This is a genomic window from Corynebacterium halotolerans YIM 70093 = DSM 44683 (assembly GCF_000341345.1).
GTDB classification, from domain to species: Bacteria; Actinomycetota; Actinomycetes; order Mycobacteriales; family Mycobacteriaceae; genus Corynebacterium; species Corynebacterium halotolerans.
Genome location: NC_020302.1, coordinates 624804 through 681289, shown reverse-complemented (window position 1 = coordinate 681289; position 56486 = coordinate 624804). Strand labels below are relative to the sequence as shown.

The window sequence follows — 56486 nt, the reverse complement described above, 5'->3', positions numbered from 1 at the left end:
GCAGTGCCGAGAACTGTTCCGTCCTGATGGCCACTTCCCCCGAGATCAATGTGTGGTCTCTCGCGTTGTCCCAGGCCTCCTGGGAGTTCCTCTTCCTGATTTCCACGAGCCCGAAGTGCTTTCCCCAGTTCTTCATGGCGACAGTGTCGCCCGATCGCCTCTGGTGTGCCAGGCGGCCCGTGGCGAGAACGGTTGAATCTGTGGATGACCCGACTTATCCACAGACGACGAAGGCGTGCAGTTGCGCTCGGGACCGGGACGTGGTGTTGGTCGGTGTCGGACCGCTTCACCGAGATCACCTCGCCGAGACCGCTTCACCGAGAGGCGTAGGTGATCTCGGTCGGGAGGCCCTCGCCTCACCGAGATCACCACCTGATCTCGGTGAAGTCCTTTCGGGCAGGTGGTCTCGGCGAGGTGATCGTGGCCAGGACGAGAAACCAGGCAGTTCAATCGCGCCCCAACCCGCGCCCCAACCCGCGCCCCAACCCGTTCCCCAACCCGCGCCCCTACTCCGCGCCCTCCCCCGGTTCCGTGAGCTCGTCGTCCGCCAGTTCCTCGTAGGCGGGCAGGATCTGCGTCTCCAGGATGCGCTGGCGGGTCTCCTCGTCACAGAAGGAGTTCTGGATCGCCTTGAGGGTGATGTCGAACAGTTCCTCGAGCCCGTAGTCGAAGGTGTCCACCAGGTCCATGAACTCGTCCGTCAGCGTGCGTTCCGAGCGGTCGCCCGTGTTGACGGTGCACGTGAAACCGAGCTGCTGCAGCAGGACCAGCGGGTGGTCGGCCAGCTGCTCGGACACGCCCATCCTCACCTCCATGGACGGGCACAGCTCGAGGGCGATGTGCCGGTCCCGGATCCAGGAGGAGACCTGTCCCGGCCGGATGCCCTCGAGGTCGACGCCGAAGTCGTCGAAGACGCGCACCCCGTGCCCCAGCCGCACGGCCCCGAGCTGCACCGCCTCGGCGATCGACTCCACCCCGGCCTGCGAGCCGGCGTGCAGGGTGGTCGGGATCCAGTTCTCGCGCAGCAGCCGCAGCGCCTCCGCGTGTTCCGACAGCGCATTCCCCTCCTCGGGGCCGGCGAGATCGAAGCCGACGATCGGGCCGTCCGCGCCGCCGTAGGTGTCCACGGTCAGCTGCGCGACCTCGGCCACCGCGTCGAGGTGGCGCATGGCGGTGAGGATGAGGCGGGCGTCGATACCGGGGACGTCGAGCCCGGCCACCGCGGCGTCGACGGCCCGGCGCATCGTCATCCCCTGTTCGGTGTAGAGCTCCGGGGAGATGCGCAGCTCCGCGTAGACGACGCCGTCGGCGAGCAGGTCCTCGCAGGCCTCACGCACGGCCTGTTCGACGGCCTCGGGCGACTGCAGCGCGGCGATGGCCGCGGCGGGATCCCCCTTGAGGCCGCGCAGGCCGCTCTCGAGGTGGTCGTGGAGAAGGACCTTGGGCAGCTGGGCGACGACGTCACGGGTGACGTGCTTGTGCTCGGGACTGATCTGGGGTGCGTCATGCATGGGCCCCATGGTAGCCGCAGGTCCGGGCGGCTGATCCCGCCGCAGTCACCGCCGCTTCCGGACGACCTCGGCGCCGACCCAGCGGTCGTGGACGCCGATGTTCCCGTTCGAGGGGTTGATCGAGCCGCCGATGACGATCATGCCGATGAAGGCGACGATCGAGCCGATGAACGGGATGAGGTTGACGATTCGCCACCAGTTGCGCTTCGCCGACTGCGTCAGCTCCAGCTTGCCGCCGGTGGTGGCGTCCCGGACCTCGTAGCCGAAGAGGTGCTTGACCGGGGTCGCTCCCGTGTAGGATTCCAGGCCGATGAAGTAGGCCAGCCCGATGAGCGGAATCGCGATCGCGGCCAGGGCATCGTTGAAGAAGAACAGCGAACCGCCGGCGGCGATGGTGCCGGCGGCGAGCGAGTCGAGCAGCATCATCCCCAGCCGCAGGCCGGCCGTCGGGCGGTCCTCCGCACCGGCCGTCCCGCCGTAGGCCCCCGATGGGTGGGAACCGCCGTAGGCTGGGTACGGGGCGGGCGTGTGGAAGGGGACGCCGGCCCCGTACCCCGGCACGGCCTGCTGATACGGGGACTGCTGCCGGGTGTCGACCGGCGGGGCGAAGGGGTTCGGCTGCGGGAACTGTGTGGGGCCCGGGCCCGGCTGAGCGGTGGGCGCGGGCAGTGAACCGAAGTTGCCGAGGTACTCCAGTTCGTGCCACGCCAGGGGCCGACCGGAGGCCAGGGCCTCGTCGTAGATGGCACGGGGCCCCTCGGACTTCAGGACCGCGTAGGCCACCTGCACCTGCTGTCGTTGCGGGGCGTCGGCGGGCACGCCCTGGTTCTCCAGGGTGGCGTCCCTACCGGAGAGCAGGATGGCGATGCCCTCGCTGGACTGCGACCGGTCGAGCCCGTAGAGCTGATAGAGATCGGGGGTGGGGGTCATCTTCAGTTGCCTTCCTGTGGTGTTCGTTCCCCTTCAGGATAGGTTCCCGCAGTGACCGCGGGTATCGGGGAAGGCCCCGATTTTTCCCTGACCACCACCCGCTTCCCGACGCCCGCCCGGGTCGGCGGCGTACGTTCGGCCGCGGCTACTTCCTGCGGCTCAACAGGGCGAGCGCACCCGCGCCGAGGGCGCCGAGGGCGGCTCCCGCGCCCAGGGTGAGGCCGGCGCCGGGGCCCTGGTTGACCTCGGTGCGCACGCGGATGACGGCCGGATCCGGCACGGCGACGTCGGCTTCCTGCATGGACTCCTCGGTGGTGGCGGCCCAGGCGGAGATGTAGAGCACCAGGCGCCAGACGAGGTACAGCACGACCAGCAGACCGATGATGGGGCCGAAGGTCGCACCCGCCGGGTTGGACAGCGCATTGGAGGCGAACAGGGAGCCGAGCTGCTTGATCACCTCGAAGGCGATCGCACCGATCAGCGCCGCGATCAGGCCGGAGCGCCGCGGCACCTTGGTGCGCGGCAGGTAGAACACCAGCCAGGCCATGACCAGGAAGTTGGCGAGCACGCCGACGAGCAGGGCCACGCCGTAGGTGATCCACTGGATGCCCGGGATGTCGCCGAGGCCGACCAGCTGGAGCAGGTTCTCCGTCAGCCCGGAGGCGCCGATCGCCGTGATGCCGAAGGCGACGACGAGGGCGAGGATGAGACCGATCAGCCCGAGGAGGTCGGCGAGCTTCTTGGTGAAGAAGTTGCCCACGTCGGTCGGGTCGACCTTCCACATCTTGGATACCCCGTAGCGCAGGTTGTTCATCCAGCCGAGCCCGGACCACAGGGCGGTGATGGCACCGATGCCGGCCACCGCACCGCGCTGCTCGATGGCCGTGACCAGGATGTCGTTGATGATGGTGCCCAGCTCACCGTCAACGCTCTCCGTGATCTGGGTCTGGACCTGGTCGAGGACGTCCGGGCTGTTGGCCAGCACGGCGGACACCGCCGCGACGACGAGCATGAGGATCGGGAAGATCGCCAGCACCGAGAAGTAGGTGATGCCCGCGGAGTACTGGTTGCCTCCCATCGAGGAGTACCGCTCCTGCATCCGCATCAGGTGGTCGATCCACTCGGACCGCTCGCGGATCCTGTCTACTGCGCCCGGGTCATCGGGATGGGCTCGCTCGATACCGAACTCATCGGTATGGCGCCGGTCGGGCTGGGTTCTGGTGGCCACGGCGGTTCCTTCCGGTTGCGTGCGTCTGCTGCTACTCAACCGTAAGGATAACCCGGCACAGGCGCATCCTGTGGGACTCGTCACAGGCTGGACGCCGGAGCGCCCCGGTCAGCGGCGCGGAGGCAGGAAGCCGACCTTGTCGTAGACCTCCTGCAGCAGCGGCTCGGAGAGCTCGCGGGCCCGCTCTGCGCCGACGGCCAGCAGGCGCTCCAGCTCGCCGCGGTCGGCCATGAGCTCGTCGTAGCGGGCCTTGAGCGGGGTGGTGAACGCCTCGAGGGCGTCGGCGGTGTCGGTCTTGAGCGCGCCGTAGCCCTTTCCCTCGTAACCTGCGACGAGCTCGTCGACGGACGCACCGGTCAGTGCGGACTGGATGACCAGGAGGTTGGACACGCCGGGCTTGTTCTCCCGGTCGAAGGCGACGACGCCGTCGTTGTCCGTCACGGCCGACTTGATGCGCTTGGCGGAGGTCTTCGGCGGGTCGAGCAGGTTGATCAGGCCCTTGGGGTTGTCCCCCGACTTCGACATCTTGGCCGTGGGGTTCTGCAGGTCGTAGATCTTCGCCGCGCCCTCGGGGATGAAGCCCTCCGGCACGACGAAGGTCTCCCCGTAGCGGCTGTTGAAGCGCTCGGCCAGGTTGCGGGTCAGCTCGAGGTGCTGGCGCTGATCCTCGCCGACCGGCACCAACTGCGGCCGGTACAGCAGGATGTCGGCCGCCATGAGCATGGGGTAGGTGAACAGACCGGCGGAGGTGCGCTCGGCGCCCTGCTTGGCGGACTTGTCCTTGAACTGGGTCATGCGGCCGGCCTCACCGAAGCCGGTGAGGCAGGTCAGCACCCACGTCAGCTCCGCGTGCTGCGGGACATGGGACTGAACGAACAGGGTGGACTTGTCCGGGTCAATGCCCAGGGCGATGAGCTGGGCGGCGCCGGCGACGGTGCGCTGGCGCAGCTCCGCCGGGTCCTGGTCGACGGTGATCGCGTGCAGGTCCGGGATGAAGTAGAACGCGTCGTAGTTGTCCTGGAGGTCAATCCACTGCTTGAGGGCGCCGAGGTAGTTGCCCAGGTGGTAGGAGTCCGCCGTCGGCTGAATACCGGAGAGGACGCGCTGCTGCTTCGTCTGTGTCTCAGTCTGCTCGCTCATGATCTCCAGAGTCTATCCCCGCGACCGGGCTCCCGTACCGGAGGGCACGCGCTCCCTCCGGCAGGGGAGGAATTCGGGGTCACACCGGCCGGGAACGGTCAGGTGTCGCCGGCGGGCCGGGTGTTCCGGGGGTCGTCTCCCCCCTCGCCGCGCGGGGGTGTGCCCGGGACACGGAAGCCGACGCCCGCGTCGGGCGGGGTCCTCAGCTTTCCGAGTGCCGCGGCGATGGCCACGTGCCCGAACAGCAGCGCGGCGATCACGATGAGGATCCACCCCACATAGGCGGGGACGGTGTCACTGAAGGGCGCGGTGTCGCGGTAGCCGACGTACCAGATTCCGAACAGCAGGAACACGCCGCCGAGCACACCTTCGGCGGTCAGGCGGAAGATCAGCCGGGACATGGTCACCTCCTGGAGGTTGTCCTGCCTCCACCATACGAGCCGTGCCCCGATCCCGCGAGGTCTCCGGTGGGAAAATCGGCGGGAAACCTGCCGGCTGGTGGACGCGGACGACCACCCCCGGTCCGCTGGTGAGGTCCATCGTCTCGAAGTGCAGGTTGAGCCAGCCCACCTCCGGGCTCCGGAAGCGTTTGATGCCGTTGCGCGCCGGGACGACGTCCGCTGCCGCCCACCGGCCGGTGGCCCGGCTTCGAGCAGGAGGAAGACGGCGGACAGCACATTTTCCATGACCAACCGGGGGAACGGACAGCCCCCGGGACGACGGAACCCGCATCCGGACCTGCCGGATGCGGGTGGGAAAACCGTGCCTGTCGGTGGCCCGAGGGCCCCGGTGACCTACTTGCCGAGCTTCTTGGAGGTCGGCGAGTGGATGTCGAGCATGACCGCCCAGCCGGAGAAGAACAGGGCGGTGCCGATGGCCAGCACGATGGCGGCGGGGAGCGCCATGACAGAGTGGCCCGCCTCGGCGGCCCAGAAGAAGCCGCCGGCGAAGACGAGTGCTCCGAGGATAAACAGGATGAGTGCGCGCATGTTCATTCCACTTCTACGAAGGTTCAGGGACGGTCAGTGACACCGAGGGCACGGGGACACCGACGACACCGACAAGTATCGGTCATCGAGCCTAGCAGGTGGGTGATTCACCGGGGAGCCGTCGGCCCATCCGGCCCCGGCGGCCACCGCTGCTCCCGGCCCGGCTCGTCACGCCGCCTGTCCTCCGCCGACGGTCGACGTTCCCCGCTCCTGTCCGGGCGCCCCCGCCGCCCCCGTCGATCGTGGCGCCGGTTGAGCAGGGCGTAGCGTGCGGCGTCGAACCCCGTGCGACGGCGCGCCTTGCGCAGACCCCGGCGCATCAGCTGCACTGACAGGCGCAGACGCGGATCCATCGGCTGATCCGCGCCCCGGTACTCGAAGACGGGCAGGCCCATCCTGAAGTAGATCGCGATGAGTCGGGTGGTGAAGGCGGCCAGCAGCGTGACGACGATCGTGATGTTCTCGTCGACACCGAGCCACAGCAGCCCCATGTACACGGTGGTGGCCAGCACCGCGATGGAGGCGTAGAGCTCCCTGGAGAAGACCAGGGGCACACGGTCGGACATGAGGTCGCGCAACACGCCGCCGGAGACACCGTTGATCACGGCCGCGACGCAGGCGATGACGTAGCCGTTCCCGAGTTCGAGGGCGACCCGGGTGCCGATCACCGCGAACACCGACAGGCCGATCGCGTCCAGCACGAGGAACAGGGTCCGGAAGTAGTGCATGAGGAAGGACAGCGACACCGTGATGAGCGCCGCCCCGAGGACGATCAGCAGGTAGATCGGCTGCTCCACCCAGGTCAGGGGGTAGGAGTCGAGGATGATGTCGCGGATGGTGCCGCCGCCGAGGCCGGTGAGCGCGGCCAGGGCCATGACGCCGAACAGGTCCATCTTCTGCCGGCCCGCGGACAGGGCCGCGGTCATGGCCTCACACGTGATCCCGATGACGAACAGGATCGCCATCAACTGTGCGGTGTCCATCAGTGGCCCGTCAGCGGTAGGTGACGTTCAGCGGCGAGTGGTCGGACCAGCGCGTCTCGACGGTCGGTGCCCGGTCGACCCAGCTGCGCTCGGCGCGGTCGAGCATGGCCTTCGTCGCGGCCTGGTAGTCGATGCGCCACCCGGCGTTGTTGTTGAAGGCCTGGCCGCGGTAGGTCCACCAGGTGTAGGGGCCCTCACCCTCCGGCTGGAGGCGGCGGGCCACGTCGAACCACTGCGGGTCACCGGTGGCCTCCCGCAGGGGGCGGTCCGGGTAGTCGACGACGCCGAAGAACTCGCCGAGGCCGGGTTTGTCCTGCGGTTCCGCATCGGGGAAGGTGCCGAAGACGGAGTCCATGAACGCCCGCTCGTCGGCCAGGAAACCGGAGCTCTTGAAGTTGCCCTTCCAGTTCTTCAGGTCCTCCCGGCGGTGGCAGATATTCCAGTCGCCGCCGATGACCATCTCCTCGTACGCTGCGGAACGCGCGGCCAGCACGTCGGTGAACTCGTCGAGGAAGCGGTACTTCTCGTCCTGCTTCTCGGTGCCGGCGGACCCCGAGGGCAGGTAGAGGGAGGCGACCCGCACGCCCTCGTAGGTGCCCTCGATCCAGCGGCCGGACCCGGGGAAGGAGCCGAAGCCGATCTGGACGTCCTTCAGTGGGCTCCGGCTCAGGATGCCCACCCCGGCGCGGCCCTTCGCGGCGGCCGGGGCGCCGACGTAGTGCCAGCCGGCCTTGATCGCGGGGGCGAGCGCCTTCTCGGTCTCGGCGGCGTTGGCGCGCACCTCCTGGAGGAGAACGACGTCGGAGCTGCCCTCCCGCAGCCAGGCGAGCATGCCCGGGTTGTCCTCGTTGCGCTGCTTGACGGCCGCGCGGATGCCGTTGACGTTGACGGATGTGATGGTCAGGCTCATGCGGGCTACCTTATCGCCGCGCGCCGACGCAGCCACACTGTGGGGAACCAGACGAGAATCGCCGCCACGGCCAGGCCCGCACCGGCGAGCGCGGGGGCGGAGTAACCGAGACCGGCCGCGATGACGGCCCCGCCCAGGGCGGCGCCGGAGGCGTTGGCCAGATTCAGCGCTGAGTGGTTGAGTGCCGCGGCCAGGGTCTGGGCGTCACCGGCGACGTCCATCAGCCGGATCTGCAGGGACGGGATCAGCGAGGAGCCGAAGAAACCGACCAGGGCGAAGTTGATTGTGCCGAGCACCGGGTTGACGGAGGTGAAGTAGAAGGAGGTGAGCACGCCGGCGATCATGACCAGTGCGAAGAGGATGCCGTACTCGAGGTTGCGGTCGGCCAGGCGCCCGCCGAACCAGTTGCCGGCCACGGAGCCGACGCCGTAGGCCATGAGCACCAGCCACATCCACCCGATGTCCAGCCCGGCACGCTCGGTCATGGTCCAGGAGATGTAGGTGTAGACGGCGAACATACCGCCGAAGCCGACGGTGCCGATGGCCAGCGTCAGCCACACCTGGGAGCGCGTGAGCGCGCCGAGTTCGGTGAGCACGGAAGTGGGCTTCATCTTCGTCATGTGCGGCATGAGGAACCACAGGGCGAGGACCGTTACCAGACCGAGGACGGCGACGAGCATGTACGACGCCGCCCAGCCGAAGGCCTGGCCGAGGGCCTGCGCGGCGGGCACGCCCGCGACCGTCGCCACGGACAGTCCCATGCCGACGAACGCGATGGCCCGGCCGCGTTGCCCGGCCGGCGCCATCGACGCCGCGGACAGGCCGGCGACCGAGAAGTAGGCGCCGTGCGGCAGGCCGGCGAGGAAGCGGGAGATCAGAAGCACGGGGTAGTTGTCGGCCACGATGGACAGGACGTGCCCGACGGTGAAGGCGGCCATGAGGATCAGCAGCAGCCGGCGCCGCGGGATCAGGCCGGTCAGTGCGGTGATCAGGGGCGCGCCGACGACCACGCCGAGGGCGTAGGCGGAGATGATGTGCCCGGCCTGGTCCTCGCTGATGGCGAAGTCCTCGGCGATCAGGGGCAGCAGGCCCATGGACACGAATTCGGTGGTGCCGATGGCGAAACCGCCGAGGGCCAGCGCCACCATGACGATGATGCGGCGGTGCTCGGTGATCTCGGTCTGCCGGGGCCGGGGTCGGCGGGTCGGGATGACGGTCCTGATGGAGCGGAGAGGGTCATGCACGCAGTGAGACACTACGCCACCCTCGCGCGCCCCACCTGCCGGGTGCGCGTACTCCCCCGGCCGGAGCGCGGAAGCGTTTCCCCAAGTTGTGATGGGCGCCTCACCATTGCCAGAAAATTGACAGGCTCCACTTCCCCAATCCAATGCCGGGACGTGATAAATTATCTCAGCCTTGCCTAACTAAGCTCTGCCTCAACAACAGAAAGGGATCCGCGCGTGCGCACCTCCCGTGTCCTGTCCATCCTCACGGCGGCCGCCCTGGCAACCGGCCTGACCGCCTGCTCGTCGGACGCCACCGGCTCCTCCTCCGCGACCACCGACCCCGCCGGTGCGGAGGCCGCGGCGGAGACCTCCGGCGCCTTCCCGGTGACCGTGCCCCACGCCTTCGGCGAGACGACCATCGAGGAAAAGCCCGAGCGCGTGGCCACCGTCGCGTGGGCCAACCACGAGGTCCCTCTCGCGCTCGGTATCGTGCCCGTCGGCATGTCCAAGGTGACCTGGGGTGACGACGACAACGACGGCGTCCTGCCCTGGGCGGAGGAGGAGCTGGCCGAACTCGGTGCGGAGACCCCCGTGCTCTTCGACGAGACCGACTCCATCCCCTTCGAGCAGGTCGCCGACACCCGCCCCGACGTCATCCTGGCCGCCTACTCCGGGCTGACCCAGGAGGACTACGAGCAGCTGTCCAAGATCGCCCCGGTCATCGCCTACCCGGACATCCCGTGGGGCACCTCGCTGGACGAGATGGTCGAGAAGGACGCCGCCGCACTCGGCCTGGCGGACGAGGGCGAGCAGCTGAACGAGGAGCTCGACGCCGAGGTCGACGCCGCCCTCGACGAGTTCCCGGCACTGCGGGACAAGAAGGTGCTGTTCACCTCCTTCGGCGGTGAGTCCAACCAGTCCAGCATCGGCTTCTACACCACCAAGGATCCGCGCGCGGAGTTCCTGGCCGACGCGGGCCTCGGGGTGCCGTCCGTCGTGGAGGAGACCAGCCGGGACACCTCCGAATTCTGGGTCGAGCGCTCCGCCGAGGAACCGGAGGCCTTCGAGGACGTCGATCTGATCGTCTCCTACGGTTCCGACGACCCGGCCGAGAACGAGGCCACGCTGCGCTCCATGCAGGAGGATCCGCTGCTCGGCCGCATCCCGGCCATCCGCGACGGCAACGTCGCCTTCCTGGGCAGCGGCCCGCTGGCCGCGGCGGCCAACCCCTCGCCGCTGTCCATCCCGTGGGGCATCCGCGACTACTTCGAGATCCTGAACGGCGCCCTCGAGGACACCGAGTAGGACGCAGCGCATGCTCTCCACCACGACCCAAACACCGGCCGCCCCCGTGAACGCCACCCGCACCGCCACCGCCACCACCACCGCCGATTCCGCCACGCACCGTTCCGCCACCCGGCAGGTCGTCCGGCTGCTCCTGCTCGCGGCGGTGCTGGGTGTGGTCTGCGTGCTCTCCGTCGCCCACGGAGTGCGCGACATCGCGTTCACCGACGCCGTCGCCGCCCTGCTCGGGCACACGGAGACCACGGAACAGGCCGCGGCCTGGCTGCGGATCCCGCGCACCGTGCTCGCGGTCGCCGTGGGTGCCGCCCTGGCGGTGTCCGGGGCGACCATGCAGGCCGTCACGCGCAATCCCCTGGCGGACCCGGGCATCTTCGGGGTGCTCTCCGGCGCCTCCCTGGCCGTGGTCACCGGCATCGCCTTCTTCGGCCTGTCCAACCCGGTGGCCACCATGCTCGTCGCGGTCGTCGGCTCCGCCGTGGCGGCGGTCTTCGTCTACACCGTGGGCTCGCTCGGGCGCGGCGGCGCGACCCCGTTGAAACTCGCGCTCGCCGGCGCCGCCACCTCGGCGGCGGCCACCTCGCTGGTCAGCGCCGTACTCCTGCCGCGGGCGGACGTCATGGACTCCTTCCGGTTCTGGCAGATCGGCGGCGTCGGGGGCGCGGAGTGGTCCCACCTCGGGCTCGCCGCTCCCCTGCTCATCCTGGGTGCGGTGATCTGCCTCGCGAGCGCGGGCGGGCTGAACTCCCTGGCGCTCGGCGACGACGTGGCGACCGGGCTGGGCCGCAACGTGCTGCGCACCCGGCTGGTCTCCTCCCTGGGCGCAGTGATCCTCTGCGGCGTGGCCACCGCGCTCGCCGGCCCCATCGCCTTCGTCGGACTGATCGTGCCGCACGTGTGCCGGTTGCTCATCGGCACCGACCACCGCTGGCTGCTGCCCGTCTCCGCCCTGTCGGGGGCGGCGCTGCTGGTCGCCGCCGACACCCTGGGGCGGGTGATCACCCCGCACAGCGAGATCGCCGTGGGCGTGATCACCCCGCTGATCGGGGCCCCCTTCTTCATCTGGATCGTCCGTCGCAGGAAGGTGCGTGAACTGTGACCGCCACGATGCCCACCACCAACACCGCAACAGCCGCCCCCGGCACCACCGACGCCGTCACCGCGCTCCGGACCGCCCGCGCCACCCGCGCCCGGCGGCGGTGGCTGATCATCGGCATCCTCGCCGCAGCGGTGGCCGTGCTGTTCGCCGTGTCCCTGATGATCGGCGAGACCTTCTACCCGCCGGCGGACATCATCGCCGTCATTGCCGGCCAGCAGGTGCCCGGCGCGTCCTACACCGTCGGTGAGCTGCGGCTGCCGCGCGCCTGCCTGGCCGTGCTCGCCGGCCTGTCCTTCGGGGTGGCGGGCGTGACCTTCCAGACGATGCTGCGCAATCAGCTGGCCTCCCCCGACATCATCGGCATCTCCTCGGGGGCGAGTGCCGCCGGGGTCATCGGGATCGTCATGTTCAACCTGTCCCAGACCGCGGTCTCCCTGCTGGCGCTGGTCGCCGCGCTCGCGGTGGCCGCGGCCATCTACCTGCTGTCGCTGCGCGGCGGTTTCGCCGGCACCCGGCTCATCCTCATCGGCATCGGCATGGCCGCGATGCTGCAGTCCGTGGTCACCTACACCCTGTCGAAGGCCTCCTCCTGGGATCTGCCGACGGCCACCCGCTGGCTCAGCGGCTCGCTCAACGGCGCCACGTGGGACCGGGTGGCACCGGTCGCCGTCACGGTGGCGGTGGTCCTGCCCGTCATGCTCCTGCTGGCCCACCAGCTGTCGGTGCTGCGGCTGGGGGAGGACTCGGCGACGGGGCTGGGCGTACGCGTCGGACTGACCCGCCCGGCCGCTGTCGTCGGCGCGGTCACCCTGATCGCGGTGGCCACCGCCGCCTGCGGCCCGATCGCGTTCGTCGCGCTCATGGCCGGTCCCGTCGCCGCCCGCCTGGTGGGCCCGGGCGGATCGCTGACCCTGCCGGCCGGACTCGTCGGCGCCGTGCTGGTGCTGGGCGCCGATCTGATCGGCCAGTTCCTGCTGGGCACGCGCTACCCCGTCGGGGTGGTCACCGGCGTGCTCGGCGCGCCCTACCTCATCTATCTGCTCATCCGCTCCAACCGCTGAAGGACTCCCCTGTGACCTCCTCCCACACGTTGACGGCCCGGGACATCCACCTGGCCTACGGTGACCGCCGCGTCATCGAGGACCTGAGCGTCGAGCTGGTCCCCGGCGCCGTCACCTCCATCGTCGGCCCCAACGGCTGCGGCAAATCCACGTTGCTGCGTGCCCTGTCGCGCCTGCTCAAACCCTCCGGCGGGCAGGTGCTTCTCGACGGCCGCGCACTGGCGGAGTATCCGACGAAGAAACTGGCCCGCACCCTCGGGCTGCTGCCCCAGACACCGGTCGCCCCGGACGGCATCGTCGTCGCGGATCTGGTCGGCCGCGGGCGCACCCCGCACCAGGGGCTGCTGGGCCGCTGGTCCACCCGGGACCACGAGATCGTCGCCGAGGCGCTGGCCGCCACCGGCACCACGGAGCTGGCCGAGCGCAGCGTCGACGAGTTGTCCGGCGGGCAGCGCCAGCGCGTGTGGATCGCGATGGCACTGGCCCAGGACACCGACATCCTGCTGCTGGACGAGCCGACGACCTACCTGGACGTGGCCCACCAGCTCGAGGTCCTCGACCTGCTCACCGACCTCAACGCCTCCCGCGGCACCACCGTCGTGATGGTGCTGCACGACCTCAACCTGGCCGCCCGCTACTCGGACCAGCTGGTGGCCATGCACGCCGGGACGGTCCACACCGTGGGCACCCCGGAGCAGGTGGTCACCGAGGCGACGATGAAGGAGGTCTTCGACATCGACTCCCGGGTACTGCCCGACCCGGTCTCCGGCCGGCCGATGGTCATGCCGATCGGCCGCCACCACGCCCCCGCCCACCGGAACACGAGGTAACCGCCATGCCCTACCGCCCCTTCCGCGCCGTCGTCGACGACGTCGCGCGCCTGTCCCCCAGCTTCATCCGGGTCACCTTCGGTGGTGCGGAACTCGCCGGGTTCGGCCCCGCCGGGCTGGCCTTCGACCAGCGCATCAAGCTGATCTTCCCCACCTCCGCCGGCGAGCTGCCCGACCTGCCCGCAGACGGAAACTGGTACGAACACTGGCGCACGCTCCCCGAGCACGACCGGGGGGTGATGCGCACCTATTCCATCCGTGACGTCGAGCGGGACGCGCGCGGCACCCGGCTGAGCGTCGACTTCGTCCTCCACCTCGGGACCGACGGGGCGGACTCCTCCGGCCCCGCGGCCACCTGGGCGCACGGCGCGCGGTCGGGTGATGAACTGGTCGTCATCGGCCCCGACCGCGACGAGGACAGCGGCTCGGGCATCGAGTTCTCCCCCGGCGCCACCCGCGAGTTCCGCCTGTTCGGCGACGAGACGGCGGCGCCGGCGATCGCCCGCATCCTCGGCGACCTGCCCGCCGGTTCCGTCGGGGAGGCCGCCATCGAGGTCCCGACCGCGGAGGACGTCCTGCCCCTGACCGCCCCGGCCGGGGTACGGGTGCGCTGGCTGCCGCGCGACGGCGCCGCCCACGGCAGTCTGCTGGCCACCGCCGCGGGCGTCGTCACGCAGACGCCGGCGGAACCGGACGACGCGCCGCTGCTGTGGGAGACCCCGCTCTACTCCTCCTCAGGTGAGCGTCTCGACGCCGCGCCGGGGCGGGACGGGGACGTCTACTACTGGATCGCCGGGGAGTCGGGGATGGTCACCGGGATGCGCCGGGGTCTGGTGAAGACCCACGGCATCCCGCGGTCCCGGGTGTCCTTCATGGGTTACTGGAAACGCGGCGTGGCCATGCGAGGCTGATCACCCGTCGCCCCCGTCACCCGCCGGAGGGAATGGGAGAGGGTAACCTGGGAAGCTGAATATCGAGCCGATAACCACGAGGGAGACTCATGGCAAAGATCATCTGGACCCGCACCGACGAGGCGCCGCTGCTCGCGACGTACTCGTTCAAGCCCGTCGTCGAGGCCTTCGCCGGCACGGCAGGCATCGACGTGGAGACCCGCGACATCTCCCTGGCCGGCCGCATCCTCGCGCAGTTCCCGGACAAGCTGACCGACGAGCAGCGCGTCGACGACGCCCTCGCCGAGCTCGGTGAGCTGGCCAAGACCCCGGAAGCCAACATCATCAAGCTGCCGAATATCTCGGCCTCCGTGCCGCAGTTGCAGGCCGCCATCAAGGAGCTGCAGGAGCAGGGCTACGACCTCCCGGACTACCCGGCCAACCCGGAGACCGACGAGGAGAAGGACGTACGCGCGCGTTACGACGCCGTGAAGGGCTCCGCCGTGAACCCGGTCCTGCGTGAGGGCAACTCCGACCGCCGCGCCCCGGTCGCCGTGAAGAACTTCGTCAAGAAGAACCCGCACCGCATGGGCGAGTGGAGCTCCGACTCCAAGACCAACGTCGCCACCATGGACGCCGACGACTTCCGCCACAACGAGAAGTCCGTCATCCTCCCGTCCGATGACACCCTGACCATCAAGCACGTCGCCGCCGACGGCACCGAGACCGTGCTGAAGTCCGACCTCAAGGTGCTGCAGGGTGAGGTCATCGACGGCACCGTCCTGCGCGCCGCCGCCCTGGAGCAGTTCCTGGCCGAGCAGGTCGCCCGCGCCAAGGAGGAGGGCGTCCTCTTCTCCGTGCACCTCAAGGCCACCATGATGAAGGTCTCCGACCCGATCATCTTCGGCTACGTCGTGCGCGCCTTCTTCTCCGACGTCTTCGCCAAGTACGGCGAGCAGCTGGAGGCCGCCGGCCTCAACGGCGAGAACGGTCTGGCGGCCATCTACTCCGGCCTGGAGAACCTCGAGAACGGCGAGGAGATCCGCGCCGCCTTCGATGCCGCCCTCGAGAACGGCCCGGACCTGGCCATGGTCAACTCCGACAAGGGCATCACCAACCTGCACGTGCCGTCCGACGTCATCGTCGACGCCTCCATGCCGGCCATGATCCGTACCTCCGGCCAGATGTGGAACAAGAACGACAAGACCCAGGACACCCTGGCCGTCATCCCGGACTCCTCCTACGCCGGCATCTACCAGGTCGTCATCGACGACTGCAAGGCCAACGGCGCCTACGATCCGACCACCATGGGCACCGTCCCGAACGTCGGCCTGATGGCGCAGAAGGCCGAGGAGTACGGCTCCCACGACAAGACCTTCAAGATCGAGTCCGACGGCAAGGTCCAGGTCACCAACTCCGCCGGCGAGGTCCTCATCGAGCACGAGGTCTCCACCGGTGACATCTGGCGTGCCTGCCAGACCAAGGACGCCCCGATCCAGGACTGGGTCAAGCTGGCCGTCACCCGCTCCCGCCTGTCCGGCATGCCCGCCATCTTCTGGCTGGACTCCGAGCGCGCCCACGACCGCAACCTGATCGAGCTCGTCGAGAAGTACCTGAAGGACCACGACACCGAGGGCCTGGACATCCGGATCCTCTCCCCCGTCGAGGCCACCAAGGTCACCGTCGAGCGCATGCGCCGCGGCGAGGACACCATCTCCGTGACCGGTAACGTCCTGCGTGACTACAACACCGACCTGTTCCCGATCCTCGAGCTGGGCACCTCCGCCAAGATGCTCTCCGTCGTGCCGCTGATGGCCGGCGGCGGCCTGTTCGAGACCGGTGCCGGCGGCTCCGCCCCGAAGCACGTCCAGCAGCTGCAGGAGGAGAACCACCTGCGCTGGGACTCCCTGGGTGAGTTCCTCGCCCTGGCCGAGTCGCTGCGCCACTTCGCCAACACCGGCGACGCCCCGAAGGCCGGCGTGCTGGCCGACGCCCTCGACGCCGCCACCGAGAAGCTGCTGAACGAGGGCAAGTCCCCCTCCCGCAAGGTCGGCGAGAACGACAACCGCGGCAGCCACTTCTACCTGGCCTCCTACTGGGCCGAGGCCCTGGCCTCGCAGTCCGACGACACCGACCTGGCCGAGACCTTCGCGCCCATCGCCCAGTCGCTGTCCGAGAACGCCGAGACCATCGACGCCAGGCTGATCGACGTCCAGGGCTCCTCCGTGGACCTGGGCGGCTACTACCAGCCGAACGACGCCAAGACCACCGAGGTCATGCGTCCGGCCGAGAAGTTCAACGAGATCATCGACGGCCTGAAGAAGTAGCCTTCGGCCTTCCCGCCCGAGCCCTCCGGAGAGCAATCTCCGGAGGGCTCCTGGCGTTGGGGCGTCGACGCGGGCGGCGCACGGCGCACCCCGCCCCACCACCCCGCCCAAGACCGCTCAGTCTATTTTCTTTTCACCCCCTGACCGGCGGAAAGAGCACAACAACAGACAGAGCTGTTTGCGGGGCACCGCCGGGGGTTCTACGCTTGATGGCGAACCGAGGACCGGTGCCCGCAGAACCGGGCGCGCCGGGGACCGTAACAGGAGGAAGTTCATGCCGAAGTACGACAACAGCAACGCCGATCAGTGGGGTTTCGAGACCCGCTCCATCCATGCCGGCCAGCCGGTGGACGGGCAGACCAGCGCCCGCAACCTCCCGATCTACCAGTCGACGGCCTTCGTCTTCGACTCCGCCGAGCACGCCAAGCAGCGCTTCGCCCTGGAGGACCTCGGCCCGGTCTACTCGCGCCTGACCAACCCGACCGTCGAGGCCCTGGAGAACCGCATCACCTCCCTCGAGGGCGGCGTCCACACCGTGGCCTTCGCCTCCGGCCAGGCCGCCACCACCGCCTCCATCCTCAACCTGGCGGACGCGGGCGACCACATCGTCACCTCCCCGCGCCTCTACGGCGGCACCGAGACCCTCTTCCAGACCACCCTGGGCCGCCTGGGCATCGAGTTCACCTTCGTGGAGAACCCGGACGACCCGGAGTCCTGGCAGTCGGCCGTGCGGCCGAACACCAAGGCCTTCTTCGGCGAGACCTTCGCCAACCCGCAGGCCGACGTCCTGGACATCCCCGCCATCGCCGAAGTCGCCCACCGCAACAGCGTCCCGCTGATCGTGGACAACACCATCGCCACCGCCGCCCTGGTGCGTCCGCTCGAGCTGGGCGCGGACATCGTCGTGGCGTCGCTGACGAAGTTCTACACCGGCAACGGCTCCGGCCTGGGCGGCGTGCTCGTCGACGGCGGCACGTTCGACTGGACCACCGAGCGCGACGGCGAGCCGGTCTTCCCGAACTTCGTCACCCCGGATCCGGCCTACCACGGCCTGAAGTACGCCGACCTGGGCGCGCCGGCCTTCGGCCTCAAGGCCCGCGTCGGCCTGCTGCGTGACACCGGCGCCACCCTCTCCGCGTTCAACGCCTGGGCCTGCGTGCAGGGCCTGGACACGCTCTCCCTGCGTCTGGAGCGCCACAACGAGAACGCCGTGCAGGTCGCCGAGTTCCTGGACCAGCACCCGAAGGTGAAGTCCGTGGCCTTCGCCGGCCTGCCGGACTCGCCCTGGTACGCCGTCAAGGAGAAGCTGGGCCTGAGGTACACCGGCTCCGTGCTGACCTTCGAGATCGACGGCGGCAAGGACGAGGCCTGGGCCTTCATCGACGCCCTGAAGCTGCACTCCAACCTGGCCAATATCGGCGATGTGCGCTCCCTGGTCGTCCACCCGGCGACCACCACCCACTCCCAGTCCGACGAGCACGGCCTGGCACGTGCGGGCGTCACCCAGTCCACGGTGCGTCTGTCGGTGGGCATCGAGAACGTCGACGACATCATCGCCGACCTCGAGAACGGTTTCGCGGCGGTGTAACTCGCCACCCCGCGGTTCCCGGCAGGGCCCGGCGTCACCGGCAGCGGGGACAACAGGGCGGGCGCGGGTTCCGCGGGCATCCAATCCCGCTCCCCCGCGCCGATATCTTGGTTAACTGGCACCCATGTGGTGTGCGGTGCCGGGATGGTCCCCGGCTCAGCACCACCTCAGGCCGGAGAGGAACCGAAAGCGGGAGGACGGGACGATTCGCATGCGCATCAGTGTCGGTGCACCACGCCGGGCAGGTCTCGGGGCGTTATTCGCCGGAATGCTGGTTCTCTCGGGCTGCACCGGGCCGGGGGCCGACGATGAGCCCGCGAACACTCCCGAGACGGCGGCCACCACGGCGTCGGAAAGCACCCGGCCGGAGCAGACCACCGAGGAAACCCAGGAATCGGGGGCGGTTCTCAACCAGCAGGGCGTGAACGCCGGGCACCCGCTCGCGGCCGAGGCGGGGATGGAGATGCTCGACGCCGGGGGCACCGCGGTGGATGCCGCCATTGCCGCCGCATTCGCGGTCTCGGTGGTGGAGCCCTATGCCTCAGGCGTGGGCGGCGGAGGATCGGCGCTGATCGCGACACAGGACGGCGAACCGGAGGCGTTCGACTACCGCGAGGTCGTGGCCGCCGACGGCGTGATCCCCCCGTCGAACACCGGCATTCCGGGATTCGTCGCGGGCATGGCGGAACTCCACGCCCGCCACGGCACGCTCGAGTGGGCCCAACTGCTGGAACCCGCCATCCGCATGGCCGAGGGCGGCGTTCCGGCCACCGAGCAGTTGATCCTCAGGATCGCCGCCGGCGGTGCCCAGGCGGTTGCCGGTCAGGAACAGTTCGCGCCGGGCGGGACACCGCTGCAGGTCGGACAACCCCTGGTGCAGGCCGAACTCGCCCAGACCTTCCGGATGCTGCAGGCCGAGGGCCCGGAGAGTTTCTACACCGGCACGATCGCCGACCAGCTCACCCAGGTCAACGGAATCGATCCGGCCTCGCTGGAGCGGTACGAGATCCAGCACAGCGAACCGCCGCAGGGCCCGGTGGGTGATTACCAGGTGGTTGGTTCGGCGCCGGCGCTTCCGGGGGTGGCTCTCATCCAGATGCTCCAGGTGCTCGAGAGCCAGGGCATCGCCGAGCTGGATCCGGAATCGGCGGAGTACGTGCAGCAGATCTCCGAGGCCTGGGTCCTCGCCGAGGAGACCGTCCGCACGCACCTGGGGGATCCCGCGTTCACCGACATCCCCGTCGGCGAGCTCGTCGATCCGGTCAGAAACGCCGCACTCGTCGGGGGCACCCCACCGGCGGCTCCGGGCGGAGCCGTCGGGCCGACCGACGGGAGCACGGGGATCTCCCCGAGCACCACCCACCTCACCGTGGTGGACAGCGACGGCACGGTGGTGTCGATGACGAATACCCTCACCGAGTTCTGGGGTTCGGGAACCGAGGTCGGCGGATTCTTCCTCAACGATCAGCTCAGCCGGTTCACCACCTTCAACACCCCGCAGAACCAGCCGGAGCCGGGTCGGCGTTCGGTCACGTGGTCGAACCCGGCCATGGTGCTGGACAACGAGGGCCGGCCCGTCCTGGGGATCGGTACGCCGGGCGGGTCCAATATCCTCAGTATCCTCGGCAACTCGCTCACCCGATGGGCACTCATGGACCAGCCCCTGGAGGAGGCGGTGGCGGCGCCGCGGTTCCGGTTCAACGCCGGCACCCAGACGTTCATTGCGGAGTCCGCATTCGTGGGCACCCCGGCGGCCCAGGAACTGCGGGCGCAGGGATGGCCGGTCACCGCCTCCGCCGAGGGGTTGTTCGGATCGCTCCAGACCCTGGAGATCGACTACGACACCGGGACGCTCTCCGGGCCCACGGACACCCGGCTCGAAGCCGGCACGGTGATCACCGATGTGAAGTGAGCTGGCGGTGACAGTGGCGGAGAACGGCCATGAGCACGAAGGGGCGCCCCGACTCCGGTCGACTCCGCGAACGTCGGCGGACAAGGAACGGAAATTCGACTAGACCGAGCGGTCCAGTTACACTGGCCTGCAATCACACCCGATTTTCAGGAGGTCCCCCGGAATGGCGAATCTGGTCCCGCAGGGCGAGCTCGGCATCCAGTCCATCGGCGACTTCCGCACCGAGGCCGGCGGCACGATCGAGGACGCCTTCATCGCGTACCAGCGCTGGGGCGAGCTCAAGGTCACGGACGACGGAACCAGCAATGTCCTCCTCATCGAACACGCCCTGACCGGCGATTCCGACGTCGCCGAATGGTGGAAGGGCCTGGTCGGCCCGGGCATGGCGCTGGACACCGACCGCTTCTGCGTGCTGTGCACCAATGTCCTCGGCGGCTGCAGCGGATCCGTCGGCCCCGCCTCGCGCCACCCGGACGGCGACCACTGGGGCTCCCGCTTCCCGGCGATCTCCATCCGGGATCAGGTCAAGGCCGAGAAGACGTTTCTCGACGCCGTCGGCGTCGAGCGTGTCAGCGCCGTCATCGGCGGCAGCATGGGCGGCGCCCGCACCCTGGAGTGGACGCTGATGTACCCGGGGCTGGTCGACGCCGCCCTGGTCATCGCCGTGTCCGCCCGCGCCAGCGCCTGGCAGATCGGCATCCAGTCCTCTCAGATCAACATGATCGAGAACGACCTGTTCTGGCACGGCGGCGACTACCACGACACCGGCTACTTCCCCACCGCCGGGCTCGGCAGCGCCCGCAAACTCGCGCACCTGACCTACCGTGGCGAGCTCGAGATCGACGAGCGGTTCGGCTCGGATCCGCAGGCCGGCGAGGACCCCTTCGGCACCTTCCGCAGTCCGAAGCAGCGCTTCAGCGTCCAGAGTTACCTCGACCACCAGGCCCGCAAGCTCGTCGAGCGCTTCGACGCCGGCTCCTACGTCATCCTCACCGACTCCCTCAACCGCCACGACATCGGCCGGGGACGCGGAGGGCTGAACAAGGCGCTGGCCTCCTCCACCGTGCCGACCATGGTCGTCGGCGTGGACACGGACATCCTCTACCCCTACCACCAGCAGGAGCACCTCTCCCGCAATCTGGGTAACCTGCTGGCGATGGGCAAGATCTCCTCACCCGTCGGGCACGACGCCTTCCTCACCGAGTTCCGGCAGATGGACAACATCCTGCGCCGCTTCATCATGCTGGCGGGGCCGACGTTGAAGACCCCGACCCCGGAGCAGGCCGGCGAGATCGAGTTCTACATCTGAGCCGGGACAGCCGGCCGGCCCCGGGCGTCAGCTTCCCAGCGCGTCGACCGAGGCCGAGAGGAAGACCATCACCCCGCCCAGGACGGTGCAGAAGAGGGCGTCGAAGCGGCGCGAGCGCACGGCGAAGACCCCCAGGATCCGCGAGTCGCAGGTCAGGCGCAGCAGCGCCAGCCAGATCATCGCCGCTCCCAGGGTGAATGTGGCGCGGCGCCAGTGTTCGGTGACCGCGAAACCGCTGGCGACGACGAGTGCGACGAGGAATGCCGCCAGCCCCGCCCACTGCAGCGCACGCGGTAGCGGGGAGGGCTTCGTCCCCAGGTCGTGGGGGTTGTCCAGGCTCAGGGACGGGTCGTCGGACATGCTACCGCGAGGCCAGCAGTTCGGCCCGCTCGACGACGTTGCGCACCAGGAAGGCACGCGTCAGCGGGCCGACGCCGCCCGGGTTGGGGGAGACCGCGCCGGCCACCTCCCACACGTCGGGGTGGACGTCACCGGCGAGTTTGCCGTCGACGCGGGAGACGCCGACGTCGAGAATGGCCGCGCCCGGCTTGACCATGTCGGCGGTGAGCATGTGCGGCCGGCCGGCGGCGGCGACGATGACGTCCGCCGCGCGGGTTTCGGCGGCCAGGTCCCTGGTACCGGTGTGGCACAGGGTCACGGTGGAGTTCTCGGAGCGGCGGGTGAGCAGCAGCCCGATCGGGCGGCCGACGGTCACGCCGCGGCCGATGACGACGACCTTCGCGCCGTCCAGCTCGACGCCGAAGCGGCGCAGCAGGTGGATGGCGCCGTTCGGGGTGCACGGCAGCGGGGCCGGTTCGTTGAGCACGAGCTTGCCCAGGTTGACCGGGTGCAGGCCGTCGGCGTCCTTGGCCGGGTCGATGCGCGCGAGCACGGCGTTCTCGTCGAGGTGCTTCGGCAGCGGCAGCTGCACGATGTAACCGGTGCAGGCGTCGTCGGCGTTGAGCTCGTCGATGACCGCGTTGAGCTCCTCCTGGGAGACATCGGCCGGCAGATCCTTGCGGATCGAGTTGATGCCGATCTTCTCGCAGTCCCGGTGCTTCATCTTCACGTAGGAGTGGGAGGCCGGGTCGTCGCCGACCAGCACGGTGGCCAGGCCGGGCACGATCCCCTTCTCCCGGAGGGCGGCCACGCGGGTGGTCAGGTCCTCGAAGATCTCGTTCTGGTAGAGCTTTCCGTCAAGTTTGATCGCAGTCACGAATGCCATTATTCCATCTACCCCCACCTAAACTGCAGCCCATGACCGAGCTGCATGTCATCTTCGACAATCCGGTGATCCCGCCCAACACCGGCAACGCCATCCGCATGTGCGCGGGAACGGGCGCCCACCTGCACCTGGTCGAGCCGCTCGGCTTCGATCTGACCGAGAAGCACCTGCGCCGTGCGGGGCTGGACTACCACGATCTCGCCGACGTCACCGTCCACCCGGATCTCGACGCCTGCCTCGCCGCGCTACCGGATTCGCGCGTCTTCGCCTTCACCACCCGGTCGACCACCTGGCACACCGACGTGTCCTGGCGTGAGGGCGACGCGCTGCTCTTCGGCACCGAGCCCACCGGTCTGCCGGAGGAGCACCTCGCGCACCCGCGGCTCACCGGCGAGGTGCGCATCCCGATGATCCCGGGGCGGCGGTCGATGAATCTGTCGAATTCGGCCGCCGTGGCCACCTACGAGGCGTGGCGGCAGCTGGGGTTCCCCGGCGGGGTGTGAGCGGGCAGCTCAGTCCCGGCCGGGTTGCGGCCCTTCGGCGCCCGGCACCATATCCGGCAGCCGGCGGTGCCGCAGGATCTCGAGCAGAGCCTGGCCGTCGTCGCCACTGAGGTCCTCGCCGGACATGCCGACGGGCCCGGGCACCAGGTCGAGGCGGACGGTGCACAGGTCGGCCACCCGCTGCAGCGGCCCGCGGCGCAGGGTGACCTCCTGGATGTGCGACGGACCGATGACCGAGACGCTGCGGCGGATGCGCCCGCGGTGGATGACCACGGCGTCGTCACGCAGCGTGACCGCCTGCTGCTGCCGGTCGACGGGTGAGACCCAGCGCGCCACCCGCGGCGAGGTGAAGGTGGGCCGGGTGTGTCCCTCGGGGCGGGCGATCTCCTCCACCGCGTCCGCGTCGAGCGGGGAGACCAGCGCCAGCAGCTGCGCCGCCCGGTCGCGGGAACCGACGGGCAGGATGTTGGAGGTGCCCGTCGACTTGTCGGTCTCGGCACCGTAGCCGACGACCGAGACGGAGACCATCCACCAGCCCAGCGGGCGCCACAGGGTCGGTTGGTGGACGCTCACGCCGTGGATGCGCCGCAGCGGGATGGACTGGCGTCGGCGGTCGGCCAGGCCGTAGGAGAGGTTGAGCACCGTCTGTTCCCCGGTGCCGTCGAGTCGGGCGGTGAACTTCCAGCTGCGGTCGATCTGATTCCAGATGGCGGGGAAGAAACCGACGAGGATCGGGATGACGGTGGCGAGGGGCACCGGCAGCACGAAGAGCAGGACCGTGGTGAGCACACCGACGATGGTGGCTCCCCGCAGCCCTGCGCCCGTCAGGGAGCGGGCGATCGGGATGACGGGGACGAGCTCCTCGCCGGTCTCGTTCCCCCGCCACCCCGCAGGAGGCGGGGTCGCCGCGGAGCCCGGGACTGCGCTGGAATCCGTCGTATCCGCCGGATCCCGTGGGTGGGCGGCCGACGGGCCGTGGACCCGGGCAAGCAGCTCGGCGCGCAGGGACTCGGCGTCGGCGCGGGCCAGGTAGGCGATCTCGATGACGGAGCTGCCGCCGCCGGCGGTCTCCACGCGCACCGACGCCAACCGGAAGATGCGCGCGATGACGGACTCGACGACGTCGACGGCCTGGATGCGGTCGTAACGGGCGGTGCGCAGCTGCCGGGAGAGCACACCGCGTTTCAGCGAGACCTCCTCGTCGGTCAGACGGTAGCCGGTGGCCTTCCACCAGATCTGGGAGGCCAGCCAGAGGATCCCGCAGATGGCGACGAAGACGCCGACGCCGGCGAGGATGGGCAGGATGTTCCCGCCGGTGAGGTAGGCCCACATCGTGGAGACGACGGTGAGGTTGATGTTGACCACCGCCACGGCCAGCAGCGCGAGAATCACCGTCCAGAAGCGCAGCAACGGGGTCAGCCGGTGCACCCGGCGGTAGGGGTACTCCTCCGCGGCCGCGGTGGCACCGGTGGGTTCCTGGAGGGATTCATTGTCCGGCCCGGTCACAGCCCGCTCATCCTCTCCCTGGCCTTGACGGCCAGCCGGTCGCGCAGGGCGTCGGCCTCGCCCTCGGGCAGCCCCTCGACGGTGGAGTCGGACGTCGATGAGGCGGTGTGGAGCTTGAGGGTCTTCATGCCCAGCGAGCGTTCGACGGGGCCGGCGGTGACGTCGACGAACTGGATGCGGCCGTAGGGCACGACCGTGAAAGTGTGCCACAACCTGCCCTTCGTGATGAGCAGCTCGTCGCCCGTCTCCTTCCACCCGAGCAGCTTCACCTGGGCGGGGATGAGCCACACCTGCCAGACCAGCAGGGCGACGGCCACTCCGGCACCGAGCCAGAACCAGGGGCTGACCAGCACGGCGAGCACGGCGAAGGCGATGGCCGGCAGGATGAACCAGGGCAGACGCCCGATATAGCGGGCCACGGTGAGTTTGGGGGAGACGGGGTTCACTCCCCCACATCTACCAGACCGTTCCGCCGCTGGGACGGCTGTTTTTGTCATTCCACGTGGTGGTGGGCGGGTGTGGCGGGTACGGGACGGTTTCCGGGCATCCGTCGCCGAAACGGCGCGGAGCGTCCGTGGTTCGTCACGGGTGATCCGGCGCTCCCCGGCCCCCGGGCTACCCTTGGAACATGACCGCCCTCGACTACTTCATCGTCAAGGTGCCGACCGCCGCGACCATCGCGGTGGTCATCGCCCTGCTCTCGACCGTGCTGACCAGGGACACCCCGTTCGCCCTCGGCGATGTCCTCTTCTTCCTCGGCGTGTGGCTGGCGGGCACGGTCATCGCCGCCGTCGTCCTGATGATCATCGAGCTGATCCGCGACCGGCTCTGACGGCCCGCCTGGCCGGTGGGTGCGCTCAGGATCAACTCGGCACCGAAGGCGGTGGAACAGACCCCCGTTCGGCGGTGGACTCGGTGAATTTCACCGCGTCGCGGCCCCTGCGGGGTCGAGCCGGTGCCAGCTTCAAGGGTGCCCCGCCGGTGACCCTCATGCCCCGTTCCTAACGGCATTCGAACATCCCTGCCCGGGGAAACAGGGGCACCAGACCAGGAACTAGACAGAGCGGTACAGCCAGTGCTAGATTTCTCAACTATCGGACGCATCCCCCAACCTGAAGGACACGATCCCATGAAGCTCCGTCGCATCCTGGCCAGCTCCGCTGCCGCGGCCCTCGCCGCCACCGGCCTGGTCGCCTGCTCCGACTCCGGGTCCGAGGGCGGCGACGCCGCCGCCGACGGCCCGATCCGCATCGGCACCACCGACGCCTCCCAGCAGGCCTGGGCCGTCTTCGAGGAGGTCGCCGCCGAGGATGGCATCGAGCTGCAGATCGAGAACTTCTCCGACTACAACACCCCGAACCAGGCGCTGTCCCAGGACCAGATCGACGTCAACAAGTTCCAGCACCTGAAGTTCCTCGCCGAGTACAACGTCGGCGCGGGTGACGATCTCGTGGCCATCGGCGCCACCGAGATCTATCCGCTGGATCTGTTCTGGCAGGGCCACGACTCCCTCGACGGCATCGAGGGCGAGTCCGTCGCCATCCCGAACGACCCGTCCAACCAGGGCCGCGCCATCAACGTGCTGGTCCAGGCCGGTCTGGTCACCCTGCGTGAGGAGGGCCTGGTCACCCCGACCCCGGCCGACATCGACGAGGAGGCCTCGCAGGTCTCCGTCACCCCGGTTGACGCCGCCCAGACCCCGGCCGCCTACGGCGAGGGCCGCCCGGCGATCATCAACAACTCCTGGCTGGACCGCGCCGGCATCGACCCCGAGTCCGCCGTCTTCCATGACGACCCGAACTCCGAGCAGGCCGAGCCGTACATCAACGTCTTCGTCACCCGCGCCGAGGACGCCGATGACCCGCGCCTGAACAGGCTGGTCGAGCTCTGGCACTCCGACGAGGTCATGGCCGCCGTCGCCGAGGACTCCCAGAACACCGCCATCGAGGTCGAGCGCACCAGGGAAGAGCTCGCCGAGATCCTCGAGCGCCTCGAGGAAGCCGAGCGCAACCAGGGTTAGTTCCCGCCACGCAGGTGCCACCCCGTCGCTTTCCCGCGGCGGGGTTTAGCATTGTCTGCGTTGTAATCGCGCAGCCGCCGTCGCACCAGCCGCACGCCGCGCGCCGCCGCCCCCGCCCGCCCACATGAATCGAGTGGTCCCCCAAGTGACAGCATCACCGCACCACGGAACCAGCGGAACCCGAGTCGAGTTCCGTGACCTCACCAAGGTCTTCGCCACCGGCAAGACCGAGACGACAGCACTCGACGGCGTCACCCTGACCGTCGAGCCCGGCGAGATCCTCGGCGTCATCGGATACTCCGGCGCCGGCAAGTCCACCCTGGTCCGCATGGTCAACGGCCTGGACGTGCCCACGTCGGGCCAGCTGCTGCTCGACGGCACCGACGTCGTCGGCATGTCCGAGGGGAAGCTGCGCCGCATCCGCTCGGGGATCGGCATGATCTTCCAGCAGTTCAACCTGTTCACCTCCCGCACCGCCGCGGGCAACATCGAGTACCCGCTCAAACTGGCGGGCATGCCGAAGGCGGAGCGTAAGGCGCGGGTCACCGAGCTCCTCGAGTTCGTCGGCCTGGGAGACCGCGGCCGCAGCTACCCCGAGCAGCTCTCCGGCGGGCAGAAGCAGCGCGTGGGCATCGCCCGCGCGCTGGCGACGAACCCCTCGCTGCTGCTGGCCGACGAGGCCACCTCGGCGCTCGACCCGGAGACCACCCAGGAGGTCCTGGAGCTGCTGCGCAGGGTGAACCGGGAGTTCGGCATCACCATCATCGTGATCACCCACGAGATGGAGGTCGTGCGCTCCATCGCGGACAAGGTCGCCGTGATGGAGGCCGGGAAGGTCGTCGAGTACGGCAGCATCTACGATGTCTTCTCCCATCCGCAGACCCCGGTGGCGCAGCGCTTCGTAGCCACCGCCCTGCGCAACACCCCCGACCAGGTCGAGGCCGAGGATCTGCTCGTCCACGAGGGCCGCCTGTTCACCATCAATCTGACCGAGGACTCGGGTTTCTTCGCCGCCGCCGCGGCGCTGCGGGAGACGGGGGCGTCGATAAGCATCGTGCACGGTGGCGTGACCACCCTGCAGCAGCAGTCCTTCGGCAAGATGACCGTGCGCCTCAACGGACCGCAACAGGCCATCGAGGACTTCCGCTCGACCCTCTCCCAGACCACCGACATCCAGGAGATCACCCGATGACCGTCACCACTCTCGCCGCCGACTGGGACCGGCTCGGCCCCACCTTCGTCCAGTCGATCATCGACACGCTCGTGATGGTGTCGGTGACCATGGTCGTCGGCGGCATCCTCGGCCTGCTGCTGGGCATCCTGCTCTACACCTCCCGCGACGCCGGCATCCTGCGCAACAAACCCCTGTACTGGGTGGTCAATGTCCTGGTCAACTTCATCCGTCCCATCCCGTTCATCATCCTGATCGCGATGTTCACCCCGTTGACGCTCGCGGTGGTGGGCACCACGATCGGCCGGGAGGCGGCGACCTTCATCATGTGCATCGCCGCCACCTTCACCGTCGCCCGCATCGTCGAGCAGAACCTCGTGGCCATCAACCCGGGCGTGATCGAGGCGGCCCGCGCCATGGGCGCCGGGCCCCTGCGGATCATCACCACCGTGATCATCCCCGAGGCGCTCGGCCCGCTGATCCTGGGCTACACCTTCATCTTCATCGCCGTGATCGACATGTCCGCCATGGCCGGTTACATCGGCGGCGGCGGTATCGGTGACTTCGCCATCGTCTACGGCTACCGCGCCTTCGACTACGAGGTCACCTACGTCGCCGTCATCGCGATCGTCATCATCGTCCAGTTCGCCCAGCTGCTGGGCAACTGGCTGTCGAGGAAGATCATGCGGCGTTAGCTGTGTGATTCCCCCTGTGCCCGGCCCGGTCCACCACCATCGGTGGATCGGGCCGGATTTTCGTTGTTTGCGGGGATGTTCCGCCCCTGCCGACCTCGAACTACCCTGGACAGCATGAAACTCGCCGCCTTTGACCTCGACGGGACCCTCCTCTTCCCCGACGGCGTGGCCGAGGAGACGGTCGCCGCTATCCGTGCCTGGCGCGAGGCCGGCCATCTGGCGGTCGCCGCGACCGGCAAGTCAATGTGGGCGATGCGCTACGCGCTCGACGAACCGACCTCAACTTCGACTACTCCGTGGTCTTCACCGGAGCCGCCGTCGCGGACCGGGATCGGCGGGTCCTGCACTCCTCGACGCTCGAGGCCGGGACCGTGCGACGGATCGTCGAGTCGCTTGCCGACGTCGACGGCATCGCCGTCTACGGCACCGCGCTCGACGAGCGCGACGTGCGCTTCAGCTCCCGCGTCCCGCTGTCGGCGACCAACACCGTCCTGCACGACTTCCGGGAGATGACGCCCGAGGAGATCGAGGGCCGCGAGTTCGTCGGTGTGCCGATCTGGGTGCCGGACAACCCGGGACTGAAGAAGAAGCTGCAGTCCTGGCTGGCCGACACCTTCGACGTCGGCTGCGTGATCAACCAGAACTTTCTCGACGTCGTCCCCGTGGGCACCACCAAGGCGGCCGGCCTGTACTGGCTGGCCGGACACCTCGGCGTCGAACGTTCCGCGGTCGACCTCTACACCTTCGGCGACTCCTGGAACGACCTGCCGATGCACGCGATCGCCGACCGGTCCTTCTCCTTCCCCTGGTCGCCGGAGGAGGTGCACTCCGCCACCGACGAGGTCATCGACTCGGCGGCCGAGGCACTGCCACGGCTGCTGAACACGGCTTAGCCGGGCTCGACGGGAAACCGGTCACGGAGATCTGTGGTGGTCACCTCCTGTAGTCGGATGTAGCACGCGGTGTGATCAGAACGGTGGTGGGCTGTCCTCCTCGGGTGTGTCGTTGGCCTGGTCTTTCATCCGTTTGCGGTGTTGGGCCCTGGACCGGGCGTCGTGGTGGCGTTCTTCTCGTCGTTGATGCAGGGTCTGTCCCCACAGCCTCGATGTGCGTGACAGTGGTCCCTCGGCTTCGTCGTAGACCCAGGTACCGTCGGCGAACAGCCAGATGATGTCGCCGGTGGTGGGGTTGAGGTGGTAGAAGGCGTGCCGGGCGGTCTTCAGGTTGTGGTGGCGCTGGCACAGGCTGACCAGATTGGAGGCTGTGGTGGGGCCGCCGTCGGCGTGGTTGATGCGGTGGTCCATCTGGCAGACGGTGGCCGGCCGGGTGCAGCCGGGCCACCGGCAGGTCCCGTCGCGGCCCTCGATATGTATCCGCAGGACATCCGGTGTGGTGTAGGAATCCGTGGTGATCCCGGCGGCGGCGTCCATGTCCCGGGTGTGGCAGGCCCGTTCCACCAGAGTGTCGGTGGTGGCCTTGTCCACCCAGCCGACCCGGTGGATGAATGCCGGGGCATCCTCCACGTCCGAGGCACGGTAGGCGTTGAGGTGGACGCGCACCCCGTCGGCACCCCGCACCAGGGCGGCGTGGGCCTGGGCCAGGGTGAGTCCCTCGGCCTCGGCGAGGGCGCGGACACGGAGGTCGATCTCGACGGCATCGACGGCGTTGAACCGGGCGGTGAGATCAGCGGTGCCGTCCGCGTTGAAGGTCATCGCATAGGACTCACCGGGCAGCTGGGAAGGCTCGTCGTCGGTGTCGATGGTGTCGTCGAGTTCGGCGAGGATGGCCCTGATCTTGTTCTGGATGGCCCGGGCTCCGGGGACCAGCTGGTTGGGGCGGGTGGCGGTGAGGTAGTCGGTGAGTTGTTCATCGACTTCCGGCAGGTGGTCGCGGTCGGCGGGTGCCAGGGCGGAGTCGATGGCCCGGAGGCGGTGCAGGTCGAGGTGCCAGAGCTCCTCCTGCAGGGCGCGGAGGCGGGGTAGTTCGTCGAGGGTGAGGATGGCCATGAGGTTGTTCTGGATGAAGTTTTTGGCCATTCCGGTGCTGCGGGTCAGCGAGGCGGCGAGGACGTCGCTGTCCTGCTCGGGATCGAGGTGGTGGGTCAGGGTGGACCAGAGTTCGTAGTCCTTGCGGATGACGTCGCGGGAGGCCACGGCGACGGGGTCGTCGGGGTTGGTGACCGAGTAGTAGGCGGGTGGGGCGGACAGGGCGGTGGACACGGCGGCAGGACACCTCCTGGAAGGTGGCTAGTCGTGGGTCGGACCAGAACACCATTAGTTCAGGCGTTCGATAGTGACTCTAGAACCCGCCCCGGACACAGAGCCCCCGAACAGGGGTGGAGCCGGAGCGACCAGGGAAAACAGACCCCAGAATCACCGAAGACCCGGGAAGACGCCTCGTCTTCCCGGGTCCCCGACCACCTACTCAGAAAACGCCGGTCATCCCAGCTTCCCGGAGAGCCGGTCGAGCCGTTCCTGGCTGGCCCCGTCGAGGCCGGTGATGGAGACGGTCTTACCCTTCTCGTGGTACTTCTGCGTGATCGCGTCCAGCGTGGCCACGGTGGAGGCGTCCCACACCTCGGCGGCAGTCAGGTCGATGACAATGTGCTCCGCCGTGTCGTTGTAGTCGAAGCGGTAGACCAGGTCGTTGGAGGAGGCCCAGAACAGCTGGCCGTGGACGCGGTAGGTGCGGGTGTCGACCTGCCCGTCGTCGGTGACCAGCTCGTCGACCTTCTCGATGGAGACGATGTGCGCGACCCGGCGGGCGAACATGACCATGGCCGTCAGCACACCCAGCGCGACGCCGATGGCCAGGTTCTCGGTGGCCAGGGTGGCGACAACAGTGACCAGCATGACGATGGTCTCGGACAGCGGCATCAGCTTCAGGGTGCGCGGGCGGACCGAGTGCCAGTCGATGGTGCCCACGGAGACCATGATCATGATGGCCACGAGCGCGGCCATCGGGATCAGGCCGACGATGTCGCCCAGGGCGATCATGAGGATGAGCAGGAACACACCGGCGAGCAGGGTGGACAGGCGGGTGCGCGCCCCGGACTGGCGGACGTTGATCATGGTCTGGCCGATCATGGCGCAGCCGCCCATGCCCCCGAAGAAGCCGGAGGCGATGTTGGCGATACCCTGGCCCCAGCTCTCGCGGGTCTTGTCCGAGTGGACGTCGGTGATGTCGTCGACCAACTTGGCGGTCATCAGCGACTCCATCAGGCCGACGACGGCCACGCCCAGGGCGTAGGGGGCGATGATCTGCAGCGTCTCCAGCGTCAGCGGAACATCCGGGATAAACAGCTCCGGCAGGGATTCCGGCAGCTCGCCCATGTCGGCGACGTTGGGCACATTCCAGGCGGCCAGCACCACGACCGGGGTGAGCACCAGGATGGTCACCAGCGGCGCCGGGATGACGGAGGTCAACTTCGGCCAGAAGATCATGATCAGCAGGCCGACGGCGACCAGTGGGTACACCAGCCACGGCACGTCGATCAGGTGCGGGATCTGCGCCAGGAAGATCATGATGCCCAGGGCGTTGACGAAGCCGACCATCACCGAGCGCGGGACGAAGCGCTGCAGCCTGGCCGCGCCGAGCAGTCCCAGCACGACCTGGAACACGCCACCCAGGATGACGGCGGCGATGAGGTAGTCGAGACCGTACTCGAGGGCCAGCGGTGCGACAACGAGGGCGATCGCACCGGTGGCGGCGGTGATCATGGCGGGACGCCCGCCGGTGAAGGCGATGGCGATCGCCATGACGACCGAGGAGTACAGGCCGACGCGCGGGTCCACGCCGGCGAGGATGGAAAACGAGATCGCCTCCGGAATCAGGGCGAGCGCGACGGCGAGGCCGGCGAGCACCTCCTTGCGGAAGCGGGTGGGGGACGAGAAGGCGTAGCGGAAGGAGGCGATGACGCCGGTGGGGGCGTCGGTGCCGTCCTCCCGTGACTTCATCGCCGCAGTATCTGCGGTGGACTGGCTCACAGGCACTCCTGGGGATGTTCGGGCGGGCGCGTACCCGCGCGGTTCAAAAAGGTAAATGGGAATTAGGATCAACCGTCGTCGGTGGACCGGAAACGAAAACCTACCGTAACGGTAGGGTTGTGATTGTTCAACTTGACGGGCAGAGTCAGGCGCCCGTCGGAAGGAGTGCCCGTGACAGATCCGGAGGGTATGAAGATCGGCGACGTCGCCGAACGGACGGGGTTGTCGATCCGCACGCTGCGGCACTACGACGAACTCGGCCTGGTGGCGCCCTCCGGTCACACCCCGGGCGGGTTCCGCCTCTACAGCGAGGCGGACGTCGAGCGGATCCTGCTCATCCGCCGCATGAAACCGCTCGGATTCACCCTCGAGGAGATGGGGACGTTCCTGGCCGCCGCCGACGCGTTGCCGGGGGCCGGAAACCCATCCCCGCAGGCCACCGAGGCAGCGGAAACCGTCACCCACTTCCGGGAGGAGACCCGCGAACGGCTGGCGAAGCTGCGTCGGCAGGTCTCCTACGCCGAGGAGTTCCTCACCCTGCTCGACCGGCTCGACGGCGCCTGAGCGCGCCCGGCCGACTCAGGCCTGAATCTCCGCGACGGCCCGCGCCACCCAGACGCTGCCCCCCTTGGGCCTGTCACCGCAGGAGGAGACGATACCCGTGACCTCCTGCTGCTCCAGCTCCACCGCCCACGAGCGGCCGTCGACATGCGTGACGACGGGCGCCTCGCCGTCGACGTCGGAGACGTCCAGCTCCCCGAAGCGCAGCCCCTCCCCCGCCCCCAGCAGCTCCCGGGCCACGGCGAGCTCAGCGACCTGACCGCGCGGGCCGTAGAGCCCACGGCCGCGGTTGCCGGGATAGAAGTACTCTCCCTGCAGGGCGGACTCCACGAGGGCGGCCGCCACCTCCCCGTTCAGCCGTCCGAAGCTGTAACCCCAGGGCATGAGCAACAGTGAGGGTGCGAAGCGGTGCCCCTTGGTGTGCGAGGTCTCCCACACGGTGGTGCCGGGGAACCGATCCGCCAGATCGGTGGCCAGGGGGCGGCCCTTGAGCGCGCAGCACACGTCCCGCTTGCCGTGGGTGCACACCAGCACGAGAGGGCCGACATATTCCTCCGCCCCGTTGCGGCCTGGTCCGGACAGATCCAGATCCAGAATGTCCTCGGGTCCGTCGACGGTGAGCATCTCGGCACGCGCCTGGTCGGCGAAGACCAGGAAGAGGTGGTGACGGTCGATCCGCCGGCCCTCCCGGCCGGGCTGTCGGATGAGCTGCAGACCCGCTGCCTTCTTGAGCTTCTTCCGCAACCGGTCGGTCAGCTCCTCACCGAAGGTGTCGCCGTCGAGGACGTCGCGGCTCCAGCCGTGCGGCCACTCGAAGATGACGTACACCCGCTCGGTCTTCGCCGAGCCCGGCAGCGGCTCAACCTGGACATCGGAGCAGCGCACCGGATCGGGCGCGGCAGGCGGTCCAGTGACCTGGTCAGTAGCTGAATCGGTGGCCGGGTCGAAGGTAGACATGACCCCAGCCTAATGTCCCGTGCGCCCGCCGGGGCCCAGACCCCGAGGAGCGGGTCCGGCGCGCACCACTACGATTCGGCATCAGCTTTCCGCGGCCCATATGCTGAGGTGGAACGCGGTTATAGAGTGAATTTATGACACAGATCACTTGCCTTCCATCCCGTCCCTTTTCCGCAGCGGCCCTGGTGTTCGCCGGCGCCCTCACCCTGGCCGCCTGCGGTACCGGCGCCTCTCCCCAGGATCCCGCGGGAGATGGCCTCGATCCGCCCCCGCAGGAGACCACCACCACCGCAGTCGACGACGCGGTCGCGAACGTCGGAACCGGGATTCCCCCACTCGGGACGCCGGACACCGCCCTGAAGACCCGCGACCCCTCGGTCCCGGCGCGCCTGGCGGTCACGGACGTCCGCCTGGGCAGTCACCACGGCTTCGACCGTCTCGTCTTCGACCTGGCCGGGGAGGGATCCCCCGGCTGGCGCATCGATTACACCGAACACCCCATCCAGCAGGGCTCCGGCCACCCCATCCCCTATGAGGGCGTGACCGCCCTCGAGGTCAACCTCACCGGAATGGCCTACCCCTCCGAGCTGGGAATCGAGGTCCCGGAGATCGGTACCGTGCCCGGCACGGGCAACATCACCGAGGTCATCAGCGCCAGTCTCTTCGAGGGGCGCTCCCAGTTCGTCGTGGGACTCAGCGACCGTCTGCCCTATTCCGTCCAGATACTCGAGGATCCGCAACGGGTGGTCATCGACGTCCTCCACGGCTCCGGTGTGACCCCGCTCGGCGAACCGGATACCGCCCCGAAGTCCTTTCATCCCGCGACCCTGTCCGAGCTGATGGTCACCGATGTGAGGATGGCCAGCCACGGTCGGTTCGACCGGCTGGTCCTCGACCTGACGGGCGAGGGCACGCCCGGCTGGGACATCTACTACACCACCCACCCCACCCACCAGGTTTCCGGCCTGCCCGTCGACTACCGGGGAGCGGTCGCCCTCGACGTCACTCTGGCGGGCGTGACCTATCCTCCCGAGCTGGGACTTGAGGATCCGCGGACCGGTACCATCCCCGGCACCGGCAACATCACCGAGATCATCAGCACCACCCACTACGAGAGCCGTTCCCAGCTCATCATCGGCCTGAGCGACCGCCTGCCCTACTCCGTCCAGGTGCTCGAGGAACCACGGCGCCTGGTCATCGACATCCTCCACGGTTGACTGAGTCCGGGGCCACGTCTTTCCGGGGTGGCTTTACAACGATTCGTTCACGATCACCCGCCGACCCCCTTGTTGGCTTCGCCCCCGTTCACACCTCGTTATACGGTGAAACCATGACCGAGCACCTGCGAATTTCCCACCGGCGACGCGCTGCCGTCACCACTGTGGCGGTAATGGCCGTCGGCGCCCTCGGGCTCGCCGCCTGCGGCACCGGCGGCACCGAGGGCGCATCCGACGCCGGGACCACCTCCGCCGAGACCACGACCACCACCGAGACGGAGCGCGAGACCCAGTCCGCCACCGTCACCGGCGGCAGCGACATCTCAGCGACCTCCGCTGACGCCGGCGTGACCCCGCTCGGCAACGCCGACAGCTCGATGAAGACCCTGCGCCCCGAGGCGCCCTCGCAGCTGCTGGTCACCGACGTCCGCGTCGGCAGCCACGAGGGCTTCGACCGCATCGTCTTCGACCTGACAGGCGAGGGCACCCCGGGGTGGTTCATCGACTACACCGAACAGCCCACCCAGCAGGGCTCCGGCCACCCCATCCCCTACCAGGGCGCGGTCGCCCTCAACGTCAACCTCGACGGAATGACCTACCCCTTCCAGCTGGGCATGGAGGATCCGGGCATCGGCACCGTCCCGGGCGCCGGCAACGTCACCGAGGTCATCAGCTCCGGCACCTTCGAGGGACGCTCCCAGTTCGTCGTGGGACTCAGCGACCGCCTGCCCTACTCCGTGCAGGTGCTGGAGAACCCGCAGCGGGTGGTCATCGACATCCTCCAGGGATGATTCCCCGCGGCATGACCGCCGCCGCCCACCACCATCCGTAGGTCGCTCGTCGTCCGCCTGCCCCACCACCTGCAGGCGGGCGACTTTCTGCGTCTCCCGACCCGCCAGCCCGTACCCACCGGCCGGGGGCTGGCCCAGGCGACCACCCGCACGGTGATGCCGACGCCGCGGCAGGTGGTCACGCGGGCGTCGGTACGCGTCACCGACGGGCCAGCCTCCCACGGGGAAAGGCACTGGTCGACACTTCGCGTCCTCCGGCTCCACCCGGGCGGGCACCGGGTCTTCGCCGCCGAGTCCGGCCCGGGAGAGGCCCACCAGCTCCCCCGATTTGTGAACCTATGCTCCCCTCACGGGCCAGGTGTGCACCCCCGTGCCCGACGTGGTCAACTGGTAGCGTTGACCGGCATGAACGCCTACTCCAACATGCGCTCGCACATCACCCCCATCCCCACCCCGCCGGTCGTCCGTCTGGGTACCTCGCTGCTCCTCGGCGCGGGCGTGGCGGTCCTGTCGACGGATCTGTCCCGCGGGATTCAGGTGGGCGTGATGGTGGCGGCGATCGCGGCGGGCCTGCTGCTGATGTTCGGCCACCCCTACCGGCGGGAGATGAAGGAGTACCTGGACAAGCGCAACCTGACGCAGAAGCCCCGCCTGGCCCAGGTGATCCCGCTGTTCCTGGTGTGGCTGGCGCTGATGATCGTGCCGGTCTTCGCCCCGATGCCGCTGTGGGGGACATTCCTGGTGTGGCTGGCCGTGTTCGCCTGGATGTACTGGGTTTTCCCGCACGTCGACGGCTCCCGCGCACTGGCATTCGCCTGACCCTCTCCACCGCGGGGGTGCGGGGGCGCTCACCGCAGCGGGTCGAAGGGGGCGATCGTGGGATGGGTCTCGCCGGTGTCGATCAGCTGCGCCAGGTACTTGCCCGTCGCAGGTCCCAGCACCACGCCCCACATCCCGTGGCCGCCGGCGACGTAGATGTTCTCCGCGCGGGTCCGGCCGACCAGCGGCATGCCGTCGGGGGTGACCGGGCGTGAACCGACCCACTCGTCCCGCCGATTGTCCAGGTCAACGCCGCGCATGAGCCGGCGCGAGTGGTTCACGATCGACTCGATGCGGCGCGGGTGGAGCGGCTCATCGGGACCGCGGAACTCCATGGTGCCGGCGATGCGGAACCGGCCCTGGTAGGGGGTGCACGCCATGCGGTGGTACGGCAGGTAGAGCGGGTGCTCGGCGGGTTGGTCGGTCTCGACGGTGAAGGAGTAGCCGCGGCCGGCCTGCACGAGGGTGCGCACCCCGAATTCGCGTGCCAGCCGTGACAGCCACGCCCCCGTCGCGATCACGATCCTGTCCGCCTCGAGCCGTTCGCCGTCGGTCAGGATCACGGCCGGCCGGTCTCCCCGGGCCACGTGGGTGACCTCCGCATCCGTGCGGATGACCCCGCCCCGCTGCTCGACGGCCCGTCCGAGCGCTTCGACGTAGGGGCCGGGCTCGATGAACCGCTGTCCCTCGAGCCGGAAGGCCACCTTCACCGCGTCGGAGAGCATCGGCGCGAGCTCCTGCGGGTTGTCGAGGCGTTCCATCGGCGCCTCCTGCCCGTGCCGGACCGCCCCGGCGATCTCGCGCTGGAAGCCCTTCGACTGCGACTCCTCCTCGAAGCCGATCACGAACGGACCCTTGCGGGTCACCGCCTCCACTCCCCCGAGTTCGAGCTCGTCGAAGGCCGCGAGCGCCGCCCGGTCGATCGGCGTGAGCGAGGCCATCGTGGTGTCCCACGCGCGCTGCGTGGCCTGCGCCATGAACCGCGCCAGGAACAGCCACAGTTTGGGGTCGAAACGGAAGGGCATGGACAGCGCCGCATCCGGGTCGAACAACGCCTTCGGGCCGTAGGCCCACAAACTCGGATCGGACAACGGAATGGCCTTCGCCGGCGCGAGCCAACCCGCATTCCCCCACGAGGAGCCCGCCGCCACCCCCTCGCGGTCGAGGACGGTGACCTCGTGGCCGCGCTCCTGCAGATGCCAGGCGGTGGCCAGGCCGACCATCCCGGCGCCGATGACGATCACGTTACTGCTCATTGCCCCTCCTCTGCCACGGAAAGCACCGAAAGCTCCGAAAGCTCCGAAAGTACGGAAAGCTCCTGCCCACAGTATGGGCAATTCCGGGCGTTTCCGGGCGGTTTTGGGATGGCGGGGCAGTTCCCCCGGCCCGCCCACGCTCACTCCGGCGGGTGGGTGGCCTCCCGGATCCTCGAGTTCGCCCAGTTGTAGAAGGCGTGGAACCCTGCGAACACGACGGTGAACAACAGCAGCGCGGGCAGCCACCAGCCCCAGTGCAGGTCGGCCTGCCAGGCCACGATGGCGGTGAAGATGACGGCTGCGACGAGCACGCGGCCGGTCTCGAAGCGGTACTCGCCCATGCTCTCCCCTCCTAATCCAGGTCGCGGGAGTGCGCCCAGCGGGTCAGGGCGTGGCGGTTGGACTGCTGGGTCTTGCGCAGGATGTTCGAGGCGTGGGTCTCCACGGTCTTGACGGAGATGAACAGCTCCTGCCCGATCTCCCTGTAGGTGTAGCCGCGGGCCAGTAGCCGCAGCACCTCCAGCTCCCGGCGCGTCAGGGCGTCGACGACCGGGTCGTCGATCTTCTGCGGCTCCCCCGCCGGATCCTCGGCCACGTCCCCGCCGGCGAAGGCGTCGAGAACGAAGCCGGCCAGGCGCGGGGAGAAGTAGGCGTCGCCGGAGTGCACGCGCCCGATGGCCTGCGCGAGCTCGGTACCGGAGATGTTCTTGGTGACGTAGCCGCGGGCGCCGGCGCGGATCACGGAGATCACGTCCTCCGCCGCGTCCGAGACGCTCAGCGCCAGGAAGGTGGTGCCCACGCTCACGCCGCGGAGGACGGCCACTCCACCGCCGTCGGGCATGTGGACGTCGAGCAGGACGACGTCGGGTTCCGTGGCGTCGATGCCCGCGACCGCCTCGTGGACCGTCCCGGCGTCGCCGACGATCTCGACCGCCTCCGCCAGCTCGGCGCGCACGCCGGAACGGAACACGGAATGATCGTCGACCAGGAACACCTTCACCATGTGGTTCAGGATACCGGGGTGGAGTCCTCCCCGGGGGTCGCGGGTTCGGCGGGGGCCACCGGCACGGTGACGGTGATCTCCGTGCCCTCCCCCGGAGCGGTTCTGATGCGCGCACCGCCGCCGGCGCGTTCCATGCGCCCGCGGATGGAGTCGCGGATGCCGTGGCGGTCGGCGGGGATCTGCTCCGGGTCGAAGCCGGGGCCGCGGTCACGGACGAAGATGGACAGCTCGCCGCCGAGCAGTTCGGCGTAGACGTCGAGCGTCTCGACGCCCGCGTGCTTCGCGGCATTGACCATCGCCTCACGGGCGGCGAGCACCGCGGCCTTGCTCTCCTCCGTCAGCACGGTGTCGGCCCCCACGGTCACGGGGGCGATGCGCAGGCCGAAGAGATCCTCGACCTCCCCGCAGGCGGTCTCCACGGCGGCGAAGACGGACTGCGAGGTCTTCTCCTCGGCGTCGAAGAGCCACTGGCGCAGTTCGCGCTCCTGTCCGCGGGCCAGGCGGGCCACCTCGGCCGGGTCCCCGGCGCGCTTCTGGATCAGTGCCAGGGTCTGCAGCACCGAGTCGTGCAGTCGGGAGGCGATCTCGGCGCGCTCGTCGGCCGCCGCCTTGGCCGCCCGTTCCTCGGCGACCGTCTCCCACAGGCGCACCCCGAGCGGGACCACCAGCACGGCCACCCCGGCCAGGGTGAGCAGCACGGCGAGCAGCGCCCCCATGAACCCGCCGGAGGTGTCCCAGAACACCACGGTGACGAAGATGCCGGAGATCACCAGCACCGCTCCCCCGGCCAGGGCGACGATATTGCCGACGCTGCTGGTACCCCGGTCATAGGACTGCCAGGCCAGGAACGCGCCCACGCCGACGATGAGCAACGGCAGCAGCACCGCCCCGGACAGCCCGCTGATCAGGGAGACCGTCAGTCCCGAACCAATGACGCCGACGAGGACCAGCAGGACGTACAGCGACCGGGCGATCCGGTTGCGCTCCGGTGGGGGCGGGACCTCGGCGGAGGTCTTGGAGAACATCCACAACCCCGCGTACGCCCAGATCCCCAGCCCGGAGAGGAAGGCGGCCACGACGAAGACCAGACGCACCACGAACACGTCGACGCCCAGGTGGGAGGCCAGCCCGGAGGCCACACCCGCCACCACCCGGCGGGAACGGGGACGGACGTACCTCGGGTACGGCCCCGGCCCCGGACGATCCGGCGCGTACGCCTGTGGCGTGGAGGAGGTGCTCATGCTGCCGATTGTGGCATGCGGCCCGCTCAGGGGACATCGGGGCAGACCCTGATTTCCGCAAATCAGGGTGGATCCTGATACCGGTTTCCTCGGCCCGCCACCACAATTGGGGCCATGAGCACCTTCACGGAAACCACCCGGCGGATGTGGGATACCCGCCCACCCCGCATCCCCTCCGACCAGGGCGGCAATGCCCGCATCGCCGGCGTGTGTGAGGGCATCGGCGTGCGCTACCAGATCGACCCGACCGTCGTCCGCGTCATCTTCGTCGTCTCCGCCTTCACCCTGGGCGGCGGCGTCGCGGCCTACCTGCTGGCCTGGATGATGATGCCCCGCTACGGCATGACCACCTCCCCGGCGGAGGCGGTCGGGCGTCGGAAAGAGCCGCTCGACCCCACCGAACGCAGGGAGCGCGGCACCGGCTGGTGGCTGCTGTTCTTCTTCCTGGTCTTCTTCGTCACCAGCACCGGCTTCGCCCTGCCCGCCATCGCCCTGCTCCTGGGCGGCTGGTGGCTGCTGCACGCCAAGGAACCCGCCCCACCCGCCGGGCTGATCGCGGTCCCGACGACCACGCCCACCGGTTATCCGGGGCAGACGGACCAGGTGGTCTCCGGTGGCATCCCCTTCGCCCAGGCCCCGCCACCCCGGCCGGCCGAGCAGCAGGCCGCTCCCCACACCGCCGCCATGCCGACGATGGAGCAACCGGTGGATCTGTCCGGCTTCGCCCCCGCCGAGGGCTACCCCACCCCACCCGGACGCACCACTCCCCCGACCTGGGATCCGCTGGGCACCGCCTCCTTCGCCTGGGATCTGCCGGACCCCGGCCCCGCGCCGCAGCCGAAGCGGAAAAAGGCCAGGATATGGCCGTGGGTGCTGCTCGGTATCGGTGCCGTCCTGGCGGCCTTCACCACCTTCCTCGCCCTGTTCGCCGGCCCGCTGGGCACCGTCCACTTCGACGACGACACGGTCGGCGACCAGCGCTGGGCCCCGGTCAACGGGCAGGAGCTGCAGCCCGCCTACTCCGGCGGTGTCGGCTCCACGGACCTCGACCTGAGTGGCCTGGCCCCGCTGAACGAGGAAAGGACCGTCGAGGTGAACGGCGGTATCGGCTCCCTGGACATCCAGCTGCCCACCGGTGTGCCGGTCGAGCTGGAGTGCGTCAGCGGCCTCGGCGAGCTGGACTGCCGCGACGGCCTCTACAACGAGGACGCCGAGGGCGAGACCCTGACTCTGACGGTCCAGGGCGGCGTCGGTCAGGCCGCCGTCCACGGCGCGGAGTAGTTCGGGCCCGCGCCGGTGCTCAACACCCCCACCTCCGACGCGACGGGCCCCCGACCGGCACATGGCTGGTTGGGGGCCCGTCGTCGTTAGTGCGGGAGGCCTACTCCCACTCGATGGTTCCCGGCGGCTTGGAGGTGATGTCGAGGACGACGCGGTTGACGTCGGCGACCTCGTTGGTGATACGGGTGGAGATGCGCTCGAGCACCTCGTAGGGGATGCGCACCCAGTCGGCGGTCATGGCGTCCTCGGAGGCGACCGGGCGCAGGACGATCGGGTGGCCGTAGGTGCGGCCGTCGCCCTGCACGCCCACGGAGCGCACGTCGGCCAGCAGGACCACCGGGCACTGCCAGATCTGGTCGTCCAGGCCGGCGGCGGTCAGCTCGTCACGGGCGATGAGGTCGGCGGCGCGCAGGGTCTCCAGTCGCTCCTCGGTGACCTCACCGATGATGCGGATACCCAGGCCGGGGCCCGGGAAGGGCTGACGGTTGACGATGACCTCGGGCAGGCCCAGCTCGCGGCCGACGGCGCGGACCTCGTCCTTGAACAGCAGGCGCAGCGGCTCGACGAGCTCGAACTCGACGTCGTCGGGCAGACCGCCGACGTTGTGGTGGCTCTTGATGTTGGCGGTGCCGGCACCGCCACCGGACTCCACGACGTCCGGGTAGAGGGTGCCCTGCACCAGGTAGTCGACCTTCTCCCCCTCGAGCACACCGGCGACGGCGCGCTCGAAGGAGCGGATGAACTCCGCGCCGATGGCCTTGCGCTTGGCCTCCGGCTCGGTGACCCCGGCCAGCTTGGCCAGGAAGGCCTCGCTCTCGTGGACGGTGACGAGCTTCGCGCCGGTGGCGGCGACGAAGTCGTTCTCCACCTGTTCGCGCTCGCCGGCACGCAGCAGACCGTGGTCGACGAACACACAGGTCAGACGGTCACCGATGGCGCGCTGGACCAGGGCCGCGGCGACGGCGGAGTCCACGCCGCCGGACAAACCGCAGATGGCGTGCCCGTCGGGGCCGATCTGGCTGCGGACCTGCTCGATGAGCTGCTCGGCGATGTTCGAGGCCGTCCAGGTCGGCTCGAGGCCGGCGACCTGGGTGAGGAAGCGGCTGAGCACCTGCTGGCCGTGCGGGGAGTGCAGGACCTCGGGGTGGTACTGCACACCGGCCATGCGCTTGTCGACGTTCTCGAAGGCGGCGACGGGGGTGGACGGCGTGGAGGCGGTCACCTCGAAGCCCTCGGGGGCCTCGGTGACGGAGTCGCCGTGGCTCATCCACACCTTGTGCGTGGCCTCGAGGCCGTCGTGGAGGGTACCGCCGCAGACGGTGAGATCGGTGCGGCCGTACTCCCGGACACCGGTCTCGGCGACACTGCCGCCCAGGGCGTCGGTCATGGCCTGGAAGCCGTAGCAGATGCCGAAGACCGGCACCCCGAGCTGCAGGATCTCCGGATCCAGCCGCGGGGCGTCGTCGGCGTAGACGGAGGACGGACCGCCCGAGAGGACGAGCGCGGCCGGGTTCTTGGCCTTGATCTCCTCCACCGAGGCGGTGTGCGGGACAACCTCGGAGTAAATCCGGGCCTCACGCACGCGACGAGCGATGAGCTGGGCGTACTGGGCGCCGTAGTCGACGACGAGCACGGGCTGGGGGGTCTGCTGAGTCACGCCTCAAATCCTACCCACCAGCATGGGGTACGTGCTAACCGGTCTCATTCCTGCCCCAGGTACGCCGTCGTCGCCGCCGAGATGCGGTCGACGTCGGCACGCAGGGCCTCGAGCTGCGGAGTGGTCTCCGAGACCAGTCGCTCCCCCAGCCTCTCCAGCTCAATGATCGACGCCGACGCCCCCTCCACGGCCCGGTTTACCTCCGCGACCAGCTGCTGGGCGTTGTCGGCGAGCTGCTCGACGTCCGAGTCGACCAGCCAGTCCGCGATCATCGTGCGGGGCACCTCCATCAGGGAGACCACCGAGCGCACCTTGGAGCTGACCCGGCGGCTCAGCCGCTGGTGCTCGGCGACGCGGTCGTTCATCTCGGCCACCCCGGCCCGCAGGGCGTCGGTCAGCGAGGGGATCGCGGCGGCCGAGGAGTCGTCCCCGGACGGATGGTTGTCGAGGCCAGCGGCGAAGTCGGCGGTCATGGTGGTGTGCAGGCGGGCCAGGGCGATGTGGAAGCGGGTGCGCGCCCCGTTGGCCTCCAGCTCACGCAGCATCTCCGCCAGGTCGGCGGTGTGCTCGCCGACAGCGCCGTGCATGGTGTTCCACACCTGGAGCGGGGCCAGCAGCAGGGTCCGCTCGGGTCCGGCGATGTCGAGCCTGCCCATCTCCCCGCTCACCCGCACCGCGGCGGCGGTCTCCTCGTCGAGTCGTTCGCCCGCCCGCGCCAGTGAGGCGGTGGTGCCGGCGATGTCCCGCTGGGCGTCCATGAAGGAGTCGAGGGCGGCGAACAGGTCGCGCACCGCGGACAGCAGTTCGGCGAGCGGCCCGGTCGCCCCCTCCCGCCCGGGCAGCCCACCGCTGCGGCGTTCCCGCTCGGCGACCTCGTCGGGCAGGATCTCCCACTGCAGCTGCCTGTAGGTGCCGAAACCGCGCCCGGCCAGCTCCTCGCGGAGGCGGGCGGCGCCCTGCTCCGCGGCGTCGCGACGGTCGGTGCCCTCGCTGAGCACCCGGTGCTCGAGGTCGTTGACGGCGTAGTAGATGTCACGGACCGTGTCGAGGTGGCCCGTCACCGGCCGGGTGCTCACGGCCAGGAAGCCGCCGTCGGGCAGCGGGGTGACGGTGGCCAGCAGGTCGTAGGTGGAATCATCCCCGGCACGGTTGCGCAGGTACCCGGCGAACGGGCGCCCCGCCCGGAGGTTCGCCCACATCTCGTGGAAGACACCGGCGGGCACGGCCGGGTGGCGGACGATGTGGTGCGGGGCGTCGATCAGCTCGTCGCGGCCGTGGCGGCTCAGCCGCACGAAGACGTCGTTCGCCTGCCGGATGATCCCCTCGGCGTCGGTGACGGAGAAGAACAGCTCATCGACGCCGACCTCATGGCAGGCGTCCTCCGCGGTGAATCGGGACATGGGAGACAGTTCGACCACAGGAGTCGACCCCTTTTCTGACGGAACTTCGGTGCTTGACACCGGAGCAGAGTACCGCCGCCCCCTCCGGTCCCCGTAACCGTCCGCGGTTCCGGGAGGACACGGGGATCAGTGGCTGACGGCCAGGCCGACCTTCTGGAAGGACTTCAGGTCGGTGTAGCCGCACTTGGCCATCGCCCGGCGCAGGCCGCCGACGATGTTCTGCACACCGTAGGGCTCGGTGGACGGGCCGTGCAGGATCTTCTCCAGGCTCGGGGACTCCTCGTCGTCGGCGAGGAGCAGCTCCGACCCCTGGACGATGCCGCGGGGGAAACGCGGGTGGGCGGCCACCGCCGGCCAGAACGCGCCCTTGCCCGCGGCCTCGGCGGCCGGGGCCAGCGGAGTGCCGAGCACGACGGCGTCGGCACCGCAGGCGATCGCCTTGGCGACGTCGCCGGAGGTCTCGATCTCACCGTCGGCGAGGATGTGCACGTAGCGGCCACCGGTTTCGTCGAGGTAGTCGCGGCGGGCGGCGGAGACGTCGGCGATGGCGGTGGCCAAGGAGACCTCGATGCCGAGCGCGACGTGGTTGGTGTTGGTGCCGCCCCCGACGATGACGCCGGCCGCGCCGGTGCGCATCAGGTGCAGGGCGGTGGTGTAGTCGGCCACGCCGCCGGCGATGACGGGCACCTCGAGGGAGCCGATGAACTCCTTGAGGTTGAGCGGCTCGCCACCGGTGGCGACGTGCTCGGCGGAGATCATGGTGCCCTGGATGATCAGCAGCTCGGCGCCCGCCTGGATGACCGCGGGGGCGAACTCCCGGGCGTTCTGCGGACTCACCCGCACGGCGACGGTCGCCCCGGAGGCGCGCACCTCCGCGATGCGTTCGCCGAGCAGGTCGAAGTCGACGGGCGCGGAGTGCAGTTCCTGGAGGGTGGCGATCGCCTTCGCGCCGGTGAAGTCGAGGCTGTCCTCGTCCTCGGCCGCGGCGGCGACGCGGGCGATGGCGGCGTCGAGATCCGTGTGGCGGCCCCACAGGCCCTCGGCGTTGATGACGCCGAGGCCGCCCTGCCGGTCCATCTCGATGACGAACTCGGGGCTGGAGAGGGCGTCGGTGGGGTGGGACACCACCGGGATGCCGAAGGTGTAGGCGTCGATGTGCCAGGTGGTGTCGACGTCCTGGGAGGAGCGGGTGCGACGCGACGGGACGATGGAGATGTCGTCCAGACGGTAGGTGCGGCGGGCCTCCCGGCCGATGCCGATCTCGACGTATTGGCGCATGTGGTACGTGCCTCTCTCACGGTGGAATGACGCAACGTACTCTACCCCACCCCGCGGACACCACGGCCGCGACGGGGATACCACGGGCCGGGGAGACACTGGTGCCGACGGCCGGACATCTTCGCCCCCACCGGAGCGACGTCGACAAAAGAACCCCACCCCGACAGCAACGTCGGGGTGGGGTTGAGCCACCGGCTGGACCGGGTCGTGGGGACTAGTGGTAGTTCGGCGCCTCGACGGTCTGCTGGATGTGGTGCGGGTGCGACTCCTTCAGGCCCGCGGAGGTGATCTGGACGAACTGCTTCGTCTTCAGCTCCTCGATGCTGGCGGAGCCGGTGTAGCCCATGGCCGCGCGCAGGCCGCCGACGAGCTGGTGGGTGATGGCGTCGATGGAGCCGCGGAACGGCACCCGGCCCTCGATGCCCTCGGGCACGAGCTTGTCCTCGCTGCGGACATCGGCCTGGAAGTAGCGGTCCTTGGAGTAGGAACGCTTCTCGCCGGAGAGGCCGCGGCCCTGCATGGCACCCATGGATCCCATGCCGCGGTAGCGCTTGTACTGCTTGCCGTTGAGCACGACGATGTCGCCCGGGGCCTCGGCGGTGCCGGCGAGCATGGAGCCGAGCATGACGGTGTCGGCGCCGGCGGCCAGGGCCTTGGCGATGTCACCGGAGAACTGCATGCCGCCGTCGGCGATGAGCGGGACACCGGCCTTACGGGCGGGCACGGAGGCCTCCATGATGGCGGTGATCTGCGGGGCACCGACGCCGGCGACGACGCGGGTGGTGCAGATGGAGCCCGGGCCGATGCCGACCTTGATGGCGTCCGCGCCGGCGTCGATCATGGCCTGGGCCGCGCCGCGGGTGGCGAGGTTGCCGCCGACGACGTCGACACGGTCCCCCCACTCCTTCTTCACGCGGGAGACCATCTCGAGCACGCGGTTGTTGTGGGCGTGGGCGGAGTCGATGACGAGCACGTCGACGCCCGCCTCGACCAGCAGGCCGGCGCGCTGCCAGGATTCCTCACCGGTGCCGATGCCCGCGGCGACGAGCAGCCGGCCGGAGGAGTCCTTGGAGGAGTTGGGGTACTGCTCGGACTTGACGAAGTCCTTGACGGTGATCAGACCGACGAGCTTGCGGGACTCGTTGACGATCGGCAGCTTCTCGATCTTGTGGGAGGACAGCAGCTCGAGCGCCTCCTCCTTGGACACGCCCTCCTCGGCGACGACCAGCGGCATCGGGGTCATGACCTCGGAGACCTTGCGGTTCGGGTCGGACTCGAAACGCATGTCACGGTTGGTGCAGATGCCCAGCAGGACACCGTCGGCGTCGACGACCGGCAGCCCGGAGATGTGGAAGCGGGCGCACACGGCGTCGACCTCGGCGATGGTCATGTCCGGGCTGCAGGTGACCGGATCGGTGACCATGCCGGACTCGGAACGCTTGACGATCTCGACCTGCTCGGCCTGCTCCTGGGAGGAGAGGTTGCGGTGCAGCACACCCAGGCCGCCCTGACGGGCCATGGCGATCGCCATGCGCCCCTCCGTCACCGTGTCCATGGCCGCGGAGACGACCGGGACGCCCAGGCGGATGTTGCGGGAGAACTGGGCGGAGGTGTCGACCTCACTGGGGACGATATTGGACTCCGCCGGCAGGAGGAGAACATCGTCGAAGGTCAGACCCAGCAGGGCCACCTTGTTCGGATCGTCTCCCCCGGTGGACACACGCTGATCGGTCATGGAATCTTGCTCCTTCGTGCACTTCGGTGGCTTCCGCGATGTCTACACTGTAGTGCCTTTCCGATCAAGCGTGTTAGCCAGCGGGAATTGCCCCGACAGACGGTCCACAATAGTGTGGCCGGTGTGAACTACGACGCCCAGATGCCCCGTGACCCGTTTGCCGACGATCCGAACGACCCGGCATCCTTCCTCGAGGCTGACGAGCCGATGCCGCCGCTGTCCGAGGATGAGCGCGCGAGCATCAGGCAGGATCTGGAGCTGGTCGCGGAATTCCAGCGGGTCCTCGCCCCGCGCGGAATCCAGGGCATCTTCTTCCTGTGCGAGGACTGCGATGAATTCCACTACTACGACTGGGACATCATGGCGGCGAACATGTCCGCCACGCTGGCCGGGGAGCTCTCGCCCGTCCACGAGCCCAGCGCCCAGCCCGATGTCTCCGCGTACGTGCCCTGGGACTACGCCCTGGGTTACCTCGACGGGCTCGACGCCCGCTGATCCCGCCCGCTGACGCGGCGGCCGCGGCAGGGCAGAAACACGGGAAGCCCGGCCGGTGACTGATGGTCATTCATCAGGCACTGGCCGGGCTTCAACCGATCCGGCAGCGGTGAGCCGCTCCTAGCCGACGGGGGCGTCCGTCGGCTGCACCGGCGACTGCGTCTGCGGCGGGGCGAGAGAGGTCGTCGGCGCGGTCGGCTCCCCCGGCTGCGTCGGCTGAGTGGTGGGGTTGGGGTTCGGGTTGGGGTTCGGCAGCGGGTTGTCCCGGATCGGCGGGGCCTGGGTGACCGTCACCGTGGCCACGGCGGTCTCGGTGGCGGTCTCCGTCTGGACGTCCGTGACGGTTGTCGTCTCGGTGACCGGCTCAGGCGTCCCGGTCGGCTCCGCCTGCTCGGTGACGGTGGTGGGCAACGGATCCGGGGCCGGTGCCGGGGTGGCCGACGTGTCCTGCTGGATCCGGTTCTGCTCCCGCATTCCGTCGAGGAGGTTGCGCGCCTCCACCAACAGGGCACGCGTGCCGTCCATGTCGCCCTCGGCGGCGCGGGAGTCCATCTCCTCGAGCGTGCTGGCGAGCTCGACCACGGCGGCCCGGTCATCGAACAGCGCGCTGGACACGCCCCACAGCGGGGAACCCGGGGTGGCGTTGTAGAGCACGGTGCCGGATCCGGCGATGACCAGGGTGGCGGCGGCCGCGCCGATCAGCCCGGAGAGGATCGGACGGCCGCGTCGGCGGCGGCGCCGCTCCCCCAGGGAGATCACGGCGGGCTCCTCGTCGGCGCCCTCGACGACCGGGGCCGGCGGCATCTGCTTCTCGACGTCCCCGCGCAGCTCGAGCAACAGCGCAGCCAGCTCGTCCTGCCCGTCGGAGGGGTTGACGCCCCGGGAAAGCTCGGTGAGGAAGGCGTCGTCATCGACCAGCGGCTTGAGCTGGTCCGTGACATCGGCAGTGGGGGCGTCCTCGTTACGACGCTTCGTCACTTCTCTCCTCCTTGTTCAAGATTCTTGCGCAGCGTCGCGAGCGCGCGGTGCTGCGCGACGCGAACGGCGCCCGGGGTGCTCCCGACAACGGAGGCGGTCTCCTCCGCGGACAGCCCGACGAACACTCGCAGGATCACGATGTCGCGGGCCTTGTCACTTAATGAATCGAGAAGAGCGCGCACTCTGTTACTTCCGTCGCTGACCAGCGCGTATTCCTCGGGGGTGTCCTGGTCGTTCGAAGTGTCCGGAACCTCGTCGGTGGGATGGGAGTGGTCTCGCGCCATGGAACGGTGGGCGTCGGCGACCTTGTTGAAGGCGATGCCGTAGACGAAGGCCATGAAGGGCCGGCCCCGGTCCACGAAGTTGCCGATGGAGGTGGCCACCGCGAGACAGATCTCCTGGGCGATGTCCTCCGCCGTGGGGGTGCGGCCGCCCCCTACCCGGGCGCGCGCGTACCGCAGCACCTGGGGATGGATGATCCGCATGATCTGCTGGAGGGATCGGCGATCGCCGTCAATGGCCAGCGGTACGAGATCCGCCAGCTCACTCTCGGTATCGCTCACGTGTGTCTGCCTCCGGTTTCAGCTGGTGGGCCCGCCCGGGTTCGGCAGACCGACTGATTATGCTACCCGATCACCCCGGATTTCCCGCGTCCGGAAAGTTCATGAAGCTTTAACCTTGAATAAAAACGCAGGTGAAAGGGGTGACTTTTCCTCAAATTCGCCGTTTTCAACAACTTGGCAACTATTTGGCAACCAATTGTTCATCACCGGCTACCACACTGCCAACTGCGCCGCATCCCGTGGCGATCGTTTTTTGTTCCACGCTTCTTTGCTGAGGAGATTTTGAACATGGCACAGCCGCACCTGCTTCCCGGTCCCAACGCTGATTTCTGGGACTGGCAGCTCCACGGTTCCTGCCGGGGGGAGGAGTCGGATGTCTTCTACCACCCGGACGGGGAGCGGGGCCGCGCCCGCGCACAGCGCGAGAACCGCGCGAAAGCCATCTGCCACAGCTGCCCCGTGATCGCCGCCTGCCGTGAGCACGCCCTCCAGGTCGCCGAGCCCTACGGCATCTGGGGCGGTCTCTCCGAGTCCGAACGACTGTCGGTGCTGCGCAGCCGCAATAACCGCCAGAGGGTCAACGCTTAAGGACCGCACCCCCGGCCCGGCCCTCCCCAGGGCCGGCAGTGCACGTGCCCCGGCGGGCGGGCCCCTCCCCGTACCTTCCCGGCGACTCCACGAGCCTTCTGCACGACACCAGGGGCCCGGGAGGACATCCTCGTCCTCCCGGGCCCCTGTATCGACCGGAAAACCAGCCGGGGTCAACCGACTAGTGGTGGTGGCCGTGGACGCCCTGGGCGGCCTCGCCCTCCTCCTCCGGCTTGGTCACCACGGATGCCTCGGTGGTCAGGACCATGCGCGCCACGGAGGCGGCGTTGACCACGGCGGAATGCGTGACCTTGACCGGGTCGATGATGCCAGCCTCGACGAGGTTGCCGTACTCCAGGGTGGCGGCGTTGAAGCCCTCACCGTTGGGCAGCCCGGCGATACGGGAGACCACGACGGAGCCGTCCAGGCCCGCGTTCGCGGCGATCCAGTAGGCCGGCTTGACCAGGGCACGGGCGACAGCCAGCACACCGGTCTTCGCCTCGCCGGAGAACTCCTCGGCGTAGGACTTCAGCTCCTCGGAGATCTGCACGAGCGCGGAGCCGCCGCCGGCGATGACGCCCTCCTGGGCGGCCGCGCGGGCGGCGTTGATGGCGTCCTCGACGCGCAGCTTGCGCTCGTTGACCTCGGTCTCGGTGGCGGCGCCGACACGGATGACGGCGACCCCTCCGGACAGCTTGGCCAGGCGCTCCTCGGCCTTCTCCTTGTCCCAGGTGGAGTCGGTGGACTCGATCTCGCGGCGGATCTGCTCGCGGCGGGACTCGACGGCCTCGGCGGCGCCGGCGCCGTCGACGATGACGGTCTCGTCCTTGGTCACCGTGACGCGGCGGGCGGAGCCCAGCACCTCGGTGCCGGCCTCGTTGAGGTTGATGCCGACCTCCGGGTCGACGACGGTCGCGCCGGTGACGACGGCGAGATCGTCCATGAAGGCCTTGCGGCGCTCACCGAAGTACGGGGCCTTCACCGCGACGGCCTTGATGGTCTTGCGGATCGAGTTGACCACCAGGGTCTGCAGCGGCTCACCCTCGACGTCCTCGGCGATGATGAGGACGGACTTGCCCGACTCGACGACCTTCTCCAGCAGCGGCAGGAAGTCCGGCAGGGAGGAGATCTTGTTGCGCACGAGCAGCACCAGCGCGTCGTCGAGAATGGCCTGCTGGGCGTCGACGTCGGTGATGAAGTACGGGGACAGGAAGCCCTTGTCGAAGGAGATGCCCTCGGTGATGTCCAGGGAGGACTCGATGGACTGGGACTCCTCGACGGTGAGCACGCCGTCCTTGCCGACCTTCTCCATCGCACCGGCGACCATCTCACCGACGACCGCGTCGCGGGAGGAGACGGTGGCCACGCTGGCGATCTCCGACGGGGAGGAGATCTCTGTGGCGCGGGACTTCAGCTGCTCCACGACCTTCTCGGCCGCCGCGGCGATGCCCCGGTTGAGCTCGACGGGGTTGGCGCCGGCGGCGATGTTGCGCAGGCCCTCCTGGATGAGCGCCTGGGCGAGCAGGGTCGCGGTGGTGGTGCCGTCACCGGCGTTGTCGTTGGTCTTGACGGCGACGGACTTAACCAGCTGGGCACCCAGGTTCTCGAAGGGGTCCTCGACGTCGATGTCGCGGGCGATGGTCACGCCGTCATTGGTGACGGTCGGGCCACCGAAGGCCTTGTCGAGCACCACGTTGCGGCCGCGCGGGCCGAGGGTGACCTTCACGGCGTCGGCAAGCGTGTCGACGCCGCGCTGGATGCCCTCGCGGGCCTCCTGGTCGAATGCAATCAGCTTTGCCATAGGGGGATCGCCTACTTCTCGACGATGGCGAGCAGGTCACGGGCGGACAGGAGCAGGTACTCCTCGCCGCCGTACTTCAGCTCGGTGCCGCCGTACTTGGAGAAGATGACGGTGTCACCCTCGTTGACGTCGACCGCGACGCGCTCGCCCTTCTCGTTGGTGCGGCCCGGGCCCACGGCGATGACGGTGGCCTCCTGCGGCTTCTCCTTGGCGGAGTCCGGGATGACCAGACCGGAAGCGGTGGTGGTCTCGGCCTCGACGATCTGGACCAGGACCTTGTCCTCGAGCGGCTTGATGTTGACGTTTGCCACGATATTCCTCCGTGCGTGAGATGGAATGAATAGATTGTGCCGGTTGCGGTGCCCAGCACAGTCGTCGTCGCGGGTGAACAACTGTGGGTTCGACAACCTGCCTGGCACTCTACCCCCGTGAGTGCCAGCACTCAACTGTAGCGGGTGCCAAACGGGGGTTTGCACGGAAGAATCCCCCGAAGGAACTAGACGTCGAACCGCCCGAGATTGAGGACGGCCGCCCGCCAGTAACGGTACTCATCCTCATTGTCCTCGCGGTAGGTCCTGACGGCGCGGATACCATCCCTGATCCGCTCGATGTCGTCCAGGCCGATGTCCTGCCCCTCGGCGCCGATGAACACCACCGGCCCGGAGATCGCGGTGGTGGGATCCGCCAGGAACGCCGAGTTGCCGGTGGCCGCTTCATTGCGCCCCAGGGAGGCGACCGGATTGGGTTCGGCACCGCGGGCCTTGGCCTCGGGGTTATACAGGGCGGCGAAGGTGGTCCCGTCCTCCTGAAAGGCGACGGACACGCGGTCATCGGTGACGCCGCCGAGGAATTCGTTGGCGTGTTCCAGCTCGAAGGTGACGGCACGGTGGGACAGATCGGGGCTGACGAGGAAACCGGTGGGCATGGGACCTCCCTGGTGCACGAGATGAGGAAGCGCGGTCACGCACAACGTACGTCACCTCAGGCGGATGCGCGCGGCGAACGTGCGTCGCCCTAGATGATTGATTCCAGGGGAGTCGCTACCCAAAAATAAAGCGAGAGTGTTCAAGATCGAAGTTGTGGACAACAATCTCAACACTCTCGCAACCGCACTCTACGTCACCGCCGACGACTTCATCAACACCCATCCCGAGCTCGCGCCACAGCGACCAGCCACCGGAATCCAACCACGGATCAGCGACGCGGAACTCATCGTCCTGGGCATCATCGAAACCCTGCTCGGATTCACCTCCGAACGCCGCTTCATCCGCTTCGCCCGCACACGACTGGCCAGCGTATTTCCCTATATCCCCCAGCAGCCCGGCTACAACAAACGCCAACGCAACCTCACCGAACTCATGCAGCACATCATGACCCACCTGGCCACCTGTACCGGGCTGCTCAACGATGACGTCTGGGTCGTGGACTCCACCCCGGTCGAATGTGGCCGCTCCCGGGAAACGGTGAAACGATCGAACATGGCCGGGTTCGCCGAGTACGGCTACTGCGCGTCGCACTCCCGCTTTTTCTGGGGACTACGGCTGCATCTGGTCTCCACCCTGCACGGTCTGCCGGTCGGCTACGCGCTCACCGGGGCGAAGGCCGATGAACGCGCCACCCTGCTGTCCATGCTGGATGCGGCACCGGTGCCCGTGCCGGCCGGCCAGATCATCATGGCGGACAAGGGCTACAACGGCACCTGGTTGGAAGAAGAACTCAACAATGGTGGTGTCGAACTCATCCGGCCGGCCCGGAAAGGGGAAACATCCAGGCCCGGCAAGCACTTTCTGAAACCTCTGCGGCAACGGATCGAGTCGGTGTTTGACACGTTGAAAGGCCAGTTGGGCCTGGAGCAGCACGGAGGCCGGACCATCTCCGGGGTGCTCAGCCGGATGGTGCGGCGGTTGCTGGCGTTGAGCGCGGTGATCTGGCACAACCACACCACCGGCCAGCCGGTCCTAAGATCATTGACCGCGTACGACCACTAAACCCCCGGAATCAATCATCTAGGCCTGTGGCACCTCGACCTCCATCGAGGGATCGGTGCCCACGGTCAGTTCACTCGCTCCGGCTCCCTCGTGGATGCGTTGGGCCGCGAGCGCCGCGATCATCACGCCGTTGTCGGTGCACAGCTTGAACCGCGGCACCCGCAGCTCGATGCCGGCGGCCGCGCAACGCTCCTGTGCGAGTTCCCGCAGCCGGGAGTTCGCGGCCACTCCCCCACCCAGCAGCAGAACCTTCGCACCGGTGTCCTGGCAGGCGCGCACGGCCTTCATCGTCAGCACGTCGCAGACGGCCTCCTGGAAGGAAGCGCACACGTCCGCCACGGAGATGACGCGCCCTTCGCGTTCGGCGGCCTCGACGTAGCGGGCCACCGCGGTCTTGAGCCCGGAGAAGGAGAAGTTGTGGCGGTGGTCGCCGCGGGAGTCCTCCGCCTTCATCAGCCCGCGCGGGAAGGTTACGGCCTGCGGGTCGCCCTGCTTCGCCAGCTTGTCGATGACCGGTCCGCCCGGGTAGCCGAGCCCCAGCAGGCGGGAGACCTTGTCGTAGGCCTCGCCGGCGGCGTCGTCGAGGGTGGAGCCGAGCTCGCGCATGGGCAGGCCGACGGCGTCGACCTCCAGCAGCTGGGTGTGTCCGCCGGAGACGAGCAGCGCCACGGAGTGCGGCAGGGCGTCGCCCTCGAGGTTGGCCACGGCCACGTGCCCACCGAGGTGGTTGACGCCGTAGAAGGGCACGCCCCAGGCCGCGGCATACGCCTTCGCGGCCGAGGCACCGACGAGCAGGGCGCCTGCCAGGCCGGGCCCGACGGTCGCGGCGACGGCGTCGGGCTTCTCGACGCCCGCCTCGGCCAGCGCCGCGCGCATCACCGGGCCCATCGACTCGAGGTGGGCCCGGCTGGCGATCTCGGGGACCACGCCGCCGAAGCGGGCGTGCTGTTCCATGGAGGAGGCGACCGAGTCGGCGAGGATCTCCAGGTGGCCGTGTTCGTCAAGGTCGACGACACCGACGCCGGTCTCATCACAGCTGGTCTCGATACCGAGGACGATCATTGTTCCCTCTCACTCCTGGACGGGCGGCTCATGGTGTAGGCGTCGGCCCCGGAGGGCTGGTAGTAGTTGCGGCGCACGCCCTGGTTGACGAAGCCGAAGGCCTCGTACATGGCGATCGCCGGTGCATTGTCGGTGCGGACCTCGAGGAAGACCTGCCCGTCGAAGGAATCGGCGGCGTGCATCAGCTGATCCATGAGCAGCCGGCCGAGCCCGCGGCGCTGGTGCTCCGGGTCCACGGCGATGGTGTGGATCTCGAACTCCGGGTCATCGCGCGGGCCGAGCATCGCCATACCGGCGTAGGCGACGAGCACCTCCTCGTCCCCCTCGTCGTCGAAGACGCCGAGGTAGAAGGTGTGGGGGTGGGAGAACTCGATGGCGAAGATGTCGCGGGACCAGGGGTTGTCGCCCGGGAAGAGGATCTGCTCCAGCTCGGCGCAGCGGGCGGCGTCGCGGGTCTGCAGGGCGCGGATTTCCATCTAGATCTCCACCTGCGGAATGGCGGGGGACCGGGGTACGGACTTCGGTTCCTTGGCGTCGGGGCGGCGCAGGTACAGCGGGGTCAGCGGCCCCGGGGTGGCGTCCAGGTCCGCGACGGCCACCAACGACGCCGGCGTCGGCGCAAGATCGCGCTTCGCGACGTCCGCGAGCTGTTCGGGAAGCTTCTCCGCGAGGTGGGCCGGCACGGAGACGACCTCGACGTCGTGCGGCAGCTCCAGCTCGCCGGGGGCCCGGACGTCCGGGCCGGAGGTGCGTTCCGTGCCGCGGTAGGTGGCCCAGTAGATCTCGCGGCGGCGGGCGTCGATGGCCACGAGCTTCGTGTCCTCCGGGAGGCGGTGGGCGATCGCGTCCAATGAACACACCCCGTGGACGGGGATGCCGAGGGCGTCGCCGAACGCGGCGGCCGAGGCCATGCCGACCCGCAGGCCGGTGAACGGGCCCGGCCCGCAGCCGACGACGACGGCGTCGAGGTCGGCGAAGGTGACGCGGGCGTCGGCGAGCGCCGTCTGCACGGTGGGTGTCAGCTGCTCGTTGTGGGCGCGCGTGCCCGGGAGGACGCGGTCGACCGACTCACCGGTGTCGGTGTCGACGACGCCGGTGACCAGGTCCGGGGTGGAGGTGTCGATCGAGAGTACTAGCACGGTGTTCAGGGTAGTCGCTGCCCTGACACGTGCCTAACGGGATCAGACCGCCAGGCCCCAGCCGCCGGCCTCGGTCTTCGCCACCGGCATCATCAGGCGGGTGTCGAAATAACCCTGGAGCGGGACGGTGCACAGGTCCATGACGGAGCGGTCCATCCCGTCGAAGACCGCCTCGCCGTCGGCGTTGCGGAGCATCAGGTAATTGGTGTCCTCCGGGATGCCGAGGGCGCCGATCTCCAGTTCGGAGGCGTCGACGTCGAAGTTCTGGCGGATGGTCTCCTCGGTCTCGGACGGGCAGATGATCGCCCCGGCGCTCCACTCCTCGCCGTAGACGT

Annotated in this window: 58 protein-coding genes and 2 pseudogenes (2 of these 60 cut by a window edge); 25 read left to right on the top strand and 35 right to left on the bottom strand. The window is 69.1% G+C overall.

Annotation, left to right across the window (positions count from 1 at the left end; genetic code table 11):
- From A605_RS03245 to A605_RS03200, 11 genes are all read right to left on the bottom strand, one after another.
- Positions 1-136, bottom strand: the start of a protein-coding gene (locus A605_RS03245; RefSeq protein WP_015400074.1) for a hypothetical protein. Its footprint begins 821 nt before the window's first position; the window shows 136 of its 957 coding nt (coding positions 1-136); its start codon is at positions 134-136; its stop codon lies off the left edge, out of view.
- Between the two features lie 370 nt (positions 137-506).
- Positions 507-1511 (bottom strand): adenosine deaminase family protein, encoded by a 1005-nt coding sequence (locus tag A605_RS03240; RefSeq protein ID WP_015400073.1) that lies wholly within the window; start codon positions 1509-1511, stop codon positions 507-509.
- Positions 1512-1556: 45 nt separating this feature from the next.
- Positions 1557-2441: an RDD family protein gene (locus A605_RS03235; RefSeq protein ID WP_015400072.1), complete on the bottom strand. Its 885-nt coding sequence runs from the start codon at positions 2439-2441 to the stop codon at positions 1557-1559.
- A gap of 145 nt (positions 2442-2586) precedes the next feature.
- On the bottom strand, positions 2587-3669 hold the full coding sequence (locus A605_RS03230) for a YhjD/YihY/BrkB family envelope integrity protein (RefSeq protein ID WP_015400071.1): 1083 nt from the start codon (positions 3667-3669) through the stop codon (positions 2587-2589).
- A gap of 108 nt (positions 3670-3777) precedes the next feature.
- On the bottom strand, positions 3778-4809 hold the full coding sequence (gene trpS, locus A605_RS03225; protein ID WP_015400070.1) for a tryptophan--tRNA ligase: 1032 nt from the start codon (positions 4807-4809) through the stop codon (positions 3778-3780).
- A gap of 98 nt (positions 4810-4907) precedes the next feature.
- Entirely contained in the window at positions 4908-5210 is a 303-nt protein-coding gene (locus A605_RS03220; protein WP_015400069.1) for a tetraspanin family protein, read from the bottom strand.
- The gene (locus A605_RS16020; protein WP_161607625.1) at positions 5104-5541 is read right to left on the bottom strand and encodes an MmyB family transcriptional regulator; all 438 of its coding nucleotides are present in this window, start codon (positions 5539-5541) and stop codon (positions 5104-5106) included. Before A605_RS16020 ends, A605_RS03220 begins: the two co-directional genes overlap by 107 nt.
- A gap of 62 nt (positions 5542-5603) precedes the next feature.
- A complete protein-coding gene (locus A605_RS03215) occupies positions 5604-5798 on the bottom strand; it encodes a hypothetical protein (RefSeq protein ID WP_034991209.1) in 195 nt (64 codons plus the stop codon).
- A 107-nt stretch (positions 5799-5905) separates the two neighbouring features.
- Complete coding sequence (locus A605_RS03210) at positions 5906-6781, bottom strand: trimeric intracellular cation channel family protein (protein WP_015400067.1); 876 nt, start codon at positions 6779-6781, stop codon at positions 5906-5908.
- Between the two features lie 10 nt (positions 6782-6791).
- A complete protein-coding gene (locus A605_RS03205; protein WP_015400066.1) occupies positions 6792-7691 on the bottom strand; it encodes an exodeoxyribonuclease III in 900 nt (299 codons plus the stop codon).
- Positions 7692-7696: 5 nt separating this feature from the next.
- On the bottom strand, positions 7697-8839 hold the full coding sequence (locus A605_RS03200) for an MFS transporter (RefSeq protein WP_081602158.1): 1143 nt from the start codon (positions 8837-8839) through the stop codon (positions 7697-7699).
- A 312-nt stretch (positions 8840-9151) separates the two neighbouring features.
- On the opposite strand from A605_RS03200, the gene A605_RS03195 reads away from it, so the two are divergent.
- The 9 genes from A605_RS03195 to metX all read left to right on the top strand — a co-directional run bounded on the left by A605_RS03195 (position 9152) and on the right by metX (position 21235).
- Positions 9152-10222 carry an iron-siderophore ABC transporter substrate-binding protein gene (locus A605_RS03195; RefSeq protein WP_015400064.1) on the top strand — a complete coding sequence of 357 codons (1071 nt, stop codon included), beginning with the start codon at positions 9152-9154 and terminating at the stop codon, positions 10220-10222.
- Positions 10223-10232: 10 nt separating this feature from the next.
- Positions 10233-11318 carry a FecCD family ABC transporter permease gene (locus A605_RS03190; RefSeq protein ID WP_015400063.1) on the top strand — a complete coding sequence of 362 codons (1086 nt, stop codon included), beginning with the start codon at positions 10233-10235 and terminating at the stop codon, positions 11316-11318.
- Positions 11319-11326: 8 nt separating this feature from the next.
- Entirely contained in the window at positions 11327-12379 is a 1053-nt protein-coding gene (locus A605_RS03185) for a FecCD family ABC transporter permease (RefSeq protein ID WP_042440268.1), read from the top strand.
- 11 nt (positions 12380-12390) lie between these two features.
- Positions 12391-13209 carry an ABC transporter ATP-binding protein gene (locus A605_RS03180; protein ID WP_015400061.1) on the top strand — a complete coding sequence of 273 codons (819 nt, stop codon included), beginning with the start codon at positions 12391-12393 and terminating at the stop codon, positions 13207-13209.
- A 5-nt stretch (positions 13210-13214) separates the two neighbouring features.
- Positions 13215-14120: a siderophore-interacting protein gene (locus A605_RS03175; protein ID WP_015400060.1), complete on the top strand. Its 906-nt coding sequence runs from the start codon at positions 13215-13217 to the stop codon at positions 14118-14120.
- An 89-nt stretch (positions 14121-14209) separates the two neighbouring features.
- Positions 14210-16426, top strand: a complete 2217-nt coding sequence (locus A605_RS03170) for an NADP-dependent isocitrate dehydrogenase (protein ID WP_015400059.1) — start codon at positions 14210-14212, stop codon at positions 16424-16426.
- 274 nt (positions 16427-16700) lie between these two features.
- Positions 16701-18014, top strand: a complete 1314-nt coding sequence (locus A605_RS03165) for an O-acetylhomoserine/O-acetylserine sulfhydrylase (protein ID WP_015400058.1) — start codon at positions 16701-16703, stop codon at positions 18012-18014.
- 268 nt (positions 18015-18282) lie between these two features.
- Positions 18283-19926: a gamma-glutamyltransferase gene (locus A605_RS03160; protein ID WP_015400057.1), complete on the top strand. Its 1644-nt coding sequence runs from the start codon at positions 18283-18285 to the stop codon at positions 19924-19926.
- 163 nt (positions 19927-20089) lie between these two features.
- Positions 20090-21235 carry a homoserine O-acetyltransferase MetX gene (gene metX, locus A605_RS03155; RefSeq protein ID WP_015400056.1) on the top strand — a complete coding sequence of 382 codons (1146 nt, stop codon included), beginning with the start codon at positions 20090-20092 and terminating at the stop codon, positions 21233-21235.
- 27 nt (positions 21236-21262) lie between these two features.
- Here metX and A605_RS03150 read toward each other — a convergent pair whose 3' ends face one another.
- The gene (locus A605_RS03150; protein WP_015400055.1) at positions 21263-21595 is read right to left on the bottom strand and encodes a DUF3017 domain-containing protein; all 333 of its coding nucleotides are present in this window, start codon (positions 21593-21595) and stop codon (positions 21263-21265) included.
- 1 nt (position 21596) lies between these two features.
- The gene (locus A605_RS03145) at positions 21597-22451 is read right to left on the bottom strand and encodes a bifunctional methylenetetrahydrofolate dehydrogenase/methenyltetrahydrofolate cyclohydrolase (RefSeq protein WP_015400054.1); all 855 of its coding nucleotides are present in this window, start codon (positions 22449-22451) and stop codon (positions 21597-21599) included.
- Positions 22452-22492: 41 nt separating this feature from the next.
- Here A605_RS03145 and A605_RS03140 point away from each other — a divergent pair, with 41 nt between their 5' ends.
- Positions 22493-22963, top strand: a complete 471-nt coding sequence (locus A605_RS03140) for a tRNA (cytidine(34)-2'-O)-methyltransferase (protein WP_015400053.1) — start codon at positions 22493-22495, stop codon at positions 22961-22963.
- 9 nt (positions 22964-22972) lie between these two features.
- Here the strand turns inward: A605_RS03140 and A605_RS03135 are convergent, their stop codons facing one another.
- A complete protein-coding gene (locus tag A605_RS03135) occupies positions 22973-24469 on the bottom strand; it encodes a PH domain-containing protein (protein ID WP_015400052.1) in 1497 nt (498 codons plus the stop codon).
- Positions 24466-24915: a PH domain-containing protein gene (locus A605_RS03130; RefSeq protein WP_015400051.1), complete on the bottom strand. Its 450-nt coding sequence runs from the start codon at positions 24913-24915 to the stop codon at positions 24466-24468. The genes A605_RS03135 and A605_RS03130 overlap by 4 nt, the downstream gene beginning before the upstream one ends.
- Positions 24916-25097: 182 nt before the next feature.
- On the opposite strand from A605_RS03130, the gene A605_RS03125 reads away from it, so the two are divergent.
- From A605_RS03125 to A605_RS03105, 6 genes and pseudogenes are all read left to right on the top strand, one after another.
- Entirely contained in the window at positions 25098-25301 is a 204-nt protein-coding gene (locus A605_RS03125; protein ID WP_015400050.1) for a hypothetical protein, read from the top strand.
- A 297-nt stretch (positions 25302-25598) separates the two neighbouring features.
- Entirely contained in the window at positions 25599-26489 is an 891-nt protein-coding gene (locus A605_RS03120) for a MetQ/NlpA family ABC transporter substrate-binding protein (protein WP_015400049.1), read from the top strand.
- Positions 26490-26634: 145 nt separating this feature from the next.
- A complete protein-coding gene (locus A605_RS03115) occupies positions 26635-27681 on the top strand; it encodes a methionine ABC transporter ATP-binding protein (protein ID WP_015400048.1) in 1047 nt (348 codons plus the stop codon).
- The gene (locus A605_RS03110; RefSeq protein ID WP_015400047.1) at positions 27678-28355 is read left to right on the top strand and encodes a methionine ABC transporter permease; all 678 of its coding nucleotides are present in this window, start codon (positions 27678-27680) and stop codon (positions 28353-28355) included. Before A605_RS03115 ends, A605_RS03110 begins: the two co-directional genes overlap by 4 nt.
- 75 nt (positions 28356-28430) lie before the next feature.
- A pseudogene (locus A605_RS15925) lies at positions 28431-28565 on the top strand (hypothetical protein); the annotation flags it as partial.
- 35 nt (positions 28566-28600) lie between these two features.
- Positions 28601-29248 carry an HAD hydrolase family protein gene (locus A605_RS03105; protein ID WP_015400046.1) on the top strand — a complete coding sequence of 216 codons (648 nt, stop codon included), beginning with the start codon at positions 28601-28603 and terminating at the stop codon, positions 29246-29248.
- A gap of 75 nt (positions 29249-29323) precedes the next feature.
- Here the strand turns inward: A605_RS03105 and A605_RS03100 are convergent, their stop codons facing one another.
- Entirely contained in the window at positions 29324-30574 is a 1251-nt protein-coding gene (locus A605_RS03100; protein WP_015400045.1) for an HNH endonuclease signature motif containing protein, read from the bottom strand.
- A gap of 219 nt (positions 30575-30793) precedes the next feature.
- A complete protein-coding gene (locus A605_RS03095; RefSeq protein ID WP_015400044.1) occupies positions 30794-32311 on the bottom strand; it encodes a SulP family inorganic anion transporter in 1518 nt (505 codons plus the stop codon).
- A gap of 219 nt (positions 32312-32530) precedes the next feature.
- Between A605_RS03095 and A605_RS03090 the strand changes: the two genes are divergently transcribed.
- A complete protein-coding gene (locus A605_RS03090) occupies positions 32531-32905 on the top strand; it encodes a MerR family transcriptional regulator (protein WP_034991267.1) in 375 nt (124 codons plus the stop codon).
- Between the two features lie 15 nt (positions 32906-32920).
- Here the strand turns inward: A605_RS03090 and A605_RS03085 are convergent, their stop codons facing one another.
- The gene (locus tag A605_RS03085) at positions 32921-33859 is read right to left on the bottom strand and encodes a sucrase ferredoxin (RefSeq protein ID WP_081602072.1); all 939 of its coding nucleotides are present in this window, start codon (positions 33857-33859) and stop codon (positions 32921-32923) included.
- A 134-nt stretch (positions 33860-33993) separates the two neighbouring features.
- On the opposite strand from A605_RS03085, the pseudogene A605_RS16015 reads away from it, so the two are divergent.
- The 4 genes and pseudogenes from A605_RS16015 to A605_RS03070 form a co-directional block, all read left to right on the top strand.
- A pseudogene (locus A605_RS16015) lies at positions 33994-34620 on the top strand (AMIN-like domain-containing (lipo)protein); the annotation flags it as partial.
- A gap of 78 nt (positions 34621-34698) precedes the next feature.
- Positions 34699-35076: an AMIN-like domain-containing (lipo)protein gene (locus tag A605_RS16010; RefSeq protein WP_425277962.1), complete on the top strand. Its 378-nt coding sequence runs from the start codon at positions 34699-34701 to the stop codon at positions 35074-35076.
- Between the two features lie 113 nt (positions 35077-35189).
- Entirely contained in the window at positions 35190-35867 is a 678-nt protein-coding gene (locus tag A605_RS03075; RefSeq protein ID WP_027004583.1) for an AMIN-like domain-containing (lipo)protein, read from the top strand.
- Between the two features lie 405 nt (positions 35868-36272).
- Complete coding sequence (locus A605_RS03070; protein ID WP_015400039.1) at positions 36273-36686, top strand: hypothetical protein; 414 nt, start codon at positions 36273-36275, stop codon at positions 36684-36686.
- 29 nt (positions 36687-36715) lie between these two features.
- Here A605_RS03070 and A605_RS03065 read toward each other — a convergent pair whose 3' ends face one another.
- The 4 genes from A605_RS03065 to A605_RS03050 form a co-directional block, all read right to left on the bottom strand.
- Positions 36716-37942, bottom strand: coding sequence for an NAD(P)/FAD-dependent oxidoreductase (locus A605_RS03065; protein WP_015400038.1), 1227 nt, complete (start codon positions 37940-37942; stop codon positions 36716-36718).
- Between the two features lie 140 nt (positions 37943-38082).
- Positions 38083-38283, bottom strand: a complete 201-nt coding sequence (locus A605_RS03060) for a hypothetical protein (RefSeq protein WP_015400037.1) — start codon at positions 38281-38283, stop codon at positions 38083-38085.
- Between the two features lie 11 nt (positions 38284-38294).
- Positions 38295-38942, bottom strand: a complete 648-nt coding sequence (locus A605_RS03055) for a response regulator (protein ID WP_015400036.1) — start codon at positions 38940-38942, stop codon at positions 38295-38297.
- 8 nt (positions 38943-38950) lie between these two features.
- Positions 38951-40186, bottom strand: a complete 1236-nt coding sequence (locus A605_RS03050) for an ATP-binding protein (RefSeq protein WP_042440032.1) — start codon at positions 40184-40186, stop codon at positions 38951-38953.
- A gap of 114 nt (positions 40187-40300) precedes the next feature.
- Between A605_RS03050 and A605_RS03045 the strand changes: the two genes are divergently transcribed.
- Positions 40301-41467, top strand: a complete 1167-nt coding sequence (locus A605_RS03045) for a PspC domain-containing protein (protein WP_081602071.1) — start codon at positions 40301-40303, stop codon at positions 41465-41467.
- Positions 41468-41567: 100 nt separating this feature from the next.
- Here the strand turns inward: A605_RS03045 and guaA are convergent, their stop codons facing one another.
- The 4 genes from guaA to guaB form a co-directional block, all read right to left on the bottom strand.
- Positions 41568-43124 carry a glutamine-hydrolyzing GMP synthase gene (guaA, locus tag A605_RS03040; protein WP_015400033.1) on the bottom strand — a complete coding sequence of 519 codons (1557 nt, stop codon included), beginning with the start codon at positions 43122-43124 and terminating at the stop codon, positions 41568-41570.
- Between the two features lie 44 nt (positions 43125-43168).
- On the bottom strand, positions 43169-44524 hold the full coding sequence (locus A605_RS03035; protein WP_051625666.1) for a PAS domain-containing protein: 1356 nt from the start codon (positions 44522-44524) through the stop codon (positions 43169-43171).
- A 126-nt stretch (positions 44525-44650) separates the two neighbouring features.
- Positions 44651-45802: a GuaB3 family IMP dehydrogenase-related protein gene (locus A605_RS03030; protein ID WP_015400031.1), complete on the bottom strand. Its 1152-nt coding sequence runs from the start codon at positions 45800-45802 to the stop codon at positions 44651-44653.
- Between the two features lie 214 nt (positions 45803-46016).
- Positions 46017-47537, bottom strand: a complete 1521-nt coding sequence (guaB, locus tag A605_RS03025; RefSeq protein WP_015400030.1) for an IMP dehydrogenase — start codon at positions 47535-47537, stop codon at positions 46017-46019.
- A gap of 123 nt (positions 47538-47660) precedes the next feature.
- On the opposite strand from guaB, the gene A605_RS03020 reads away from it, so the two are divergent.
- Positions 47661-48032 (top strand): DUF5319 domain-containing protein, encoded by a 372-nt coding sequence (locus tag A605_RS03020; RefSeq protein WP_027004585.1) that lies wholly within the window; start codon positions 47661-47663, stop codon positions 48030-48032.
- 120 nt (positions 48033-48152) lie between these two features.
- On the opposite strand, the gene A605_RS03015 is transcribed toward A605_RS03020, so the two are convergent.
- Positions 48153-49010, bottom strand: coding sequence for a hypothetical protein (locus tag A605_RS03015; protein ID WP_015400028.1), 858 nt, complete (start codon positions 49008-49010; stop codon positions 48153-48155).
- Complete coding sequence (locus A605_RS03010; protein WP_015400027.1) at positions 49007-49573, bottom strand: sigma-70 family RNA polymerase sigma factor; 567 nt, start codon at positions 49571-49573, stop codon at positions 49007-49009. The genes A605_RS03015 and A605_RS03010 overlap by 4 nt, the downstream gene beginning before the upstream one ends.
- Before the next feature lie 288 nt (positions 49574-49861).
- On the opposite strand from A605_RS03010, the gene A605_RS03005 reads away from it, so the two are divergent.
- Positions 49862-50161 carry a WhiB family transcriptional regulator gene (locus tag A605_RS03005; RefSeq protein WP_015400026.1) on the top strand — a complete coding sequence of 100 codons (300 nt, stop codon included), beginning with the start codon at positions 49862-49864 and terminating at the stop codon, positions 50159-50161.
- Positions 50162-50342: 181 nt separating this feature from the next.
- Here A605_RS03005 and groL read toward each other — a convergent pair whose 3' ends face one another.
- From groL to A605_RS02990, 3 genes are all read right to left on the bottom strand, one after another.
- A complete protein-coding gene (gene groL / locus A605_RS03000; protein WP_015400025.1) occupies positions 50343-51962 on the bottom strand; it encodes a chaperonin GroEL in 1620 nt (539 codons plus the stop codon).
- 11 nt (positions 51963-51973) lie between these two features.
- Positions 51974-52273 carry a co-chaperone GroES gene (gene groES / locus A605_RS02995; protein WP_015400024.1) on the bottom strand — a complete coding sequence of 100 codons (300 nt, stop codon included), beginning with the start codon at positions 52271-52273 and terminating at the stop codon, positions 51974-51976.
- A 185-nt stretch (positions 52274-52458) separates the two neighbouring features.
- Positions 52459-52887, bottom strand: coding sequence for a hypothetical protein (locus tag A605_RS02990; RefSeq protein WP_015400023.1), 429 nt, complete (start codon positions 52885-52887; stop codon positions 52459-52461).
- A 154-nt stretch (positions 52888-53041) separates the two neighbouring features.
- On the opposite strand from A605_RS02990, the gene A605_RS02985 reads away from it, so the two are divergent.
- The gene (locus tag A605_RS02985; protein WP_042440207.1) at positions 53042-53950 is read left to right on the top strand and encodes an IS982 family transposase; all 909 of its coding nucleotides are present in this window, start codon (positions 53042-53044) and stop codon (positions 53948-53950) included.
- A gap of 18 nt (positions 53951-53968) precedes the next feature.
- Here the strand turns inward: A605_RS02985 and tsaD are convergent, their stop codons facing one another.
- The 4 genes in view from tsaD to A605_RS02965 are tightly spaced (at most 42 nt apart) and all read right to left on the bottom strand, a layout consistent with a single transcriptional unit that may run on beyond the window.
- Positions 53969-55012, bottom strand: a complete 1044-nt coding sequence (gene tsaD, locus A605_RS02980) for a tRNA (adenosine(37)-N6)-threonylcarbamoyltransferase complex transferase subunit TsaD (protein ID WP_015400022.1) — start codon at positions 55010-55012, stop codon at positions 53969-53971.
- Entirely contained in the window at positions 55009-55488 is a 480-nt protein-coding gene (gene rimI, locus A605_RS02975; RefSeq protein WP_015400021.1) for a ribosomal protein S18-alanine N-acetyltransferase, read from the bottom strand. The genes tsaD and rimI overlap by 4 nt, the downstream gene beginning before the upstream one ends.
- Positions 55489-56151 (bottom strand): tRNA (adenosine(37)-N6)-threonylcarbamoyltransferase complex dimerization subunit type 1 TsaB, encoded by a 663-nt coding sequence (gene tsaB / locus A605_RS02970; RefSeq protein WP_015400020.1) that lies wholly within the window; start codon positions 56149-56151, stop codon positions 55489-55491.
- A gap of 42 nt (positions 56152-56193) precedes the next feature.
- A protein-coding gene (locus tag A605_RS02965; protein ID WP_015400019.1) for a hypothetical protein crosses the window boundary here: on the bottom strand, positions 56194-56486 show its 3' portion. It continues 187 nt past the right edge of the window; only the last 293 of its 480 coding nucleotides appear in the window; its start codon lies off the right edge, out of view; it ends in the stop codon at positions 56194-56196.

Excerpts from the sequence above, each read along its gene's own strand:
- A605_RS03240 (WP_015400073.1), bottom strand. The coding sequence starts at position 1,511 with ATGCATGACGCACCCCAGATCAGTCCCGAGCACAAGCACGTCACCCGT.
- A605_RS03235 (WP_015400072.1), bottom strand. The coding sequence starts at position 2,441 with ATGACCCCCACCCCCGATCTCTATCAGCTCTACGGGCTCGACCGGTCG.
- trpS (WP_015400070.1), bottom strand. The coding sequence starts at position 4,809 with ATGAGCGAGCAGACTGAGACACAGACGAAGCAGCAGCGCGTCCTCTCC.
- A605_RS03220 (WP_015400069.1), bottom strand. The coding sequence starts at position 5,210 with ATGTCCCGGCTGATCTTCCGCCTGACCGCCGAAGGTGTGCTCGGCGGC.
- A605_RS16020 (WP_161607625.1), bottom strand. The coding sequence starts at position 5,541 with ATGCGGGTTCCGTCGTCCCGGGGGCTGTCCGTTCCCCCGGTTGGTCAT.
- A605_RS03215 (WP_034991209.1), bottom strand. The coding sequence starts at position 5,798 with ATGCGCGCACTCATCCTGTTTATCCTCGGAGCACTCGTCTTCGCCGGC.
- A605_RS03210 (WP_015400067.1), bottom strand. The coding sequence starts at position 6,781 with ATGGACACCGCACAGTTGATGGCGATCCTGTTCGTCATCGGGATCACG.
- A605_RS03205 (WP_015400066.1), bottom strand. The coding sequence starts at position 7,691 with ATGAGCCTGACCATCACATCCGTCAACGTCAACGGCATCCGCGCGGCC.
- A605_RS03200 (WP_081602158.1), bottom strand. The coding sequence starts at position 8,839 with ATGGTGGCGCTGGCCCTCGGCGGTTTCGCCATCGGCACCACCGAATTC.
- A605_RS03190 (WP_015400063.1), top strand. The coding sequence starts at position 10,233 with ATGCTCTCCACCACGACCCAAACACCGGCCGCCCCCGTGAACGCCACC.
- A605_RS03185 (WP_042440268.1), top strand. The coding sequence starts at position 11,327 with ATGCCCACCACCAACACCGCAACAGCCGCCCCCGGCACCACCGACGCC.
- A605_RS03175 (WP_015400060.1), top strand. The coding sequence starts at position 13,215 with ATGCCCTACCGCCCCTTCCGCGCCGTCGTCGACGACGTCGCGCGCCTG.
- A605_RS03170 (WP_015400059.1), top strand. The coding sequence starts at position 14,210 with ATGGCAAAGATCATCTGGACCCGCACCGACGAGGCGCCGCTGCTCGCG.
- A605_RS03165 (WP_015400058.1), top strand. The coding sequence starts at position 16,701 with ATGCCGAAGTACGACAACAGCAACGCCGATCAGTGGGGTTTCGAGACC.
- A605_RS03160 (WP_015400057.1), top strand. The coding sequence starts at position 18,283 with ATGCTGGTTCTCTCGGGCTGCACCGGGCCGGGGGCCGACGATGAGCCC.
- metX (WP_015400056.1), top strand. The coding sequence starts at position 20,090 with ATGGCGAATCTGGTCCCGCAGGGCGAGCTCGGCATCCAGTCCATCGGC.
- A605_RS03150 (WP_015400055.1), bottom strand. The coding sequence starts at position 21,595 with ATGTCCGACGACCCGTCCCTGAGCCTGGACAACCCCCACGACCTGGGG.
- A605_RS03140 (WP_015400053.1), top strand. The coding sequence starts at position 22,493 with ATGACCGAGCTGCATGTCATCTTCGACAATCCGGTGATCCCGCCCAAC.
- A605_RS03125 (WP_015400050.1), top strand. The coding sequence starts at position 25,098 with ATGACCGCCCTCGACTACTTCATCGTCAAGGTGCCGACCGCCGCGACC.
- A605_RS03120 (WP_015400049.1), top strand. The coding sequence starts at position 25,599 with ATGAAGCTCCGTCGCATCCTGGCCAGCTCCGCTGCCGCGGCCCTCGCC.
- A605_RS03110 (WP_015400047.1), top strand. The coding sequence starts at position 27,678 with ATGACCGTCACCACTCTCGCCGCCGACTGGGACCGGCTCGGCCCCACC.
- A605_RS03095 (WP_015400044.1), bottom strand. The coding sequence starts at position 32,311 with ATGAAGTCACGGGAGGACGGCACCGACGCCCCCACCGGCGTCATCGCC.
- A605_RS03090 (WP_034991267.1), top strand. The coding sequence starts at position 32,531 with ATGAAGATCGGCGACGTCGCCGAACGGACGGGGTTGTCGATCCGCACG.
- A605_RS03085 (WP_081602072.1), bottom strand. The coding sequence starts at position 33,859 with ATGTCTACCTTCGACCCGGCCACCGATTCAGCTACTGACCAGGTCACT.
- A605_RS16010 (WP_425277962.1), top strand. The coding sequence starts at position 34,699 with ATGGTCACCGATGTGAGGATGGCCAGCCACGGTCGGTTCGACCGGCTG.
- A605_RS03075 (WP_027004583.1), top strand. The coding sequence starts at position 35,190 with ATGACCGAGCACCTGCGAATTTCCCACCGGCGACGCGCTGCCGTCACC.
- A605_RS03070 (WP_015400039.1), top strand. The coding sequence starts at position 36,273 with ATGAACGCCTACTCCAACATGCGCTCGCACATCACCCCCATCCCCACC.
- A605_RS03065 (WP_015400038.1), bottom strand. The coding sequence starts at position 37,942 with ATGAGCAGTAACGTGATCGTCATCGGCGCCGGGATGGTCGGCCTGGCC.
- A605_RS03060 (WP_015400037.1), bottom strand. The coding sequence starts at position 38,283 with ATGGGCGAGTACCGCTTCGAGACCGGCCGCGTGCTCGTCGCAGCCGTC.
- A605_RS03050 (WP_042440032.1), bottom strand. The coding sequence starts at position 40,186 with ATGAGCACCTCCTCCACGCCACAGGCGTACGCGCCGGATCGTCCGGGG.
- A605_RS03045 (WP_081602071.1), top strand. The coding sequence starts at position 40,301 with ATGAGCACCTTCACGGAAACCACCCGGCGGATGTGGGATACCCGCCCA.
- A605_RS03035 (WP_051625666.1), bottom strand. The coding sequence starts at position 44,524 with ATGTCCCGATTCACCGCGGAGGACGCCTGCCATGAGGTCGGCGTCGAT.
- A605_RS03030 (WP_015400031.1), bottom strand. The coding sequence starts at position 45,802 with ATGCGCCAATACGTCGAGATCGGCATCGGCCGGGAGGCCCGCCGCACC.
- guaB (WP_015400030.1), bottom strand. The coding sequence starts at position 47,537 with ATGACCGATCAGCGTGTGTCCACCGGGGGAGACGATCCGAACAAGGTG.
- A605_RS03005 (WP_015400026.1), top strand. The coding sequence starts at position 49,862 with ATGGCACAGCCGCACCTGCTTCCCGGTCCCAACGCTGATTTCTGGGAC.
- groL (WP_015400025.1), bottom strand. The coding sequence starts at position 51,962 with ATGGCAAAGCTGATTGCATTCGACCAGGAGGCCCGCGAGGGCATCCAG.
- A605_RS02990 (WP_015400023.1), bottom strand. The coding sequence starts at position 52,887 with ATGCCCACCGGTTTCCTCGTCAGCCCCGATCTGTCCCACCGTGCCGTC.
- tsaD (WP_015400022.1), bottom strand. The coding sequence starts at position 55,012 with ATGATCGTCCTCGGTATCGAGACCAGCTGTGATGAGACCGGCGTCGGT.
- rimI (WP_015400021.1), bottom strand. The coding sequence starts at position 55,488 with ATGGAAATCCGCGCCCTGCAGACCCGCGACGCCGCCCGCTGCGCCGAG.